Raw genomic sequence first — 45966 nt, forward strand, 5'->3', positions numbered from 1 at the left:
AATGATTTCACCTTGGCGCATATCGAATGAAATGCCTCTAAGCGCTTGGAAGGAGCCGTAGTTTTTCGTTAGTCGGCTTACTTCCAGCAGCATTGCCGCTTGCGGCTTAGGATTGGTTTCGGTGGGAGCAGGAAGCTGTTCCATGGCAATAGCTGATAGATTCATGTTCATAGTCGCACCTCTTTGCGGCGAAGCAGCAGCTCAATCGCCAGAATAATCGTAATGACAATAATAGAGCCGACAATGGTAGCGGCTGAAGCATACCCGAAGTCCAAGTCTTCGAACGCCTTATTAATAGAGACGGGAAGCGTCATAAAATTCGGCGGGAACAAGATCGAGTTAACGGCAAGATCGAATACGCTTGAGCCGAAAGCCGCCAGTCCCGCAGAGAGCAAAGCGCCGCGAATAAGCGGGATAAGAATGAAACGAATCCGGCTGAAGAAAGATCCGCCTTGAAGCTGAGCCGCTGTTAATAAGCTATGCGGTACTTTGGCCATTGCTCCGACCATAAGCCGCGTTATGACGGGGATGGCGCCTGCAATCGCGGCAAGGACAAGAATCCATGGCGTGCCGTACAGCAGCAGGCCGATGGAAGAGAGCCAGCGTTGATTCCATACGAAAATATATCCGATGCCAAGCACGACGCCCGGAACGGCCAGCGTAACGATAGAGAATACTTCGATCGTCCGCTTGTAACGGAACTGCGAGTAGCTGAGCACATAAGCGACTCCTAGACCGACGAGCAGTCCTAGCAAAGCGGCTGCTGCCGCTATCATTAAAGAGTGGCCAAGCCCGCTGAGCAGCTCTTGCGAGCCTTCGAACAGCTTCCGGTAGTGATCGAGCGTCAAATTGCTCATTGATAGTCCGCCAGACTGCTGCTTCAGCAGCGACATCATGGCGTTTGCGCCGAACGGTATGCCAATAACGACGCATAAGAACAAGATGTTCGCGATCGCTAGCGGAGCCGCGTATTTGCCGGCGGGCTTCGGCACGGAAGGCACGGCGCGGGCAGACAGGAAGTCGAAGCGGGCGCGCCGCATCGCATAGAACTGGACGAACATGGCGATGCCGATCAGCACGACAAGGTAGAACGACAATACGCCGGCCATGTCGAACCGGATTGGCGACGTGTAGATCGCGGAATAGATCGAGTAAGGCAAGGTCGGAAACTTGTAGACGGCGGCGATAGAGGCCGGAAGCCCGAAGTCGCCAATCGTATCCATGAATACAAGCGCCGCTCCCGCAAGAAAGGATGGCATGAGCAGCGGTGCTTGAACGGTTCGCCAGACGGTGAAGGGCGTTGCTCCGCTTAACCTTGCTGCGTGTGACAGCTGATCGACCTTCCACTCCATGGCGGCATGTACGCTGAGATAAGCGAACGGGAACTTGCTAAGCGTCATAATGGCAATAAGTCCCATGGGCTGGAAGACGGCGTCCGTTACCCAATCCCATCCGAGCACACCTGCGGCGATCCCGTTGCCTGAAGCAAACAGTACCCAGCCTTGCGCCAATATAAAGGAAGGCGTGATGAGCAGCAGCCATACGGCACCGTCCAGCAGCTTGGCAGTCGGGAACGACCAAGCCGAGCGAATCATGGCGAGTACGCCGCCAAGCGTTGCGGCAAGAGCCGTTGTGCCGACACCGAGCAGAACGGAGTTCTCAAGCGACTTCTGCCAAAGCGGGCGGTGGAAAATTTCCAATAGAAGCTTAACGTCGCCTAGCTGCCAGCTGCCGAAGAAAACCCCGGGCAGCAGCACCTGAATCATGACTGCTGCCAAGGGATAGAGAACAAGAATGAACAAAATAATGCTGACGGACCATCCGAGACGATCCTTAATGATGTGTCCCATCGCTATTGCACGGACTGGTCGGCGAACCATTGCTTGATCGCCGCTTCATTCTCGGATGCCCATGCTGCTTCTGTAGCTACCAGCTTCGCTCCGGCAGCGCGATCCGCTTTCGGCTGTACGCCGTTAACGGACGGCTCGAAGTAGCTTTCCTCGCCTTGATCGATGAGCGCCTGCTGCGTCTTGGCATCAAGCAGAAACTCGACGAATGCTTTGGCTGCATTCGGATTTTTCGTATCCTTTTGGATTGCGGCTACGCGAACGGATGCAGGGGCTCCCTCTTCAGGCCAAATGATTTCGATCGGCTCGCCGTCGTTTTTCATTTTGTAGGCATTGCTTTCCTGCAAGGCAGCTACTGTAATCTCGCCTGATGTCAGCGCGCTAACGACGTTCGGGTTTTTCGGGTACACATGCAGATCGTTTTTCATGAGAGAATTAAAGTATTCCTTGCCGCCATCCAACGTTTTTTCATTGAAAAACCACGATACGAACGGATAAGCAGGCGCAGCGACGGCAGGGTCGGCCATGCCGAGCATGCCTTTGTACTTGGCATCTGCGAATGCTTCCCACGTACTCGGAGCATCTTCGGCTTTGACTTTGTCCTTGTTATAAACGATAACGCCTGCTGCATGCGCGCCGGTAGGGAAGTACCACTGCTTCTCCGGGACGAAAGCTTTCGCGAAGTCTGTCAGATTAGCCGCATTATTCGGTGTCCAGCCCTCAAGCAGCTGTCCGTTAGCCCCTAAGCTGTGGATGGACGGCATGGAGTCGAGCCAGAGTACGTCCCAATGGGGATTGCCTTTCTCTGCTTCGACACGGGACATAATCTCTGCGCCGTTGCCGACAACTACCTCGACTTTATAACCTGTCGCTTCTTCGAACAGAGGAACGATCATTTCATCAAAATCATTTAAGTAGACGGTCAGCGTTCCTGCGTCTTGGACGGTTTCGGGACTTGCTTCAGGCGCTTCAGTGGTCGGCGCGTTCGTTGCAGCCTCTCCCCCAGCAGCGTTGCTGTTGTTGCCGGCATTGTTCGTGCCGTTGTTGCCGCATGCGGCGATTACGATCATGACAGCTGCTAATAACAAGAACCCCAATTTACGACTCCACGTTTTATTCATTTTCTGTGTTTCCCTCCGATAATCTATTTTCGTACAAGTTAAATGTAGCAATCGTTTGTTAGACGGGCGTAAAGTAGAGTTTCAGATTTTATTAAATATGCTCTATGAATATTGATGTTCATATAGATTTTATCTATATTAAAATAAACGAAGAGAAGAAGGCTGATGGGGGCGGAATAATGAATGTGCAGCAGTTGAAAGTGTTTTTGGAAGTATGCGGGGGGAAGACTTTAGCCGAAACCGCGGGCAAGCTCGGACTCAAACAGCCGACGGTCAGCTTTCATCTGCGCAAGCTTGAGGAGGAGCTGGGTGTCGAGCTGTTCCGCAAGCGCTCGCGCAGCCTTCATCCGAACGATGCCGCCGCCGAGCTTCTCCCATACGCCAAACGGATCGTCTATCTCATGGACGAAGCTAAGCAGACGATGGCTGAGCGGCGGGAGCAAGGAGAAGGAAAGCTTAGGATCGGGGCCAGCTATACGCCGGCGACCTATGTGCTGCCGTCCTATTTAACCGAGTTCCGAAGCTTGTATCCGAAGGCGAGCTTAATGCTGAACGTGAAGCAGGCTGAATCGGTGCTTGCGATGCTGCATAATTATGAGATTGATGCGGCGATCGTCTCCCTTGGACATACGTATGAAGCAGGATTAATCGTACTCCCGTTATTGACCGATGAGCTTCAACTGCTCATGTCTCCGCAGCATAGGCTTGTGGATTACAAGGATATTTCAATCGACGATCTTCGAGAGGAAACCTTTCTCTTGCACGAGACAGGAACAACCTCGCGTACGCTGTCAGATGAGTGGGCTGATCAAGCCAAACTCCAGTGGTCAGCCGTTATGGAGCTGGGCGCGATCGAAACGATCAAGGAGGCGCTGAAGTGCAATATGGGCATCGGTATCCTGCCGCGCCGCAGCGTAGCGCGGGAGATTAAGGCCGGTGAGCTCGTCATGCGCGAGCTGCCAAGCTACGTGAATCGCAGGCAAATATGTCTAGCCTATCGAGACGAGGAGCAGTTATCGCCCCAAGTGCGTGCTTTCATCGAATATATGAGACAACGGATGAACGACAATGATAAGCTGTAGAAAATAAGAGTTAACGGAGGCGAATAGAATTGGGAAATATGGACGGAAAGCTGGTCATTGTAACCGGAGCAAATTCCGGCATGGGTTTCGCAACGACCGTTGAGCTTGCCAAGATGGGGGCTAAAGTCATTATGGCCTGCCGCAGCGAGGAGCGGGGCAAGCAGGCGCTGGAGCAGGCGCGCGCTGCTTGCGGAGGCGCCGAGATCGAGCTGATGTTATGCGATCTCGGCCACTTGGCCAGCATCCGCAGCTTCGCGCAAGCGTTCAAGGAACGTTATGGACGATTGGATGTGCTTGTGAATAACGCCGGCGTCGTTTCCTTGAAGCGCGCGACGACGAAGGACGGCTTCGAGTCGATGCTGGGCGTCAATCATTTAGGACATTTTCTGCTCACTCATGAGTTGCTAGATTTGCTGAAGGCCGCGCCGCAAGGCCGAATCGTCAACGTTTCTTCAGGGGCGCATAAGGCCGGCCGGATTTACTTTAACGATCCTTTCTTAACGAAAGGCTACAATGTGGCAAAAGGGTACGCGCAGTCGAAGCTGGCGAACATTTTGTTCACGAGGGAGCTGGCAAAGCGTCTTGCCGGCACGAATGTGACGGTTAATAGCGTCCACCCCGGAGCGGTAGGCACGAATATCGGCGTTGACCGGACGACGGGCTTCGGCAAGACGGTTCTCAGAATGGTGCGTCCGTTCTTCCGTACTCCGCTCAAGGGAGCGGATACCGCGATATACTTGGCCTCAAGCGAGGCAGGCGGAGCGTCGACGGGACTTTACTACATCGATCGCAAGCCTGTGCAAGTATCGAAGCGGGGCGCTGACCCGGAGCTTGCCGCTAAGTTCTGGACATGGAGCGAACAGCAGGTAGCGCAGTGACCCACCCCGGTGTTGAAGGCGTGCCGAATACGCGTAAGCTATATTTTAACTTGTAAAAGACGTCAAGGAGACTTCAATGCGAAAACAGTTGGCGCTTGCGCTGTTGATCGGATTCGTCGTTATTGCGTTTCCGATTTATTGGATTACGAATCAATTGATTAAATCGTCGATGTATCCATCGTCCGAAGCAGGCGTTCTTGATTTGCGAGAATGGGATTTTCAGGAGAACGGAATAGCTCCTCTCAAGGGCGAGTGGGAATTGTATAAGGAGCAGCTGTTGACGCCGAGCGATTTTCACAAAAATGGGGAAACGGCTTCGAATCCGGTCGCAGATGACATCGTAGAGGTGCCGGGTATTTGGAATCATTACATGGCTCAGGCGGGGGAGACGGGAGCGGACGGGTATGCGACGTATCGGCTGCGTGTGATGGTGGAGGATCAGGGAGAGACGGTCTATGGCATTAAGACGAACAATATCCGCTCCTCCAACCGGATTTTCGTGAACGGAACGGAAGTCGGCGCCAGCGGCGTGCCTGGAAAGTMAAGCAAGCAAGGTACGCAGGACAACATTCCCTATGTAGGCGTGTTCACGGTAAGCGGCGGCGAAGTCGAGGTTATCGTTCAAGTGGCGAACTACAGCTATGCGTCGGGCGGCATGGTGTACGCCATCACCTTCGGCGACTATAAATCGATATTAAGAAGCAGGGATGCGAACGCCTTCGGCGATATTTTGACGGCAGTCTGCTTCATGGTGTCCATCGTGTATTTCTTCGTGCTGTACCGGCTGCGGAGACAGGAAAAGCAAGTGCTGTACTTGGGCGGCTTCGCGGTAGCGGCTCTTGTCTATGTGCTTACTCATGGAGAGAAGCTGATCGGCTTTATACTTCCTTCCGCACCTTACGAGTTGGTGCTGAGACTGCAGTTGATAGCGACTACACTCGTCTATTATTTCATCGTACATTACATAGCAACGGATTCTCCAGCGATGGCAAACAGACGCGTGATGCATATCGTGAAGTGGACAAGCGGCATTCAAGTGCTCATCGCACTTACGATCTCGCCTTTTTTGTTCTCCCAGTGGGGGACCGCGATATACATGCTTAATATCGGCCTATTTCTCTATGTCGTCTTTTTGATGGCTGGAAGCTTGCGCTTTCGTTCCATGAACGTGCTGTTCATGCTTATGAACGGTATCAGTATTATGGTCGTAGTCGCGGTTAACCTGATGAACGTATACGGTCTCATGGAGAACCAATTGCTTAGTTCTTACGGCATCTTGTTGTTCGTCATGACGCAGGCGTTTCACTTCGCATACCGGTATGCGGGTTCATTCCGCAAGGTGGAGCAGTTGTCCCAGAAGCTGCTAACGCTTGACGAACTGAAAAACGACTTTATGGCCAATACGTCGCATGAGCTGCGGACGCCCTTGCATGGCATCGTCAATATGGCATCGTCGCTGATGGAAGGCATCGCTGGGGACATGAATCCGAAGCAGCGGCATCATTTATCGATTATTATGGCTTCGGGCAAAAGGCTATCCTTGCTCGTTAACGATATTCTGGATTGGGCGAAGTTGAAGAACGGCGACGTCGTTCTCAAGCAAAGACATGTCGAGCTCCGATCAATCGTTTCCACGATTCTAGAAGTATTTCGTCATTCGGTCGGCAACCGGAAGCTCGAATGGGTGCAGCAATTGCCGGATGAATTGCCGCTATTACGGGCAGACGAGGATCGACTGCAGCAGATCTTGTATAACTTGATCGGCAACGCCGTGAAGTTCACGCGCGAAGGAATGATTACGATATCCGCCGATGTCGAAGGGCCCATGATCGTCATTACCGTAGCGGATACCGGTATCGGCATCGCGCCGGACCGGCTGGAGACTATATTTCTTTCCTTTAATGAAACGCTGCACATCGTAGACGACGTCTACAATCCTGCGGGAATGGGACTTGGACTTAGCATTACGAAGAAACTGGTCGAGCTTGGAGGCGGAACGATATGGGCGGAGTCGGAGCTTGGCAGAGGAGCCGTATTTAAGTTTACCGTGCCAGCTGCTTCATCCTCTGCAGTCGATGAGGCGGGCTACAGCGGCTACAGTGGCTACAGCCAAAGCCATCAACCGGCGATCATCGTTCCGACTCTGGAATCCGATTCATCAGTCGCAGTTACCATGAAGCAAGCTGCCGCATCGAAAGAGGAGGCCGCCAGAGGACTGGTCCTTATTGTTGACGACGATCCGATCAATTTGCAAGTGCTGCGCGATATTCTGATCATGGACGATTACGACGTCATTGCCGCCGAGACGGGTGCCGAAGCTCTGGTAATGTTGGACAAAACCGATCGCGCGGAGGTTGAATTGGTCATTACGGATTGGATGATGCCGGAAATGTCCGGCCTTGAGCTTAGCAGAACGATCAGGCTCAGATATTCGCTATCCGAGCTGCCTGTCCTGATGCTGACTGCACGTGGGCGGGCGGAAGAGATTGAGCTCGCCTTTCGTTCCGGAATCAATGACTTCTTAAGCAAGCCGGTCGAAGCAAGCGAGCTTCGTGCGAGAGTGCGAACGTTAATTGAGCTGCGGCGTTCCGCTCAAAACGCCGTGCGTACGGAGATKGCCTTCCTGCAGGCGCAGATCAAGCCTCATTTCTTATACAACTCGCTCAACACCATTATTTATATGTCGAAAGTAAATCCAAGCAAGGCAACACAGCTGCTTACCGAATTAAGCACTTATTTGCGAGGCAGCTTCGATTTTCAAAGTCATGATAAGCTTATTCCGCTGCAGAAGGAGCTTGAGTTGATCAAAGCATATTTGACGCTGGAAGGAGCTCGTTTCGAAGAACGTCTGCAAGTGCAATACGAGATCGAGGCGAGCCCGAATCTCCTGTTGCCCCCGCTTGCGATTCAGCCGATAGTMGAGAATGCGGTTAGGCATGGCATTATGCAAAAGGCGGCAGGCGGTACGATTAAGATTAAAGTATGGGAGTCGGAAGAGGCGCTTCATGTGCTTATATCGGATGACGGCGTAGGGATGTCGGGCGAGCAGCTTACGAATCTATTCGTAGAGAAGCCGGGTTCCGGCTCGGGCGTCGGTCTAGTGAATATTAATAGAAGACTGCGCTCGCTTTACGGAGAAGAACTCCATGTAGCCAGCGAGCCGCTTGTCGGTTCGGAAGTCGGCTTCAAGCTGCCTAGATCATCCATGAGAGATTACGAAGCGTCAAAGGGGGATCAAGATGTTAACCTGCATATTGGTAGACGATGAGAAGCCCGCGCTGTACCATCTGGAAATGCTGCTTGCAGCCGACGGCCGCTTCCGGGTTGAGGGGAAATATACGTCCGCGAAGGCGGCGCTGGATCATTTGGCTGAATCGCCAGTCGATGTAGCCTTTCTAGATATCGGGATGCCCGAGATGAATGGACTAGAGGCAGGCGCTTACATTGGCCAAATGCCGGGGGACATACGGATTGTGTACATAACCGCATACTCCCAATATGCGATCGAGGCTTTCGAGGTGCAGGCTTTGGACTATGTGTTAAAGCCGATCGAGGAGGAGCGGTTCGCCAAAACGCTRAATCAGATCGAGAAAAGGGTTCCGAGCCGCGAGACGATTTCATCGGATCGGCTTATTGTGCGCTGCTTCGGCGGTTTGTCACTTGAATACGAATCCGGCAAGACGCAGGTTCTGAAGTGGAAGACGGCTAAAGCGCAGGAGCTGTTCGCTTATATGCTTATGCAGCCGGATCGCTGGGTTGCGAAGGAATTGATATTGGACATGATATGGCAAGGCTATCCGTATGACAAAGCGTTGACCTATCTTCATACGTCCGTATCCCAAATCCGCAAGCTGTTCAAAGAGTGGGGGACAACGCTTGCGATCGAGTACGCTCTAGACAAATATCGGTTGGTGCTGGGTGAGGTCAAGGTCGACACGGCTGAATTCGACCTTCATTCGGACAGCTCCGAATCGATGATGTCCGAGATCGAAGTTGTTCATGTCGACAGAGCTCTTGCGCTTTATCGAGGCGACTATCTTGACGGACTGGACTATGACTGGGCGGAAATCTACCGAAGCAGATTGCTAGACAAATATATTCATCTCGTTACCAAGCTTGCAAGCTACGAAATAAGCCAAGGCCTCGTGAGGAAAGCAGTCAACAGGCTATTGTCCGCGCATGAGAAATCGCCATATTCCGAGGATCTATGCATGCTTGTTCTGGAAGGCTATGAGCGACTGAACGATTGGCAAGCTCGTCAGCGATACTACGAGTCATTCGTGGCGCTCATTCAAGACGAGCTTGATATTGGGCCTACTGAAAGTATGGTCCGCTGCTATGAGCAAGGGAAAATGATCAGGTCTTCTAACCTAAATGATTAGGTTGGAGGGCCTTTTTTTTTGTTTTAGAATCCATTTAGCGACCTTTGTTATACTGCTTTTACGATACTGGAAGAGAAGCTTGCGGCGGAAAGCCGCCATGCAACAGTAACGATTCCGGCAATAACGGAGCGGATGTTATGGTAGGTCAATTCAGTGGTCAAATGGTCAACCAAAGGAAACAAAAAGAGACAATTCTTGTTATGCATTCCGATATAGCATCGTATATGCTGCCGGTGAGTCAGATTAAGACAGCCCCTCTATTGAATCAGTTCGGGAAGAAGACCAAACTTCAAGAAATCGTGTTTGAGGTTGAAATCGCCGCCTCGACCGCGGAATCGGAACAGCTTGCCGAACAAGCGGCAATCGCTGGCGAATTTACAATCCTCGTGCATCCTAACCATTTTACTGTAAAAGCAACCTATCGCAACAAAACGATCGAGGTGACCTCGTTCGAGTCTTATGTGGAAAGAACGATTGCAGTGCCGGAAGGCGTTGATTGTTCGCAAATAACGACTGCTGTCGTCATCGAGGCGGACGGGGATACCCGCCATGTGCCGACGAAGGTCGTTGTCGAGGGCGGCAAGTATTACGCCAAAGTGAACAGCTTGACGAACAGCCGGTTCGTGCTCGTAGGGCATTCGGCCCAATTCGCCGACATGGCGGGTCATTGGGCGAGAGAAGCCGTGAATGATCTGGGTTCGCGGATGATCATCCAAGGCAATAGTTCGGGATGCTTTAACCCGAATCAATCGATCACGCGCGCTGAATATATCGATGCCATCGTGAAAGGTCTTGGGCTGAAGCCACAAAGCGGCATAACTCCGTTCCCGGACGTTAACAGCGCGGATTGGTTCAACTGCTCGGCTAACACGGCGTACACCTATGGCTTGATCAGCGGGCTCGCGGACGGCAAGTTTCATCCTGCGGACTTCATTACTCGCGAGCAAGCTTTTGAAATCATAGCGAAAGCAATGAAGCTGACAGGGCTTAAGGCGAAGCTGGCTTCCGCTTCCGATTCCGCTGAACAAACATTAAGTGCGTTCATTGACGCAGGCCTGATCTCGGGTTGGGCGAAGAGCAGCGTCATCGACTGTCTGCAAGCAGGCATTATTGTCGGCATGACGGGTACCGAGCTGGCTCCAAAAACCTATATATCCAAAGCAGAGGCAGCCATAATCGTCCGACGATTGCTTATGAAGTCCGGGCTTATCTAGGCGGGCAACGGGTCCTGGATGCTGGCGAGCTATCCCTTCTCAACGGTCCTTGTTGAACGGGGTAGCTCTTTTTTAAAAATATAAGAAAGTATAAAATTGTACGCTTATACTAGGCTTATATTTCATCCGCGAAACGTTAGCTTACGCCGCCAGAGGACGGCGATAGCCGTTTACGCTTGTCATGAGAAATGCGTAGAATATTTGCAACTAGAGGTGAACGGAAAATGTTATCTTTCGAACCGTTAAGGAAAATCATTGCTTACCGAAATATTAAAATTACAGATATCGTGAACGAAGAAGGGATGTCATCGACGACTACCGCAAAAATAAATAAAGATAAGCCGATAGCATTTGAAACGATCGATCGGTTTTGCGCCATGCTCGGCGTTCCAGTTAGCGATGTACTGCTGTTTGTTGATGCAAAAGGCAATCCCGTAACAAACGGTGATAACAACATCGAGCAATTGAAGCAAGAAATTATGGAATTAAGACAGCGAGTGGCGGGACTGGAAAAGGCAAACAAAGATCTTGAGCAATACAAAGCAGCAAGAACGGAAAGCAACGGCAAGAACGGTATTCCGGGGACAACGAATAGACCGAACCGATTTATTGTTTTGGAGCTCAGAACGATTCGGAGAAAGTCTAAGCTGACTCAAGCCGAACTATCTGAGGCTATAGGCATAACGGGCTCCTATCTGGGGATGTTCGAACGGCAGGAGAAATATATGAACGATGAGCATCTCGCTGCTTTGAAAAGGAAATTGCCGATTCCGGAAGAGAATATTATAGAGATTGTATAAAAGGATTGGATTGCTTGACTGCGGCCGGCATTCTGTTGAAACAACTTGTTGCGCGATGCGTAATAAAACAACAGGTCATACAAATGCTGGGAGTTTCAATAAGCCGGGAGGTTTAGCGCATGGACAAGCAATCTGAAATCAAGCTAATCATGGAGGAATTGAATCTACTGACCGATCAGCTCCGAAGTCAAATCTATCATATGCTGGAAATTGAATTCAATTGGCAGGGTGAGATTACGGAAACGGTGCTTCTAGAGTGGGAACCACCTAAGCTGCATACGCTGTTCCAGGTGATGAAGGGCATTCAGATGACAAGGGAATATGTGCCTGATATCATTCAAGCTTACGCCAGCGTAGACAGAGACAATCTTTCGAACAAAGTGAAATTCGGCCGGATAAGCAATGAAGATAAGCCGGTTCTAGAGCCTCCCCCAGAGGTTCATGGCCAATATGGCAAGTATACTGTACCGCAAACCGTGATCCGTCTCTACGAGCTCGAGCTGGAGCTTGGGCGTGATATGGATTTGAAGCTGGGCCTGCTCATGCAGAAGCAGGACTTTCGTTACCCTTGCACGCCGCCCGATTTTATCCCGTTCGCAAGTCCAGGAGTGGATGGCATTCATTATTGCTTCGTTACTGACTTCGGTACGGCGGGCGACTTGGAGAACGCCTATATTGCCGTTGTCTCTCCTATGGATTTCGACAATGAAATAGCGATAGTTGCCAGAAACATAGAGGAATTTCTCCGAATTGTATGTACAGACCGCAGTGTGCTGTACAACAATTATCGATCGGGTCAAGCGTATTTGGCCGACGTTCACAAGCGGGCGCCAGAGGAGATAAATGAAGGGCAGCGATATGCGGTGAACCGACTCATGGGAATATTCGGCATCRAGGCCATAGATGATCTTGCCTCGCATATTGACGAGGTGAAGGCTGAGCGTGCAGCTCGCGTTCGGCGGCACACGTTGGATTCGGTAGGCGTTATGCCGTTATCCGGTTCGAGCGAACAGCCCCTATCGGCAGTAGCTAACGATGCGCCGGAAAGCGCCGAGCTGCTGCAAACCGCTTTCGAACAAGCCGACGCGGAGACGAAGCTTGCGACCATTCGCAATCTCCAGTACAAAAAAATCATTCCCGATGACCGCAAAATGTTCTTATTATGCATGAGAACGCTCGCTAATCTGGGCTTGAGCCATGAACGGAATCAATTGCGCAAAATCGGCGTACGAGAGTAACGGCGTAGAGCAGTGCTCCTGACAATTCGAAAAACATAGGAAGAGATTATCCCTAAACGGAACGTCCAATTGGACGATAGGGGTAACCTCTTTGTTTGTATTTGCTCGAAGCCTGGGTTATAGCCGGGTCCAATATCATTCGCAATAAGTTAACCAGCCGTCCCGCTGGCTAGCTGGCGAATGCGTTCGCCCGCAAGACCGGTGAAGATGCCGCCATGATAACAAATGACAGTGTCTATATCGTATTGTGCAAGCTCAGATATGGAGCGACAGGCTTGCTCATAATCCGTGCATAGACTCGGATCAGGAAGCTGCAGTTGTCCATCAACGACCCTGAGCGCATCGGCAGCGATAAGCGTCTTGCTCGGTCTATGATAGAGGCTAATGTGGCCTGGTGTATGCCCAGATGTGCTGATGACGACGATACCGCCGCAGTAAGGGAGTTGCTCCCCGTATTCCAGTACGGAATCGACTGAAGCCGAAGGAGGATGCTCAAGCGTTTTTCGAAATGCGGATCTCCATTCTTCGGGCACTTCCGGAGGAAGCGAACGGATAGCATGCTCGATCGCGGCCTCCGTAATTTTGATCAACCTCCGTTCACCTTGAATGTACGGTATTTCTGGAGCGGAAGCATATACAACGGGCTTATGCGAGAGAGCAGCCCTAATCGCCGGCAAACCTCCGATATGATCAAGATCCTGATGCGTTACAATAATGCGGTTCACCCGATCGATTGGAATACCAACTCGCTCTAATTCGTCTCTCAGCAGCGGAAGTTGTCCGGGAAACCCGGCATCGACCAATATGACGTTCTCCTCGTCCCACAACACGGTAGGAAAGATCGTTTCCGTCTTGCCCATCATCTCGGCCGAAATAGATAAGGCCTGTATCCCGCTTTGTTGTTGCATGCAAAAAAACCTCCCTAATCAGATGTTGAAGAATCACGGGCTGATCCGTGTCTTCATGCAAGCATAGAACATCATATCAGGAAGATAATTTCGTGTAAACTGTGAAATTTTTTATTATACCACAAAAATAATTATTTGTCAATATACATTATGATTTAAAAAGGAGTCATTTGTTAAAAGCGGAGGAATGTCGAATAGAAACGTGCATCAGCTCAAAAGCGACTTCGGTTGTCACTATCACCTATTGAAAGGATCGATATATGCAGAAGTTGCTTTTTGTATGCAGTCGCAATAAATGGCGCAGTCTGACGGCGGAGACGATCTTCCGAGGCGTTGACGGAATCGAGGTCAAGTCGGCAGGAACAGAAGAGCAAGCCCGAGTGAAGGTGAATGAAGGCCATATTGGCTGGGCAGATGTTATTTTCGCGATGGGGAAGAAGCATGTTAGGCGGTTGCAGGATAAGTTCCCGTATGCTCTAATAGGCAAAAAGATCATATGCCTCCATATCCCTGACGAATATGGATATATGAATGAAGATTTGATTGGCCTCTTGCAATCGAGCGTAGGCACGTATGTTACGTTGCCGTCCGAACGAGGAGAAGCACAGTGAATATTTAATTTTATTCGTTTATTACCAGCTCATTAAATCATTATTCATTATACTAAAAGGTGAATTCAATGAAATGAGGTGTGTCTATGAACCAATTCCTAATTCGAAGCTTAAAGGACAATGACMCTTTAACGATATCYGACGCTTTTGCAAGTCAAGGCTGGCATAAGCCCGTAGAACTGTATGAAAAATATGTGAATGAGCAGGCTGGCGGACTTCGCGAGACGCTGGTGGCGGAAGCAAATGGTCAGTTTGCCGGTTACGTGAATATCGTATGGATGTCGGACTATGAATATTTTAAGGAGCGCGCCATACCCGAAATTCAAGATTTCAACGTATTAATCAAATATCGCAGACTTGGTTACGGAACGCTGCTGCTCGACAGAGCCGAGGAAATCATCGCTCATCGTTCAGAGCTTGCCGGCATCGGGGTAGGGTTGTTCAGCGACTACGGCGCGGCTCAATCGATGTATGTAAAGCGCGGATATGTTCCGGATGGCCAAGGAATCTATCGGAACGGCGAGTATTTGCGATATGGACAGCAGACAGTAGTAGACGATGACCTCAATCTTTATTTTGTAAAAAAGCTATAAGTGCGAACCTTTTCCCTCAGACCATCGTCTTAATGGTAATCATGTACGGGAATTTGCGTCAGATCAACCTGCAAGTTCTTGGCGATGACATCGAGTATCTGTATGGAAAGCGGGGGGTTCGAATGAGAAAAGGGTGGACCTGGGGGCTTGTCGTTCTAATTGCGTTAGCAGCAATAGGGATGTATGTGTTTCGGATAACGGAAGACGAAGTTGTCGCTAACCGAATGCTTGACTTTGAACAGGTAGAGCCGGGTACAGAGATGATATGGAATTCCAAGGATGATATCCGCGTGTTCGAATATGCTGTCCGTTTCGCGAAGAAAAATCGAGGTGTCGTCGATATCAGCGCGCCGCCTTACTCTTTTAAGCTGCATGGAGAAACCTATCTGCTGTATGCATTGCCAAAATATGACGTGGTACAGTTTATAAACAGTAAAGCGTCCGGCACCTTGTATACGGTAGGAAAGTCGTCAGCGAAGAAGCTAAAGGCGTTGTTGACGGAGGCTGACAAGACCGGTTTTGGCGTGCCGACTCCCGGCTCGAAGGCCTACATTGGTTATGAGTAACCCATTAAAAGAACGTATTGATGCATAGAAGCCGAACGCCGGTCATCCAATGATGACCGGCGTTCGGCTTCTATGTTTAATTAGGCAGGCACAAACTCAACATCAATCTGAAGCACTTCGGAGCGGCTGCCGATACGGACCGGCGGACCCCAGAAGCCGAATCCGGAGGAGACGATGGCGTGCAGGCTGCCTTTCTTCAGGTAGCCCCAATCAAGCTCGAACAGTCGCTTCGTAACKAGGTGGTTCGGCGCCATTTGGCCACGATGCGTATGGCCCGAAAGCGATAGATCGATGCCATTCATAGCGKCGTTCGTTAGATCCGACGGCTGATGATCCAGCATAATTAGGGGCAGCGTGTTATCCAAAGGCGAGACGAGCTCGCTGATTGGAAGACGCCCAGCGCTACCGGCTCTGAATCCGGCAGAAGCTTTGTCTTTGCGGCCAATAATATAAAAGCTGTCGGCGATAAGCGCTGTCTCGTCCATCAATACTCGAATACCGATCGCATCCATCGCTGCTACAAATTCGGGAACCTTGCCTCCGATGTATTCGTGGTTGCCGGTTACGGCGAATACACCTAAAGGTGCATCAAGCTTGCCTAACGTATCCGCCATCTTATGGCGAATGAACGGCTCGATATCGTCGTCGAGTATGTCGCCGGGCAATAATATAATGTCCGGGTCAATCTGCTTGACCTTGCGGATCAGGCGCTGCAGATGGCCGTTGCCGATTGTTGTGCCTAGATGTATATCGGAAGCCATCGCGATGCGAAGCTTTTGCCTGTTGCCAGCTTGCTTCGGAATTTGCACCTTGTAGTGGCGAATGACAGGTGACCAGGCATTGCGAGTACCTACGATCAATAGAATCAGCAGCACGAACAATGCGATACTGCCAGTACCTATGACATAAGCGTCGCGCTCTGCTCCGCCTAGCTTGAGCAGGAGGGCAACGATATCGGCAACAGGGAATAACAGTACGCCGTACTCTAGAATCGCGAACCAATATGAGCCAACGAGCTTAAGCGGTCCCGCGATCGGCTTTAGCAATGTGGTTTGTCCTACTCTTCCAATAATAAAAGCGAGAGCAAGCAGAGCGACGATTACGCTGTATATGCCCGCATGATTCCAATCGTATAAGGCAGACAGATAGACCCAGCCGTTCCATCCAAGATATAAGGACAAGCCGCCATAGAATAACAATATTCCGATTAACGAAACGATAAAACGACGATTCATTTTTGCAACGCTCCCTGCGAGCCCGTAGGCGATTGATAATAGTAGGAATGAAACTGAAACTACTATATCATATTGGCTATACCACCTCCAAATAGGATAGAGCAGCAGGCGGCATTGCTTATATGCGGGTGATTGGATACGATATTCTATAGCAGAAAAGATAAAGCGTCCGGCAATTGCCGAGAGATTCATTACGACGAATAAAGGAGAGATCGGCATGACTTTATTGACAATTGCTGAGGAGCAATGGAGGGCAGCGGTTCACTTCATGAATGAAGAGGCTCGCCCGCTGGAGAAAGCATTGTATGCGTATGAATTCGAAGACGGACCGAAGAGCGCGGTTACGGAGCAATTGGCCAAGTTTCAAAATAAAGACGGAGGGTTCGGCCATGGTCTTGAACCGGATGCGCGTTGCGCGGTTTCATCTGCCTTGGCGACTACGGTTGCGCTGCAGTATTTGGTATACATCAAGGTCGATTACAAGGAGCCGCTCGTACGGGAAGCAATACGTTTCCTAATCGAAACGTATAATACGGTACAACTTGGCGGATGGGACATCGTGCCTCGCGAAGTTGAATCCGCGCCTCGCGCTCCGTGGTGGAATTATAACGAGCAGCATGACGGATGGGGAAATCCGGCAATCGAGATCGTTGGTTACTTCCATCGATACTCCGAATTAGTGCCTGCCGCGCTTCTCGACGAGCTGACGCAGCGTGCCGTTACATATTTAACCGAGAAGTCCACGAGAAAAGATTTTCACGAGCTATTATGCTGTCTGCGATTCGCTGAGCAGGTGCCGCCCTCGGTGATGAGTGAGGTCAAGCCGGTATTGGACGAGATGGTTGGAAGCTGCGTTTCCGTTAAACCGGAGCAGTGGGAAGGCTATTGCCTTACGCCTGTTCAGGCGGCAAGTTCGCCGTCGAGCCTTTATTACGGGCAGTTGAAGGAAAGCGTRGAGCTGTATTTGCCTTTTATGTTGACGAAGCAGCAAGACGACGGTGCATGGTGGCCAACTTGGTCATGGGGACAATATGAAGACACTTGGCCCGAGGCGAAGCAGGATTGGAAAAGCTTTATCACGTTCGATGCGTTGCGCATGCTGAAGGCATATGGTATCGTGACGAGATAATTGCATCATAATCGTTATAAAAAGACGTCAGGAATGGAGCGTTAGACAGCATGAAATCGTTAGTATTGGCAGAGAAACCAAGCGTTGCGAAAGAAATTGCGCGCGTGCTTGGCTGCGGACAGAAGCATAAGAGCTATATGGAAGGCCCTAAATACGTCGTAACTTGGGCGCTTGGTCATCTTGTAACACTCGCCGAGCCGGAGGATTACGATCCGAAATACCGCAATTGGAATCTCGAGGACCTTCCATTACTGCCCCAAAAGATGAACTTGAAAGTGATGAAGGAGACGTCACATCAATATAAGGCTGTTGCCCAGCTATGCAAGCGGCAAGATATTAACGAGCTTATTATCGCCACCGACGCAGGTCGCGAGGGGGAGCTTGTCGCGCGCTGGATTATGGAGCTTGTCCATTGGCGCAAGCCGTTCAAGCGGCTTTGGATTTCTTCCCAGACCGACAAGGCGATCAATGACGGCTTCAATAGCTTGAAGCCAGGCAAGGACTATGATGCTCTGTATGCATCGGCTGTATGCCGTGCCGAGGCGGATTGGCTGATCGGGCTTAACGTAACGCGGGCGCTGACGACTAAATACAACGCACAGCTGTCCGCAGGGCGGGTTCAGACGCCGACTTTGTCCATTATGATGGATCGCGAGCGCGATATTCAGCAGTTTAAGTCGCAGCCTTATTGGACCGTGGGTGCAGATCTTGATGGCTTCTCGGCTATGTGGCGCGAGCAGGATGGCCATGATGGACGGCTGTGGAGCAAGGAAGCTGCCGATGCAGTAGTGGCAGCCATCGGGAAGTCGGGCAGCGGCAAGGTGGAGAACCTACGCACGGTTGAGAAGTCGGAGCTGCATCCGCAAGCATATGATCTGACAGAGCTGCAGCGTGACGCGAACAAGCGGCTGGGCTTCTCGGCTAAGCAGACGTCCAATGTGCTTCAGAAGCTGTATGAGCAGCATAAGCTGGTCACTTATCCGCGAACCGATTCGAAATATTTGTCCAGCGATATGGTGCCTACGTTCAAAGGGCGATTGGAGAGTATTGCGGTAGGTCCTTATACGGCGCTTGCCCGCAGGCTGCTTAGAGGACAGCTTCCAGTAACAAAGCGGATTGTCGACGACAGCAAAGTGACGGACCATCATGCGATTATACCGACGGAGCAATTCGTGAATTTATCCGAGTTAAGCAATGATGAGCGTCGTCTCTATGACTTGATCGCGAGACGTTTCATTTCGTTATTCTATGGTCCTTACAAGTACGATGAAACGAGCGTTACGCTGGCTGTCGGTCAGCATCGCTTATATGCCAAAGGCAAGACGCTGAAGGATGCGGGCTGGAAGGAAGTGTACGGCACTGCTGCCGATGCGAATAGCGATGATGATGACGAAGACGACTCCGATGGGTCTTTCAGCGCCAAAGCCGATAAGCAGCAATCGCAATTGCTTCCGGCGTTAACGACCGGGCAATCGGTAGCCGTGAAGCACGGGAAAATCAAGGAGCTGCGGACGTTGCCTCCTGCGAGATATACAGAGGCGACGCTGCTGACGCAGATGGAGAAATACGGACTCGGCACGCCTGCTACGCGCGCGGATATTATTGAGAAGCTGCTGTCGAGCGATACCATTGACCGTTCACAGAATCGTCTCGTACCGACAGGCAAGGGCAAGCAGCTTATTGAGCTGGTTGTTGACGCCCTTCGCAGTCCGGAGATGACGGCGAAGTGGGAGCTGGAGCTGGAGCGGATTGCCCAAGGCAAAGGCAATGCGGCTGCCTTCATGAAGACGATCCGCGAGCAAGCGTCGAAATGGGTATCCGAGGTCATTGCTGAGTCGAAGGAGTACAAGCCTCATAACGTGACGCATTCGAAGTGTCCGGATTGCGGCAAGCCATTGCTTGAGATTAAAGGCAAGCGTGGCCGTTCGCTCGTATGCTCGGATCGGGAATGCAGCTATCGCCGCTCAGCCGACCCCGTTCTGCTGAATAAGCGTTGTCCGCAATGCCATAAAAAGATGGAGATGCACACGGGCAAGGCCGGCAAATATGCGCAGTGCAGACCATGCAACGTGATCGAGATGCTGGAGGATAAGGATGGCGGCGGCCGCATGAACAAGAGGCAGCAACAGAAGCTCGTCGAGCAATTTAGCGACAAAGCGCCGCTTACGAACAGCTTGGCCGACAAGCTGCGAGCCGCGATGGAGCAGAAGGGCGAGTAGCCCTGTGTCTTGAGCAAGAAAAAATAGCAAGCTAAGAAATCCCTGATATCCCGCCACGTCGGGAAGCGGGGATTTTTTATTGATCTATTTCAACGATTTAAGGTTTTCTCACTTTACAAACCGACCGTCGGTCTGTAATATGGGAATAAGAAACAATTATGTGAAGGGGGCGAACAATGGTTGGTATTACGGGAAACGCAACATATAGGCAGTTGCTGGAGACAGCAGAGCGACTGATCGCGGAGCATGGCTGCCGAAACACGACACTGCAACAAATCATGCAGACGACGGGATTATCCAAAGGAGCGATCTATCATTATGTGAAGAGCAAGGAGGAGCTGTTCGGACTGTTGCTTACATCGCAGGTCGAAGCGATCAATGAGTCTTTTCAACGTGCGGTAGAAGAGCAAGGCAATCTGACGGCACCGCTAGCGGCGATTGCCGAAGGGCTGACGAAGCTTCAAGAGAAAGATAGCGTCGTGAATCAGATCATTATTTATTTGCTGGCCCAGAAGGATAAATCAGGCGTTGTCGCTTTACTCCAGCAGTATCACGAGCGCTCTGCGGCTGCGGCCTTCAGTTGGATCGGTATGGGGCAACGGGAAGGTGTTATTAATCCAAAGGTTGATGCCCGCAAAGCATCCGAACATTTCGTCATGTTGTCTTACGGCATGTGCATGCGCAATATGATGATGAGCGAGGCGGGAGAGTCGTCCGCGCGGTCGTTCGAGAAAGAAGATTTTTATAACCTTATGCTTCAAACGTTAATAATGAGCGGAGGATGACGATGGACAAACTATTCGTATTTCTGCATGTTCTTGGAGCGGTGCTTTTTCTAGGCAATATTATTACGACCGCCTTCTGGAAAGTCTCGCAGGATCGTTATCCTGCACCTGAATCGACTCATCGAATGGCGGTAAGCGTCATGAAGGCCGATTACGTATTCACTATTCCGGGTATCGCTTTGATCGTTGTATTCGGCATTCTTACCGCCCATGCATACGGCTATTCGCTTGCGGAGTGGAATTGGCTTACAATGTCGATTGGTCTTTTCGCGATCTCTGGCATCCTATGGGGAACCGTGCTGCTCCCTTGCCAATTGCAGATGGTAAAGCTGAGCGAGCAAGGACTGAAGACAGGTCAACTTCCTGCACAATACAGTCTCGTATCGAAGCGTTGGAATGTGTGGGGGTCGGTGAATACGATCATACCGATTATCGTCTTGTTTCTGATGGTGGTGAAACCTTAATGACAGGACCGTAATAGAAAGGTGCAAGAAAGGCTCTTAACCTACTGCAATCATCCAAGAGACATGTGTATCGGCGGCATATGCTATAGATGATAAGGTAGGAAAGGAGCTTGATAGAGTTGGGCGTTCGCAKAGGCAGGCATATTACGGACAAATGGGCCAAAACGATCGCGTTGCTGTCGCACCCGAGAGTGAGTCCGCATATCCCGCTTACGAAGCCGTTCGGAGCTGAACAATTAAGATCGATGCTGGATACGTACTGGATGGTTGTCATCAAACCGGTTAACGGCTCGGGCGGAGTAGGTGTTATGAAGGTTAGCAGAACGCCAACGGGTTATGCGCTCTCTTACTTAACAAGGACGAGATATTATACGGACTTCAGGAACTTGCTGGCGGCGATAAACAAACAGCGCAAGGGTAGGCCGTATCTCGTGYAACGAGGCATCTTTCTTGCCGAAGTAAGCGGCAAGCCGGTTGATTATCGGGTCAAATATGTGAAGACAGGCAGCAAGTGGAGAATCAAAGCGTTCGTTGGAAAAATGGCAAGACCGGGACTGTTCGTGACGAATATTCGCCAAGGCGGTACACTTATATCGGCAGCCAAAGGAATTGCCGCTTCTTTCTCTGACAACCTCGTAGAAGCGAAGAAAAGCAAGATGCGCGAACTTACGATTCTTGCAACCGAAATCATAGAGAATCGTTTTCCAGGAGTTAGCAGGCTGGGTTTCGACTATGGTATTGATAAACAAGGGAAGATTTGGATTTTCGAGGTGAATACGAGACCGCAATAGTCATTTGGATATAGCCGGGCATATGAGGAAGGACGGGCGCAGGCAGCTCGGAATTCCTTATTTGTGTTGTCGGGACGACTAGGTGAAAAGTCCGAATACATCTATTAACTAATGACGTTAATATATTCCATTAATAGAGTTATAGATTTCAATTAAAGTTTTTTATTAAGAAGAGTAAGGAAAGCGCCTGTGGATAACTCTATCCACACTATCCACGCCGTAATTCCTCATATTTCGACTCGTATACACACAGTATACACACAGTATCCACAAGCTTATGTGAATAAATGGGACTGTTGTCCTTTCAAATAGTGCCATGCTACTATATAGAAGAAATATCGAAGGAATAACCCCTTATAAATCTTTTATTTGAAGAAAGGGTGTGCAGGTATGGAGTTGCTTTCTGACGAAATGCTCGTCGACACTTATTTTGCAGCAATCCAGTACAATCTGGATCAAGAATTTATCCGTATGCTTGCGATGGAATTGAAGCGCCGTCAGGTTAATCCGGATTCCAGTAAAATTACGGCATAGTTTCAGTCTTGCAAGCGGCGCTAACAGATGCAGCTTAAATCCACTCGTTAACCAATACCTCGCTTGTCTGCTGGCAGGCTGGGCAATATATAATATGGTTGCAATGGGCGGGGGGAGCTTCCAGCCGTTGATAGGATTCATTCGCGAATGGTTCCTGAATGGGCTCGTACGGGGCATAAGGTCCGATCCAATCGGTGACTCGGCCTCCGTCGATTAACTGTCCCTTACAGGAAGAGCAGCTTTCTTGAATGGACGCAAGCCCGTTGCACACCGGACATAACATAAGGGTATCCTCCTTGGCTCGCCGCGCATGCTAATGCGTAAGCGAATGATTGACTTAGCCAAGGTTAGGATACCCTTTTGTACAATTTATAATAAAGGTTTAGAGCTTCATATTGCTGCTGTGACCCGGTGACAGCTTGGCGCTAGGGTCCACGTACACTTTGGCATTGTTGATCGCAGTAGGCGCTTCGCCGAATCCGACGGCAATCAGCTTCAGCTTACCGGGATAGGTGGTAATATCTCCAGCCGCGAAGATGCCCGGAATGTTCGTCTCCATGCGAGTATCGACGGTTATTGATCCACCCTGAATATGAATTCCCCAATCCGCGATAGGTCCAAGTGAAGATACGAAGCCGAAGTTGACGATGACAGCATCGACATCAAGCTCAGTGGTCTCTTGCGTCTTCACATTCGTAAGCGTTACTTTATCAATGCGGCTTTCGCCGTGAAGTTTCGTAATTTCAGTAGGGGTAACGATCTTAACCGTTGAATTCATTAAGTTCTCGACGCTATGCTCGTGCGCGCGGAACTTATCTCTGCGATGTATTAGCGTTACGCTCTCAGCTATCGGTTCAAGCATAAGCGACCAGTCCACGGCCGAATCGCCGCCGCCGCTTATAAGCACCCGTTGACCTTTGAACCTTTGGAGATCGCCAACAAAATAATGCAGGTTCGTTTTCTCAAACTGGGCTGCTTCCGGCAACTCAAGACGGCGAGGCTCGAATGCGCCTACGCCAGCCGTTATAATGACTGCTTTCGCAAAGTGCGTGCCTTTGTCCGTCACGATCTCGAAGAGGCGCTCATCATGCTTGATTACGTTTTGCACCTTCTCCTCCAAGCAAATTTCCGGATTGAAAAGCTGTAGCTGTTCTTTTAGACGATCAACCAGCTCCTGGGCTGTAACTTTAGGGAATCCGGCAACGTCATATATATACTTCTCCGGGTAAAGCGCGGCAAGCTGGCCGCCAAGCTGCGGCATGCTTTCGATAAGTTTAACGGATGCTTGGCGCATCCCTCCATAGAAAGCTGCGAATAGTCCAGCTGGACCTCCGCCGATGATGACGATATCGATGGGATTTACAGATGATTGAGAAATAGACAATTTGAGCACCTCCATATTGCTGACTGTTCTTAATCCGTACGATTTTCATTATAAACTTTCAAGGGGAAAGAAGGAAATATTTAATTTGTATAGAACTCTAAACAATTTCGTATATTTTGCCCTTGAACTTTTCATGAAAACTATGTAATATTTCTGATGTATGTTAAGTACGGAGTGTTGTGTAGAGACAGATTAGAGAAGCAGAACAGCGGCGTTTTTTAACTATTGCAGAAGCTATTTTGTCAATCGTTCAGGCATTGCCGTAAGCCGTTGGAATGTTGATAAATGTTCGTTATTAAGCGCAAACTGTTAGTATCATTTTAAATATTCGGATGGGTTTGTGTAATTTTTCACAGAGAAAAAAGACTAGGATTGGATGGGATCATACGATGAGCAACATACCTAAAATCGTCATACTGGGAGCGGGCTACGGTGGCGTCTTGACTGCACTTCGTTTGCAGAAAGAGCTGAACTACAACGAAGCGGATGTGACCTTGGTTAACAAACATGACTATCACTACATTACTACGCATCTCCATATGCCTGCAGCAGGTACGGACAATCCGGAAAATGCGCGTGTCAGCATCTCGAAGCTGATCGACGAATTCAAGATCGACTTTGTCAAATCGACGGTTGTACAGATCCGTCCGCAAGACAAGAAAGTCATCCTTGAAGACGGAACTTTGTCTTACGATTACTTGGTCATCGGTCTCGGCGGAGAACCGGAAACATTCGGTATCCCTGGTCTTGGCGAGCACGCGATGAACATTCGCAGCATTAACTCGGTTCGTCTGATCCGTGAACATATTGAATATCAATTCGCGCGTTACAAGCGCGAGCCTCACCGCACCGATTATTTGACGTTCGTTGTCGGAGGAGCAGGCTTCACAGGTATTGAATTCGTTGGCGAGCTGTCCGACCGTATTCCTGAGCTGTGCAAGCAATTCGACGTTGATCCGTCGTTAGTTAAGGTTTATAACATCGAGGCTGCGCCAACTGCACTGCCAGGCTTCGACCCTGAGCTGGTGGAATACGGCATGGACGTCCTTACGAAGAAAGGCGTTACGTTCCGTATCGGCACGGCTATCAAGGAATGCTCCCCGGAAGGCGTTATCGTTGGCGAAGGCGAAGAGATCAAGTCGGCAACCGTTATTTGGACCGGCGGCATTCGCGGCAACCGTCTTATTGAGGAAGCTGGCTTCGAAACGATGCGCGGCCGCGTGAAGGTGGATGAATTCCTTCGTTCGCCGGGCAATGAGAACATCTATATCGTCGGCGACAACTCGCTGATGTTCAATGAAGAAGGCCGTCCATACCCGCCGACTGCACAGATCGCTATGCAGCAAGGTGTCGTATGCGCGCATAACCTTGTCGCTTCGATTCGCAACCAGCCGCTTAAGACGTTCACGTTCAGCAATAAAGGAACGGTAGCGTCGCTCGGCAAGGGCGAAGCAATCGGCATTGCTTTCGGCAAGAAATACAAAGGCCGGATGGCTGCTTGGTTGAAGAAGATGATCGACTTGCGTTACCTGTTCATTATCGGCGGTATTCCGCTTGTGCTTCGTAAAGGAAAGTTCCTATAATGCGCCACTGCAGCGTACAAGTACGCGGTTTGTTAACGAGAGACGAGCTCGATCGTTACAACGCGCTGATGGAGGTCGGCTCATTTTTAGAATCGCAAACGCGTTACGACCTCGCTTATACGGTGCAGAAGGAAGTTGACCTTCTTATTCAACCGGCTATCGAGCGTCTGAAGGATAAGGGCCGTGAACGGGACAGAGCAACCCAGGAGTACTTGGAAGCGAAGCGTCTCGGTCTTGAAGAGGATGACGAGGACTAATAAGATAAAGGCTTCCGCCCTAGTGCGGAAGCCTTTTTTGTTGAACAAAAAAGAGCTGCGACTATTGGATGACCAACAGTAACAGCTCTTTTGTATTTGAGTCGTTCATTTTGCAAAGACCTTATTCAACATCATAAACGAAGATGAATAAACAGTCTATACTTTTTTGGCCGAATTGTATAAAGTTGGATTGCCGGCCGGCAAATAGGTGTAGGAGGCGGATACGCAAATGGCGGAAGGGTGTCACTTATCGCTCGAAGATTTGGAACGAGATATGAGGTCCGTATTCGGGAACAGCTACTTGGTGCGCAGTGTTGCGAAAATGCACGGTGGCGCACAGAAGGTTGTTTACAAGATCGAATGCCAGAACGGTTTTGCCTGCATGCTGTACGTATGGGATATGGCGAGCAATTATTTTCAGGACGAAATAAGAGATAATACCGAGGATGAACGCTCGTACGGGAGTGACCTATTCGAATTGAACAACGACTATTTAGGTCGAATTGGTGTTCAAACGGCTAAACTCTACYACATGAGCAAGGATAAAGTTCGGTATCCCTTTGATTATGCATACGTCGAATTCGTGCACGGGCACAACGCTGAAGCGTATATGTCGTCAGTTGCGAATGAACAGAAAGTCGTTTTTTCAAGAATAAAGGAATTACTTGAACGTATGCATGCAGTTAACCGCAAGTCATATGGAAATTTAGTTAGTGAGCTGGATCGAGCGGATCCGTGTCATTATATACAACTTCGCAACGCCAAGGAACAGTTGTCTTACCTTGTGAAGCATTCGGAAGAGATAAAGATGAAGGAAACGATGATAATTAACCTTATTCATAAGCTGGAGACTAGAATAGACGGGAGGGAGACGTACGGCTTCATCCATGGCGAGTTAGGACCGGATCACGTACTTGTAAACGAAAGGCTTGAGCCGTATTTAATCGATATCGAAGGAGCGGCGTTTCATGACATTGAGCATGAGCATAGCTTTTTGGCTTTTCGCTTTGGCGATGTTTACAATCGTTATTTGAGCGGGCAAAATCTTGATCCTGATCGAATGAGATTTTATCGGCTGCACCATCATATTTCAAGCGCTTCGGGTGGGCTTAAGCTGTTGCAGCGCGGGTTTCCAAACAAGGCGTTCGCCGAGGCGATCTATACTTACAATATGAAGAGCGTTCTGGATAGTTTGGAGAATAACGCTAACTAGCAGGAAAGAAACCTACTAAAAAACCGTCTCACGTGGCCTAAAGCCTGGAGACGGTTTTTTATGAAAACGAGTCTAGATGCTGAGCAATGCTGCGAACTTGCTGCTGTCGAGCAGGTTGCCGACGTAGAAATCGCCGAAGTCGCCGAAGCGCGCGCTAACTTCATCGAAGCGCATCTCGTAGACGAGCTTCTTGAATTGCAACGCGTCGTCTGCGAACAGCGTTACGCCCCATTCCCAGTCGTCGAAGCCGACCGAGCCAGTAATGATTTGCTTCACTTTGCCCGCATATTGGCGGCCGATCATGCCGTGGCTGCGCATCATCGTGCGGCGCTCGTCCATGCTGAGCATATACCAGTTGTCGTTGCCTTCGCGGCGTTTGTTCATCGGGTAGAAGCAGATATGGTTCGCTTTCGGAAGCGTAGGCTTCAGTCTGGCGATGATGTCCGGGTTTTGCATCGGGTCGCTGCCGGGCTGCGCCATATAATTGCTCAGCTCAACGATGCTGACATAGGAATGAGCAGGTTTGGTGAAGCTAGCGAACGATGTTTTGTTGAACGCCGTTTCGATCGCATTCAGCTCTTCAAGCGTCTCGCGCAGGTGCATAAGAACGAAGTCCGCTTTTTGGCCTACGATGCTGTATACGGCCGTGCTGCCTTGCTTGCTTTCTTCTGTTGCAGCCCACTCGCTCAAGAAAGATTGAAGCTCATCGAGCGCCTTCGCTCTCGCAGCCTCTCCTGCGAGCCTCCAAGCGGTCCAATCGATCGAACGGAAATCATGCAGGGCATACCAGCCCTCTAGTGTTTGTGCGGCTTCACTCATTATAGATAAAAGCTCCTCTCCATTTAGGCTTGACTTCTAACATTGTATCGTAATCACTCTTAGCAGAGCAAATGGCGGTCTTGTGACATTTGTCCATCGCTAATTGACTTCCCTGTTGCCATTATTTAAACTAGGAAACGAGAGTATGAAAGGGGAAGTCTGAGATGCTTCAACTAGTTATTGCGACAGTGCTTTTTATGGTCATGTTGTTCGGAATCGGCTTTATATTGAACATGCTGCTTAAGACAACGTGGTTTCCATTATACTTGTTCATAATCGGAATTATTCCGTTAGGCATATGGGCTCCATGGGACGCTTCGGCTAAGACGACGATTCAGAATTTTGCGGATTACACCGTGTTCGATTATATTCCCGTTATCGGTGCGCTCGTAGGCGCGTACATAAGCGGCTGGGCCATACGCGCTTTGCGCAGAGGCGGCTACAAAATGTTCTAGTTGCTATATTCACAGAAATCCCTCGTTCGGGGGATTTTTCTATTTTTCGACTCGACCTTCTGAGCGGGATTTGTGCTAAAATGATAGAAAGTAAGTTTGGGATGGAGTCGGTGCAATGCGCATCAATAATATATTGCATTATACGGAACACCACCGTTATTACATATTTCGTGATTTTTCGCTAAGCAGCTTGGATTACAAAATGCTATCGCTGATCTATCAGCCGATGATCGGTGCTTTTGCCGTGGCATTGTACCAGCAGCTTTATCACGGAATTGCTGATGGACTATCTGGTTTCTCGGCGCTTGAGCCCCAGCGCAAGCTGTTTCTTGGATTAGGACTTGAGATGAATGAAAGAAGCAGGAAGCATTTGATCGAGCAAGCTTCGAAGCTGGAGGCTGTCGGATTGCTTCAGACCTCCCGGCTAGGAATGCCTGATAATGCCGATGTTATTTATGAATACGAGCTGTCTGAGCCGTTGTCGCCTGCTGAGTTTTTCCGCAACATGCATCTGACGATGCTGCTTCGTGACAAGATCGGTAAATATGCGGTTATTTCGCTGCGAGAGTCGTTCGGAGCTAACGAACCGGATGAGCTTGCAAGCGCGCAATTGACCAAAGAGAACATTTCCGTACCGTTCTATGAGCTATTCAAGCTTAATATGCAATCGGTGGATGACGAGCTGGAGCAAGCTTTAACTGAGGTTGCGCCCGCAAGGCAAGCCGCGCCGAGACCGCAGTTGGAGACGGCGGGTATCGCGTATGGCGAGATTATATTGCGTTTCCCGCGCAACTCCGCTAATCGCCGATTCGTTGAGCGTCTGCGTAACGATAACGAGCAGCTTGCTCAGGTGAATTACGTCGCTTACAAGTACAGCTTAAGCGTCGTTGATATATGCCGTTTGCTTGACGAGGACGGCATATTCGATTCGAACGGTGAGCTTCAGATTGACGAGCTTCAGCTGCGGGCCAACTCGCTTTACCGGCAAGATAAGAAGCGGGAAGGCGATCGTCAGCGTGTTATCGCGCGTTCGCAAGCAGCCGCAAGGTCGGATGAGGAGTCTGAAGAACCGGACGAGGAAATCGCGGTTAATGAGGAATTTTATTTGCAGGTGCCGAGCCAGTTGCTCGGGCGCTGCGATATTCATCAATATAATATGCTTATGCGCAACGAGCCTCATACGCGGTTCTTGCAGCGCTTCTTTCCGGGAGCGGTTCCGGAATGGATCGATCGTGTGTTCGAGCGTATCGATCTCAACTACCGGCTAGCAGCCCCAGTTATTAATGTCCTCATTCATTATGTTATTGGCGCGAATGATGCGCAGCGCGTGACGAAGGCGTTTCTCGATGCAGTTGCATCCAATATGCTGATGCAGCAGATCGACAGCTTCGAGAAGGCGGTACAATACGTTCGTGAGCAAGCGCAGGTTGAGCAGGATAAGGAACGCCGCAAGGAAGCGGCGAACAGCTACAGCGGCGGAGCGAGAAGCGTCAGCGGCCGCGGAGGAAGCAGGAGCGGCGGCGGTACTTCCCGCAAGCCATCGATTCCGATCGTTCAAGACGGACAGCCGGGAGCTAAAGTGTCGGCTGATGAACTGGAGGAGCTGCGCAAGCTAGCCCGCAAGATCGACGGCAAATCATAGAGACGAGGTGACGGAGGATGGAATCGCTAGGCGATTTGTTGAAAGCTTGGCCGACAGGCAGATCGATAACGGAACAGGCGAAGGAGAAGATGGACGAGCTAATGGCTGATCCGCTCGTAGAGAAGCTTCTAGTGAGATACCCGGAGCTCGACGAACGGGCGATCCGTCTGAACCTGAACCGCGTGTACCAATATGTAACGGAATATCGCAACTGCACCAATTGTCCGGGACTGGATCGCTGTCCGAACGACTTCGAAGGCCATTATACGTTGCTTAGTTCGGAGACGGTGAACGATAGCGTGCAGTTGTATGACCGCAAGGTCGCCTGCAAGAAGTTCGTTGCCCGCGAGAGCGAGCAGAAGATTCGCAGCCGCATACGCAGCTTCTATGTGGACGACGCGGCGCTTCGCCGCGGCTACTCGTCCGACGAGATACTGACTAACGACTTGGAGCGTGCGAAGGCAGTCGGGCAGCTGCTGCGATACATTGATCGTACGAAGGAGCATGGCCTTCAGCAGGAGGGGCTGTTCCTCTCGGGCCGATTCGGAACGGGCAAAACATTCCTTATGTGTTACATGCTGCAGGAGCTGGCGAAGCAAGGCCATTCGGGCGTTATCGTCTATATGCCTGACTTCGTCGAGGATTTGAAGTCGCTTATGCATGAGCCTGGCAAGCTGAAGGAGACCGTTGAGATGATGAAGGAGACCGACCTTCTGATCTTCGACGATATAGGTGCGGAGAACTTGAATCCATGGGTGCGGGATCATGTGCTTGGTGCGATTCTCAACTACCGGATGGAGCGCAAGCCGACTTTCTACACGTCCAATTACGAGATTGATGCGCTCGAGAAGCATTTCAGCTTCACCAGCAAGGACGGCGAAGAGCTCCATAAGGGGCAGCGGATCATGGACCGGATTAAGCCTTATGTCGAAGTAGTCATGGTTACTGGCGAGAATAAGCGCGGTCGCAAATAGAACGGGCAAAGCCTTGGTTGGCAGATATGACGTATCTGCTGACCAAGGCTTTTTTATGTTGGGAGGCTGAGGCAAATCGCTCTTACGACCGAAATAGCACAAAAACCTTTCGCTATTTAAGCTCACACACACAATATTCGATCAGATAGCGCAACGATTTTGTGCTATCCCTTCAATGGAGACGTTGCCCCGTGGTGTGGTGTCCACCAACTATGGATGCCTTGCCTACTTGCCATCCAACCGCAAGTATCCCTTACAGTTAAGCCCTCTTATAAGCCGATCTTATGTACCGCATTATTTTTTTTGAAATAACCTATTGACAGTATTAGGGTTGCGCTGGTAGAATTCTCCCATAACCAACTAAACAGGTAGGAATTAATTGTTTTGCGACCGGACCACCGGAGTTGACACCTAATCGCTCATGACGCGTTGTCGTGGCCTGTGAAGAACAATAAAAAGGGGTGCAATCATTTATGAAAAAGATTACTCATGTACGTTCGGTCCTTATTATTCTCGCATTATCGTTGGTACTCGCGGCTTGCGGCCAATCGGGCGGCAACAACAACACGAATACAACTTCAAATAAACCAGCAAATGCAGCAACGGACACGCCGGCAGCAACGAATGCCGCTACTGAAGAACCGAAGGCAGAGCCTAAGCCGCCGGTTGAACTGCTTAACGTATCGTATGACCCTACTCGCGAGCTTTATGTAGAATACAATGAAGCTTTCGCGAAACATTGGAAAGAAGAGACTGGCCAAGAAGTAACAATCAAGCAATCGCATGGCGGTTCCGGTAAACAAGGCCGTGCCGTTATCGACGGACTTGAAGCAGACGTAGTAAYACTTGCACTTGGTTACGATATCGACGCTATTGTTGAACCGGGTCTGATCAATAAAGATTGGCAAACGAAGTTCGAGCACAACAGCGCTCCATACACGTCGACGATCGTATTCCTCGTTCGCAAAGGCAACCCGAAAGGCATCAAAGACTGGAACGACCTCATTAAAGACAAAGTGGAAGTCATTACGCCGAACCCGAAAACATCCGGCGGCGCACGTTGGAACTACCTTGCGGCATGGGGTTACGCTCTGAAACAAAACGGCGGCGACGAAGCGAAAGCGCAAGAGTTCGTAGCTGAATTGTTCAAGCACGTACCGGTTCTGGATTCCGGCGCACGCGGTTCAACAACAACATTCGTAGAACGCGGTATTGGCGACGTATTGCTAGCTTGGGAGAACGAAGCGTTCCTGTCTATCAACGAGCTTGGCCCGGACAAATTCGAAATCGTATATCCGTCCCTAAGCATCTTGGCTGAACCTCCTGTAGCAGTAGTAGACAAAGTTGTAGACAAACGCGATACGCGCGAAGTGTCCGAAGCTTACTTGAAATACCTCTATTCCGATGAAGGCCAAGAAATCGCGGCGAAAAACTACTACCGTCCAATAAACCAAGAGATTCTTGCTAAATACAAAGATACGTTCAAAGACATTGAATTGCTTACGATCGATAAAGACTTCGGCGGCTGGAAAGTGGCGCAAGAGAGACATTTCGCAGACGACGGCGTGTTCGACAAAATCTACACACCAGGTTCTTAATGCTTGATCCCTATACGACTGGAGCTGACTTCACATGAAAGGTTCCAAGCCCCGTAATGTCTTGCCGGGTTTTGGCTTATCGATGGGCTTTACCATCTTCTATCTAAGCGTTATCGTCCTGATCCCGCTTAGCGCCGTATTGTTCAAGACGTTCGAGCTGAGCTTGCCCGAGTTCTGGAAGACGGTAACGAGTGCGAGGGTTCTCGCCTCTTACCGGGTAAGCTTCCTGACCGCTTTCTTCGCCGGACTTGTCAATCTGGTGTTCGGCTTGCTTATTGCATGGGTGCTGGTACGGTATCGTTTTCCCGGCAAAAAGCTCATCGACAGCTTAGTCGACTTGCCGTTCGCACTGCCGACCGCGGTAGCCGGGATCGCCTTAACCGCGATCTACGCTCCTAATGGCTGGATCGGCTCCTACTTGGCGCCGCTCGGCATCAAGGTCGCTTACTCTCCAATCGGCATTACGATTGCCTTAATCTTCATCGGCCTCCCGTTCGTCGTACGGACGGTGCAGCCGGTGCTGCAGGATCTAGAGAAAGAAACGGAAGAAGCCGCGGTTATGCTTGGCGCTTACCGACTCCGCACGTTTTGGAAAGTCATCTTGCCCGAGCTTATGCCAGCGATGTTAACAGGGTTCGCGATGGCATTCGCAAGGGGGATTGGCGAGTATGGTTCAGTCGTATTCATCTCCGGCAATATGCCGCTTAAGACGGAGATTACGCCTCTGCTCATTATGACGAAGCTCGAACAATACGATTACGCAGGCGCGACAGCGATTGCGCTGGTGATGTTGATCGTTTCGTTCCTTATGCTTCTCGTCATCAACTTGCTGCAATGGCGAATGAATCGGCGGACTGTTGCGAGATAAGCGAGTGATCGCTTCCTCGGCAACAGACGACTAACCACCAAAAACGGATGAGGAGGAGTCAAGCATGGCTGGTGCCATTACCGTTCATTTAGACAAAGAAGCGTCCAAACGTCCGAAACATGCGACGGAATCCGGGCCGGTTCGCTGGATATTGATTACGATCGCGCTGCTGTTTCTGGGTCTTATCGTCCTATTGCCGCTCGTATCGATATTCGTAGAAGCACTTAAGAAAGGCATAGGCGTCTATGTCGATTCCATTACAGACCCGGACGCGATGTCGGCGCTTAAGCTGACGCTTACAACGGCACTGATCGCCGTTCCGATTAATACCGTATTCGGCATCGCGGCGGCCTGGGCCATTACGAAGTTCCGTTTTCGAGGCAAGAATATACTTATTACATTGATCGATCTGCCGTTTGCCGTATCGCCTGTCATATCTGGTATGGTCTACGTGCTCTTGTTCGGAGCGCAGGGCTTCCTTGGTCCTTGGCTGGACGACAATGACATCCAAATCATATTCGCACTGCCGGGCATCGTGCTCGCCACGGTCTTTGTAACGGTGCCATTCGTAGCGCGGGAGCTTATTCCTCATATGCAAGCACAAGGCGTGCAAGAGGAGGAAGCGGCATCGAGTCTTGGCGCGAAAGGCTGGCAAATCTTCTGGCGAGTCACCTTGCCGAACATCAAGTGGGGCTTGCTCTACGGCATCATTCTTTGTAATGCTCGCGCGATGGGCGAGTTCGGTGCCGTATCCGTCGTCTCCGGCCACATTCGCGGAGAGACGAACACGCTCCCGTTGCATATCGAAATTTTGTATAACGAATACCAGTTTTCGGCGTCATTCGCCGTAGCTTCTCTGCTCGTCATGCTCGCAGTCATCACGTTGATCGTGAAGAGCATCGTAGAGTGGAAGTCGTCATCGTCTTCACATTAATCAACAAGGCGGCAGCATATATTTATAATTTCATTGGAGGGATTCATTATGGCGAAACCGTTGGAAGTAGATCAACAGTGGCTGGAGCGAATTGCGGAGCAGGTCGGCGGATTGCACTACGGGCATGTTACGATTACCGTTCATGACGGCCGAATCGTACAGATTGATCGATTGGAACGCACACGATACGATCAACCCTCTTCGAAGCAAAATCAATCCGAGCAGCAGTCGACCAAAGGCCGCGATAACAACGCAGCAGCTAGTGACGGCTTGCGAATTGTTCAATAGTCCAATTCAAGAAGAAGAGCTTCGATTCCTAAGGCTAGCTTAGCCTTGGTATCGAAGCTCTTTGTTTGTATGTTGGYAATTACATATTAAGGGAGGATAAGCCTAGCGGCCTATCCTCCCTTAAATGTTTTACGAGATGATGAACTTAACGATTACAGCTACAGCGAATACTACGGTCATGAAACCGAGCATGCCGCCAAAGCCGAATACGACGTCCATCAAGTCGTGGCGCGGCTCTTCATTGAAGTGCTCGCGCGGATCTCTTACGTTTTCCATCGTAGACGTCCTCCTTGAAAGACCGGATGCTGCAGCGACAGCCGCAAGCGGTCGTCTCCTACAGTATCGGCTATTTCAACTTATATTAGTATACCGAAACAGTCGAACAATTGTAAAGCAACCAGTCGTGACAAATATGAGACAAAATTACGCCCTTTTATGCTAAAATGTGAACAGGATTGTATGGCAATCGGAGGTGCGAGCATGGATCAGCAGTTAATAGCAGCAAAAGAACTTATACGAAACAAGCTAGCCTTGCTTCCCGACGGGCCGGGCTGTTACCTGATGAAGAACGGCGACGACGTCATTATATATGTAGGCAAAGCGAAAGTATTGAAGAATCGCGTGCGCTCCTATTTTAACGGCAGCCACAACGCGAAGACGCAGCGTCTCGTCTCGGAAATACGCGATTTCGAATTTATCGTGACCGGCAGCAATATGGAAGCGCTCATTCTGGAGTGCAATCTCATCAAGCAATATCATCCGCGCTATAACGTGTTGCTAAAGGATGACAAGACGTTTCCTTATATTAAAATAACGAGCGAGAAGCATCCGCGCCTAGAGGTGACGCGGCGTGTCGTGAAGGATAAAGCGAAGTACTTCGGCCCTTATCCGAACGCTTATGCGGCACAGCAGACGCTTAAGCTGCTTGAGCGGATCTATCCGCTGCGGAAATGCAAGACGCTGCCGGACAAAGTATGTCTATATTATCATCTAGGTCAATGTCTCGCTCCATGCGAGTACGAGGTGCAGCAGCAGTCYTACGACACGATGGTTCAGGAAATTACCCGTTTCCTCGGCGGCGGCCAGGATGTCGTGAAGGCGGAGCTGCAGCGGAAGATGGAATCGGCAGCCGAGGAGCTCGAATTCGAGCGGGCAAAGGAATTCCGCGATCAGATCGTGGCGATCGAGGCTGTTATGGAGAAGCAGAAAATTACGCTCTCCGATGCGCTTGACCGCGACGTATTCGGTTATGCGGTAGAGAAGGGCTGGATGTGCGTACAAATTCTTTATATGCGCCATGGCAAAATGATCGAACGTCACGCGTCGACATTCCCTTATTACGGCGAAGAGTATGATGACTTCATGACGTACGTCACGCAATATTATAGCGACAATCCAGCGCTGCCTAAGCAAATTTTCTTGCCGCTGCCTCCTGAGCTGGAGCAAGCTGAGGAGCAAACGGCTGCGGCCTCGTTAAACGGTGACGCCGAATCCGAAGATGCGGCTGCAGGCTCGCGTGCGGATGATGTGATGGCTTCGCTGCACAGCTGGCTTAAGGTGAAKGTGCTCATGCCGCAGCGCGGACGCAAGAGCGAAGTCGTCTCTATGGCGATGGAGAATGCGAAGGTAATGCTTGAGGATAAGTTCAGACTGATTGCCCGTGATGAGGAACGCAGCGTGAAGGCGTCCGAGTCGCTTGCCGATTGGTTAGGATTAGCCGAGGTGCACCGCATTGAGGCGTTCGACAACTCGAACATTCAAGGGACGAATCCAGTATCGGCGATGGTCGTCTTCACGGACGGCAAGCCGGACAAGAAAGAGTACCGCAAATATAAGGTGAAGACCGTAACAGGACCCGACGATTACGAAACGATGCGCGAAGTCATTCGCAGACGCTATGAGCGCGTCCTTAAGGAGCAGCTGACGCCGCCTGATCTAATCGTCGTCGACGGCGGCAGAGGGCAAATATCGGCCGCTCTGGACGTGCTGGAGAACGAGCTTGGCTTATCCATTCCGGTCTGCGGCCTCGTGAAGGATGCGAAGCATAAGACGGCGCAGCTCATGACGGGCGATCCGCCTGAGGTCGTGCCTTTACCGCGCGACAGTCAGGAGTTCTATCTGCTTCAGCGCATACAAGATGAGGTGCATCGTTACGCAATCTCGTTCCATCGCGAGCAGCGCGCCAAGTCGATGGTAGAATCGAAGCTCGATTCGATTCCCGGCATTGGCGAGAAGCGGCGTAAGCTGCTGCTCAAGCATTTTGGTTCGATTCGCAAAATAAAAGAGGCCTCCGTCGAAGACTTCAGGCCTCTCTCTATCGGGGAAAAGCTGGCTGGTCAAATTATTGCTGCTCTAAATGAGGAGGAATCGTCGTAATCGGCGGTTTCTTCTCTTTTTTGTCATCCAAATACTTAATCCCATATGCGATTAGAATCGGCAAAATAACGAAGAAGATGCCTGATGCGATATCGAACGCCGAACCGACGGTAACAATAGTAAGCGCTACGCCGACGCTGTTGAATATCGCATGCGTGAACATCGCCGTAATTAAGCCGTATCTGACGAAGATGAAGCTGAAGATGAGCCCGATAATCATTAGCTCGATGAGCCTTGTCGACGACGGGTATAGCGGGTACATGACGTGGCCGAGCGCCCATGATGCGGTTGGAATAATGGCTGCTACGAACGTATTTTTGAACCATTTGCGGAACAGGCCGATGCCGAAGAATCGGAATACGGCTTCTTCGGATATAGCTGCCGCCCAAGCCAGCACGGGCATGAGCCATAGATAACTCATGTTGTACGGCGATTGCGTAACGTCGCTGGTCGACCATGTGCCGATCGTGAACTTCAAGCCGATGAAGATGGCCGCCTGCAGCGCGAACAGAATAGCAGCGAAGCAGTAGCCAAGCCCCATGCTGCGCCACACGTACGTTCCGTACCCAGGCTGGCCGAAACGCGGCCATAAGGAGCGTCCTTGCGCCTTCCACAAGCCGTCGCCCGCCACAAGCGAGATATAGATCGAGCCGGCCATCGGAATAGACAATAGGACGGTGAATATGGCGGTAATCAGAATCGTCTGACCGCCGAGCTCATTTTCGCCAAGCGATGCTCTAACTCCGTCGAGTACGTTCATATTGATAATGACATACGTAACGAAGTAAATGATAGTGAGTACGATTCCTCGCTTGAATGACGTATGTCCTCGGTAAAGGACGGCGTAGATGACTGCAAGCACGAACAGGATGAAGCTTATGAGGAAGTAGCCGAAGCCGGTCATGAATTGCGCCCACTTGTCTTGGGCTTTCACATAGTCCCTATACTCAGCCGGCGCAATGAAGGCTGGCTTGTATTTCGTCATAACGGGCTCGCCGTCGATCAAGCTTACGGCAATCGTCACTTGCAGCTTCGATTCGCCGATCGAATGGTCGCTTGGGCTAACTCCCCACTCGCCGTTCGGATAGGCCGCTCCGCTTGCAAGCTCCTCTGCACGGAACCCTTGCTCCTYGAGCAATGCGATGCTCAGCTTATCGATTTCTGGATTGTCGTCCTGAACAGGCTCGCCGCCATGCAGATTCCAGGCCACGATACGTTCAGTCTGCATATGGACGTAGACGAATCCTTTGCCGCCTGCCCCTTCAAAGTCCACCTCGACTTGATATGTATCGGTTGGAAATTGTTTATCGTATAGATCGGCATACGCCTCTGTCAGCTCATCACGCGTAAGGTAGCCGTTCATTAGCTTGTCGGATTGATGGACGGCTTTGGCGGAATCCACCTCTCGTCCTACGAGCTTCTCGGCGAACGACGCGGCTGCCTGCTCCGCTTGTGCTTTGCTAATGGCTCTGCCGCCTAGCTCATCYGAAGAGCTCGCCTTTATTAGCGGGACGATATCGACGAACATGTAAATGAGAAGACAAATAACGGCTGCCCATATGTAACGCTTCCATTCCTTGTGTTTAATTGAATCGATCATCAGTTCACCTCATGCGTATAGGAGTAGGATGAAGCATACTATACTACCATATCACAACGTTCCCTGAATTATCCATTGAAACTAGGTCTTTATTTTCATAATCCCGCGAAATAACGATGTTCATGAAGTGTAGGGCAAGGTGAAGCGCATAACTGCGTCTTTTTGGTCGAATATAGCCTCTAATGTGAGAAAAGGGAGCTTTATGCAAGGGCGTATTTGGGCTTATAATCGTTATCGTCATACCAAATGAATAGCACAGCCGAATTTCCTTAGGAAAACGGGGGAACCATATTGTTGCCGGGCATCCGGCGGCATGGGGTGAATTTCTACATTGCCGGAGCGCAGCTTCAGGCGATTGAATAGGGCTGCCTGTCCAGGCCCGAATCCGTCAGCTAACCTCGTAGGCGTATTGGAACAGGACTCATCTTCTTGAGCACTTGAGCTTCCAGTGCTTTTTTTTGTGCGCTTATAACGATAACGCAGTAGATTTTCGAAGATTGAGGTGCACAATATAAGATGAAATTCGCATGRATTTGGGACGTGAAGAACTGGTCTCCGCCGAGGATACTTGTTAGCGGCTTCGCGCTCATTATATTCATTGGGGCATTTTTGCTCTCTTTGCCCTTCGCCTCGGCAACAGGCGAACGGCTGAACTTCATAGACGCTTTGTTCACGGCGACTTCAGCGACATGCGTGACCGGCCTCGTCGTCGTCGATACCGGCACCTATTTCTCGACAGCCGGCCAGATCGTTCTGACGGTGCTGTTCCAGCTTGGCGGCCTCGGCTTCATGACGATGGCAACGCTAATCGCGCTCGTTTTGCGGCGGAAAATATCGCTGCGCGAGAGGCTGATTCTTCAAGAGGCGATGAATCAGACAAGCATGGAGGGCATTATTAGGCTAATTCGCCGCGTCATCTACTACTCGCTGTCTATTGAACTCGTCGGGATGCTGCTTTTCACGTTCCGGTTCTCGTTCGATATGCCGCTTGGCAAGGCAGCTTTCTTCGGCGCTTTCCACGCCGTATCGCTGTTCAACAACGCCGGCTTCGATATTTTCGGAGATTACCGCAGCTTAACGCTGTATGTGTCCGATCCAATCGTTAATATTGCCGCAATGATGCTAATCGTATTCGGAGGACTCGGCTTCGTCGTTATGTCAGATCTAATGGAATATCGGAAGAAGCGCAAGCTGTCGCTGCATAGTAAAATCGTTCTCGCCATGACGGGGACATTGATCGCGTTAGGCGCGATTGTGTTGTTTGTTTTCGAATTCACGAACCCCCTCACGCTCGGCTCGCTCGATTGGGGAGGCAAGATATGGGCCTCATTATTCCAATCCATTACACCGCGTACGGCTGGCGCCAATACGCTCGATTATACAGCTCTAAGGCAGGCTACCGTCTTCTTTACGATCATCCTTATGTTCATCGGCGCATCGCCGGGCTCGACGGGGGGCGGCATTAAAACCACGACGTTCACGGTGCTTGTCGGCGCCGTAATCTCGATGATTCGCGGACGTGAGGATATCGTCTTCTTCCGCTATCGGCTTGCCAAGGACCGCATATTCAAGGCGCTGACGATTACGATTTTGTCGTTAACGCTCGTCGTGGTCGTGACGATGATTCTTGCAACGATCGAGAATCAGCCGTTCATGAAAATATTGTTCGAGGCAACATCCGCGTTCGGCACCGTAGGACTATCCATTGGATTGACCCCGGAGCTTAGCGATATTAGCAAAATGATTATTGCATTCACGATGTTTGCCGGTCGGCTAGGTCCATTAACGCTCGCTTATGCGCTTGGGCCTGGAACAGATAAAGAATTGTACCGGTATCCGGAAGGTAAAATAACAATTGGATAGGGGATTTACAGGTGGCTATCAAACGCAGTCAGTTTGTCATTGTGGGCTTGGGGCGGTTCGGCTCAAGCCTTGGAAGGGAACTCATCGAGCTTGGTCATGAAGTGCTCGGCATCGATAAGGATGAAGAAACGGTGCAGGATATGAGCAGCGTGCTAACGTACGCCGTATCGGCGGATTGCACGGATGAGGAGACGCTTCGCTCGCTAGGCGTACGCAACTTCGACTGCGGCGTCGTTGCGATCGGCGATGACATTCAGGCGAGCATTCTAACTGCCATATTATTGAAGGATCTTGGCGTGAAGAAGGTTGTCGCGAAGGCGATGTCCGAGCTGCACGGCCGTGTGCTTGAGAAGATCGGCGTTGACAGGGTCGTCTATCCGGAGAGGGATATGGGCATTAGGGTTGCGCATCAGCTCGTATCGCCAAACCTGCTTGATTATATCGAGCTATCCAAGGATTATACGATCGCAGAGCTTGCCGTCCCGAAATGCTTGAACGGAAAGTCGTTGAGCGACCTTAATCCCCGGGCAAGATTCGGGTGCAGCATCGTTGCGATCAACAAGCCTAACGGTATAATTATTGCTCCTTCGGCAACAGATGTTCTTACGGAACGAGACATTATGGTTATTATAGGGACGAACGATCAAATCGAGGAATTCGAGGCGACGGTTATCCGTTAAATAGAGCGCCGTTCTTATGGATTCGAAAGCGATATATTGGAAATGATGAAAACAGCGGCTAATGCTTTTCGCCRCTGTTTTTTGTCCATTATGTTAAGCTTGCTTGCTCGGGAAGCGGGCTGCAATTTCATTAATCCACAGTCGAACCGAAGGACTTAGCCCCGCGGGATCGGCATGAATAAGCGATGTCGTGCGTTTCGTATCCTCAAGCTCGCGGATCGGTACGACAACAAGCTCATTGTCGTCGATCAATTGTTGGCGCATATACGATTGCGGAAGCAATGTGGCTGCGCGGCATGTATGCAGCAGGCGAAGGATAGCTTCGAAGGAATCGATCTCCATTCGAACGTCAGGCTGCAATTGATACTTATCGAACAGCTCGTCGGTCAATACGCGGTACCAGGTTCCGCGGGAGAATAAAATCATCGGCATGCCGTCCAGATCCATAATGCCCAGCGAACCTTTGTCGGTTACGACCTGATTGCGCGGCAGAATGAGCAGCAGATGATCATCGAAGAGAGGCAGGCAGCGCAGCGTCGAATCCTCAATACTGGAAGCGACGATGCCGATATCGGCCTTATGCTCGCGGACTAGCGAGACGATTTCATGCGTTTTGCCGGTTACGGCTTTGATATCCACCTCGGGATGTGCGCTCGTCAACATTTGGATCAGATCCGGCAGTGTCGTCTGCAGCGTCGTGAGGCTTGCGCCGATCGTTAGCGAAGAACGGCCGGTCGCGGTGAATTCGGATACCGTTTGCAAATAGTTGCGATGAAGCTGTCTAAGCTCAATCGCATACTCGTACGTAAGCTGGCCTATTCGTGTCAACTCTAGCCGTTTGCCAATACGGCGGAACAGCGGCGACCCGATGTCTTGCTCCAGCTTGGCGATCTTTCGGGATAGGGCAGGCTGCGACAGATTGAGCAGGGCAGATGCTTTGTTCATACTCGACTGCTCAACGATTACAGAGAATACATGGAGCTCATCATACACGACAAAATCCCCTTATGTCATTTTGTTATAAGAAATTATAAAAAATAAGCAATTCCATTATAAGCTGAAAAGGAGTAGGATGGAAAGTGTGGCTAGATTGTGTCGAGTTTTGTTGACGGAGGTACATGCTGGGGTTACAATGGTGAATGGTTTGTATGAGCGGAAACGGCTTCAACCGTCACTAGCGGTGAAAGTACGTTTTGCACTAAATTCTAAGTACATATAAGTGGTGTAACTTAGAGGCTTAGAATTTACAGATGGAAAAGTATGCAACTACAGTCTTGAAAGGAGAAGGAAGAACATGAAAGGAAACTCGTATTTCTCGCGCAAGCTTCATTCGCTTCTAGGCATCATTCCGCTAGGCGGCTTTATCGTCGTCCACGGTTTGGCGAACTATCAAGCGTTCGAGCGCGGGCCAGAGGGCTTCGGCAAGGCCGTGCACTTTATCAATAGCATGCCTGTGGTAACGCTGCTTGAGATTTTCGGCATTTACCTCCCGCTATTGTTCCACGGTATCTACGGCCTATATGTGGCTTACCAATCGAATTCGAATACGGGGCGCTTCCAATACGGAAGGAACTGGGCGTTCACAGCGCAGCGCGTAACGGGGGTAATTACATTTATTTTCGTCTTCTGGCATGTGTACCAGACGCGAATTCAAGTGTACCTCGGCAACATTACGCATGAAGAGCTCGGCTCGACCATGAACTTGATTGCGAACAATCCTGCTTACTTCGTCTTCTACGTGATCGGCGTACTGGCAGCGGTATTCCACTTCAGCAACGGCCTGTGGGCGTTTCTGATTAGCTGGGGCATTACTATCGGCCCGAAAGCGCAACGCATCTCGTCCTACATTTGTATGGGTGTTTTCGTAATTGTCGCTGCTCTGTTCATTCTTTCGCTTGTTGCGTTCAGAGGCGATGAATTCCAAGAAGCTGCAAGTGCCGCATTGGCGCTTACAAATATCGGTTAGTCTGATTAATAGGTAAGTCTTAAGGACAAGGAGTGAAACGTTGTGGCAAAAAATAAAATAATCATCGTCGGCGRCGGTCTTGCAGGCTTGATGGCTACCATCAAAGCAGCAGAAGCAGGCGTACACGTTGATCTGTTCTCTCTTGTACCGGTCAAACGTTCGCATTCCGTATGTGCGCAAGGCGGCATTAACGGAGCGGTGAATACGAAAGGGGAAGGCGATTCCCCGTGGGAGCACTTTGACGATACAGTATACGGCGGCGACTTTCTAGCGAACCAACCGCCAGTTAAAGCGATGTGCGACGCAGCGCCTGGTATCATCCACTTGATGGACCGGATGGGCGTTATGTTCAGCCGTACGTCCGAGGGCTTGCTCGACTTCCGTCGTTTCGGCGGTACGAAGCATTCCCGTACAGCATTCGCAGGTGCAACGACTGGCCAACAATTGCTGTATGCACTCGATGAGCAAGTACGCCGCTGGGAAGCAGCCGGCCTCGTTACAAAATACGAGCATTATGAATTCCTTGGCGCTGTTATTGACGACGACGGCGTATGTCGCGGCGTGTCTGCTCAAGACCTTCGCTCCATGGAAATTCGCTCGGTGCGTGCGGATGCGGTTATTCTGGCATCTGGCGGTCCTGGCATTATTTTCGGCAAAACGACGAACTCGGTTATTAATACAGGTACGGCAGCAAGCGCCGTGTATCAACAAGGCGTTAACTACGCGAACGGCGAGTTCATCCAGATCCACCCAACGGCAATTCCGGGCGACGACAAGCTTCGCTTGATGTCGGAATCGGCGCGCGGCGAGGGCGGACGCATTTGGACTTACAAAGACGGCAAGCCTTGGTACTTCCTTGAGGAGAAATACCCGGCATACGGAAACCTCGTTCCCCGCGATATCGCGACACGCGAGATTTTTAGCGTCTGCGTAGACCAAAAGCTCGGCATCAACCAAGAAAACATGGTTTACCTTGACTTGTCCCACAAAGACCCGAAGGAGCTTGACGTTAAGCTTGGCGGCATCATCGAGATCTACGAGAAGTTCATGGGTGACGATCCTCGGAAAATCCCAATGAAGATCTTCCCTGCGGTTCACTACTCGATGGGCGGTATGTGGGTAGACTACAACCAAATGACTAACATCCCAGGTCTGTTCGCTGCTGGCGAATGCGACTATCAATACCACGGTGCGAACCGTCTCGGCGCTAACTCGCTGCTCTCCGCTATTTACGGCGGTATGCTGGCTGGTCCGAAAGCGGTGGAGTACATCAAAGGCCTTAAGAAATCGGCTGAAGATATCTCTTCGTCCGTATTCGATCGCGAGGCGAAACGCCAAACCGATAAGTACGACAGCATTCTAAAAATGAACGGCAACGAAAATGCGTACGTTATTCACAAAGAGCTTGGCGAGTGGATGACAAACAACATGACGGTCGTTCGTTTCAACGACAAGCTGGAAGCTACGATCGGCAAGATCAAAGAACTGAAACAACGCTATTCGAACATTAACATCAACGATACAGCTTCTTGGAACAACGCGGGCGTTGCTTTCACTCGTCAACTGTGGAATATGCTTGAGCTGTCCGAAGCGATGACGCTTGGCGCATTAATGCGTAACGAAAGCCGCGGTGCTCACTATAAGCCTGATTTCCCTGAACGCGATGACGATACGTTCATGAAGTCGACGATTGCGAAGTGGACGAAGGAAGGCCCGCAAATCTCTTATGAGGACATTGACGTAAGCTTGATCAAACCTCGTAAACGCGACTACTCCAGCGATAAGAAGAAAGGAGAATAACTAACGATGGCTCAAACAACTGTTGCAACAAAAACGGTTAAGTTTATCATCACTAGGCAGGATACTCCCGATTCGACGCCTTACACGGAAGAGTTCGAAATTCCATACCGCGCTAACATGAACGTCATTAGCGGTCTGATGGAAATTCAACGTAATCCGACCAAAGCGGACGGCGCCAAAACAGCTCCGGTATGCTGGGAATCGAACTGTCTGGAAGAAGTATGCGGCGCATGCTCGATGGTTATCAACGGCAAGCCGCGTCAAGCGTGCAGCGCCCTGATCGATAAGCTCGAGCAGCCGGTTCGCCTTGAGCCGATGCGCACGTTCCCAGTCGTTCGCGACCTTGTTATCAACCGCGAGCGTATGTTCAATGCGCTCAAGCGCGTGAAAGCTTGGATTCCAATCGACGGTACGTACGATCTTGGTCCTGGACCGCGCATGGCTGAGACGAAGCGTCAATGGGCGTACGAGCTGTCCAAATGTATGACTTGCGGCGTCTGCCTCGAGTCTTGCCCGAACGTTAACGATCGCAACAGCTTCATCGGTCCTGCCGCAATCTCGCAGGTTCGCTTGTTCAACGCTCACCCGACAGGGGAGATGAACAAGGAAGAGCGTCTCGACGCGCTTATGACGGATGGCGGTATCGAAGGCTGCGGCAACTCGCAGAACTGCGTACGCTCGTGTCCGAAGGGCATTCCGCTCACGACGTCGATCGCTGCGATCAACAAGGATACAACGAAGCACCTGTTCAAAAAATGGCTGGGGATGTAATCACCCGGTCTGCCATTATCTTCATTCACAAGCCCTCGGCGATGCCGGGGGCTTGTTTACTACATCAGAATGTTTAAGCACTGTACAGCGATAAAGCGTAAAGGAGATCATTCAGATTGGCGATAAAAACTTCTTTGCTTCCGAAGCGAGTTTGCTGTGCAAACTTGTAGGTCGCTCATCATCGAAGTACTCCGATAGGAGTTTTTCTCATTTGTAGTGCACTCGCAATCTGTTCCTTCACTTGCAGATATATGATATTGATAATCATTATTAATGATAAAGGATAAAGGCCCGTTTTGTCAATTGCCTCCTAGCAACGGAGATAAGCAGGCTAACCTCCTAAATCTATAAGACTCAAACACGGCACCACATCTGAACTAACTTAACTGTACTCCGCCCGCACAGCGCACAGCGCACAGCGCACACCGCACACCGCACACCGCACACCGCACACCGCACACCGCACACCGCACACCGCACACCGCACACCGCACACCG

The 45966-nt window shown here is 50.5% G+C and carries 42 protein-coding genes and 1 riboswitch; of the genes, 32 read left to right on the top strand and 10 right to left on the bottom strand.

The genetic code is table 11. From position 1 onward, the window contains the following. Positions 1-167: 167 nt before the first annotated feature. Together AB4Z33_RS20800 and AB4Z33_RS20805 are read right to left on the bottom strand one after the other, a co-directional pair. On the bottom strand, positions 168-1850 hold the full coding sequence (locus AB4Z33_RS20800; RefSeq protein WP_442051723.1) for an ABC transporter permease: 1683 nt from the start codon (positions 1848-1850) through the stop codon (positions 168-170). 2 nt (positions 1851-1852) lie between these two features. Next, the gene (locus AB4Z33_RS20805) at positions 1853-2968 is read right to left on the bottom strand and encodes an extracellular solute-binding protein (protein WP_442051724.1); all 1116 of its coding nucleotides are present in this window, start codon (positions 2966-2968) and stop codon (positions 1853-1855) included. A 179-nt stretch (positions 2969-3147) separates the two neighbouring features. On the opposite strand from AB4Z33_RS20805, the gene AB4Z33_RS20810 reads away from it, so the two are divergent. The 7 genes from AB4Z33_RS20810 to AB4Z33_RS20840 all read left to right on the top strand — a co-directional run bounded on the left by AB4Z33_RS20810 (position 3148) and on the right by AB4Z33_RS20840 (position 12562). Next, positions 3148-4050 (top strand): LysR substrate-binding domain-containing protein, encoded by a 903-nt coding sequence (locus AB4Z33_RS20810; RefSeq protein WP_442051725.1) that lies wholly within the window; start codon positions 3148-3150, stop codon positions 4048-4050. Between the two features lie 38 nt (positions 4051-4088). Next, the gene (locus AB4Z33_RS20815) at positions 4089-4928 is read left to right on the top strand and encodes an SDR family oxidoreductase (protein ID WP_442051726.1); all 840 of its coding nucleotides are present in this window, start codon (positions 4089-4091) and stop codon (positions 4926-4928) included. A gap of 76 nt (positions 4929-5004) precedes the next feature. Then, the gene (locus AB4Z33_RS20820; RefSeq protein ID WP_442051727.1) at positions 5005-8196 is read left to right on the top strand and encodes a hybrid sensor histidine kinase/response regulator; all 3192 of its coding nucleotides are present in this window, start codon (positions 5005-5007) and stop codon (positions 8194-8196) included. Further along, entirely contained in the window at positions 8168-9310 is a 1143-nt protein-coding gene (locus tag AB4Z33_RS20825) for a response regulator (RefSeq protein WP_442051728.1), read from the top strand. The genes AB4Z33_RS20820 and AB4Z33_RS20825 overlap by 29 nt, the downstream gene beginning before the upstream one ends. Before the next feature lie 200 nt (positions 9311-9510). Next, a complete protein-coding gene (locus AB4Z33_RS20830; protein WP_442051729.1) occupies positions 9511-10524 on the top strand; it encodes an S-layer homology domain-containing protein in 1014 nt (337 codons plus the stop codon). Between the two features lie 224 nt (positions 10525-10748). Beyond that, positions 10749-11324 carry a helix-turn-helix domain-containing protein gene (locus AB4Z33_RS20835; protein ID WP_442051730.1) on the top strand — a complete coding sequence of 192 codons (576 nt, stop codon included), beginning with the start codon at positions 10749-10751 and terminating at the stop codon, positions 11322-11324. A gap of 119 nt (positions 11325-11443) precedes the next feature. After that, positions 11444-12562 carry a hypothetical protein gene (locus AB4Z33_RS20840; RefSeq protein WP_442051731.1) on the top strand — a complete coding sequence of 373 codons (1119 nt, stop codon included), beginning with the start codon at positions 11444-11446 and terminating at the stop codon, positions 12560-12562. Between the two features lie 149 nt (positions 12563-12711). On the opposite strand, the gene AB4Z33_RS20845 is transcribed toward AB4Z33_RS20840, so the two are convergent. After that, positions 12712-13470: an MBL fold metallo-hydrolase gene (locus AB4Z33_RS20845; protein WP_442051732.1), complete on the bottom strand. Its 759-nt coding sequence runs from the start codon at positions 13468-13470 to the stop codon at positions 12712-12714. 260 nt (positions 13471-13730) lie between these two features. Here AB4Z33_RS20845 and AB4Z33_RS20850 point away from each other — a divergent pair, with 260 nt between their 5' ends. The 3 genes from AB4Z33_RS20850 to AB4Z33_RS20860 all read left to right on the top strand — a co-directional run bounded on the left by AB4Z33_RS20850 (position 13731) and on the right by AB4Z33_RS20860 (position 15240). Further along, the gene (locus AB4Z33_RS20850) at positions 13731-14081 is read left to right on the top strand and encodes a low molecular weight protein tyrosine phosphatase family protein (RefSeq protein WP_442051733.1); all 351 of its coding nucleotides are present in this window, start codon (positions 13731-13733) and stop codon (positions 14079-14081) included. An 86-nt stretch (positions 14082-14167) separates the two neighbouring features. Continuing rightward, positions 14168-14674, top strand: coding sequence for a GNAT family N-acetyltransferase (locus tag AB4Z33_RS20855; RefSeq protein WP_442051734.1), 507 nt, complete (start codon positions 14168-14170; stop codon positions 14672-14674). A gap of 32 nt (positions 14675-14706) precedes the next feature. Then, positions 14707-15240, top strand: a complete 534-nt coding sequence (locus tag AB4Z33_RS20860; RefSeq protein ID WP_442051735.1) for a hypothetical protein — start codon at positions 14707-14709, stop codon at positions 15238-15240. 80 nt (positions 15241-15320) lie between these two features. Here the strand turns inward: AB4Z33_RS20860 and AB4Z33_RS20865 are convergent, their stop codons facing one another. Next, complete coding sequence (locus AB4Z33_RS20865; RefSeq protein ID WP_442051736.1) at positions 15321-16475, bottom strand: metallophosphoesterase; 1155 nt, start codon at positions 16473-16475, stop codon at positions 15321-15323. 217 nt (positions 16476-16692) lie between these two features. Between AB4Z33_RS20865 and AB4Z33_RS20870 the strand changes: the two genes are divergently transcribed. From AB4Z33_RS20870 to sda, 6 genes are all read left to right on the top strand, one after another. Further along, a complete protein-coding gene (locus AB4Z33_RS20870) occupies positions 16693-17604 on the top strand; it encodes a hypothetical protein (RefSeq protein WP_442051737.1) in 912 nt (303 codons plus the stop codon). 50 nt (positions 17605-17654) lie between these two features. Further along, positions 17655-19823: a DNA topoisomerase III gene (locus tag AB4Z33_RS20875; protein WP_442051738.1), complete on the top strand. Its 2169-nt coding sequence runs from the start codon at positions 17655-17657 to the stop codon at positions 19821-19823. A gap of 176 nt (positions 19824-19999) precedes the next feature. Further along, a complete protein-coding gene (locus AB4Z33_RS20880; protein ID WP_442051739.1) occupies positions 20000-20608 on the top strand; it encodes a TetR/AcrR family transcriptional regulator in 609 nt (202 codons plus the stop codon). A 2-nt stretch (positions 20609-20610) separates the two neighbouring features. Beyond that, positions 20611-21072 (top strand): DUF2269 family protein, encoded by a 462-nt coding sequence (locus AB4Z33_RS20885; protein WP_442051740.1) that lies wholly within the window; start codon positions 20611-20613, stop codon positions 21070-21072. A gap of 119 nt (positions 21073-21191) precedes the next feature. After that, entirely contained in the window at positions 21192-21863 is a 672-nt protein-coding gene (locus AB4Z33_RS20890) for a YheC/YheD family protein (RefSeq protein ID WP_442051741.1), read from the top strand. 390 nt (positions 21864-22253) lie between these two features. After that, on the top strand, positions 22254-22397 hold the full coding sequence (gene sda / locus AB4Z33_RS20895) for a sporulation histidine kinase inhibitor Sda (protein WP_337098066.1): 144 nt from the start codon (positions 22254-22256) through the stop codon (positions 22395-22397). Between the two features lie 34 nt (positions 22398-22431). On the opposite strand, the gene AB4Z33_RS20900 is transcribed toward sda, so the two are convergent. Further along, the gene (locus AB4Z33_RS20900) at positions 22432-22680 is read right to left on the bottom strand and encodes a hypothetical protein (protein WP_442051742.1); all 249 of its coding nucleotides are present in this window, start codon (positions 22678-22680) and stop codon (positions 22432-22434) included. 99 nt (positions 22681-22779) lie between these two features. Next, positions 22780-23781: an NAD(P)/FAD-dependent oxidoreductase gene (locus tag AB4Z33_RS20905; protein WP_442051743.1), complete on the bottom strand. Its 1002-nt coding sequence runs from the start codon at positions 23779-23781 to the stop codon at positions 22780-22782. A 389-nt stretch (positions 23782-24170) separates the two neighbouring features. Here AB4Z33_RS20905 and AB4Z33_RS20910 point away from each other — a divergent pair, with 389 nt between their 5' ends. From AB4Z33_RS20910 to AB4Z33_RS20920, 3 genes are all read left to right on the top strand, one after another. Beyond that, a complete protein-coding gene (locus AB4Z33_RS20910) occupies positions 24171-25364 on the top strand; it encodes an NAD(P)/FAD-dependent oxidoreductase (RefSeq protein ID WP_337098063.1) in 1194 nt (397 codons plus the stop codon). Continuing rightward, on the top strand, positions 25364-25621 hold the full coding sequence (locus tag AB4Z33_RS20915; protein ID WP_442051744.1) for a hypothetical protein: 258 nt from the start codon (positions 25364-25366) through the stop codon (positions 25619-25621). The genes AB4Z33_RS20910 and AB4Z33_RS20915 overlap by 1 nt, the downstream gene beginning before the upstream one ends. 229 nt (positions 25622-25850) lie before the next feature. Further along, positions 25851-26834 carry a phosphotransferase gene (locus AB4Z33_RS20920; protein WP_442051745.1) on the top strand — a complete coding sequence of 328 codons (984 nt, stop codon included), beginning with the start codon at positions 25851-25853 and terminating at the stop codon, positions 26832-26834. 72 nt (positions 26835-26906) lie between these two features. On the opposite strand, the gene hemQ is transcribed toward AB4Z33_RS20920, so the two are convergent. Further along, on the bottom strand, positions 26907-27653 hold the full coding sequence (hemQ, locus tag AB4Z33_RS20925) for a hydrogen peroxide-dependent heme synthase (RefSeq protein WP_442051746.1): 747 nt from the start codon (positions 27651-27653) through the stop codon (positions 26907-26909). A gap of 164 nt (positions 27654-27817) precedes the next feature. On the opposite strand from hemQ, the gene AB4Z33_RS20930 reads away from it, so the two are divergent. The 7 genes from AB4Z33_RS20930 to AB4Z33_RS20960 all read left to right on the top strand — a co-directional run bounded on the left by AB4Z33_RS20930 (position 27818) and on the right by AB4Z33_RS20960 (position 34412). Continuing rightward, positions 27818-28108: a YuiB family protein gene (locus AB4Z33_RS20930; RefSeq protein WP_337098059.1), complete on the top strand. Its 291-nt coding sequence runs from the start codon at positions 27818-27820 to the stop codon at positions 28106-28108. Between the two features lie 115 nt (positions 28109-28223). Then, positions 28224-29750, top strand: a complete 1527-nt coding sequence (locus AB4Z33_RS20935) for a helicase DnaB (protein ID WP_442051747.1) — start codon at positions 28224-28226, stop codon at positions 29748-29750. A gap of 17 nt (positions 29751-29767) precedes the next feature. Next, entirely contained in the window at positions 29768-30724 is a 957-nt protein-coding gene (dnaI, locus tag AB4Z33_RS20940) for a primosomal protein DnaI (RefSeq protein WP_337098057.1), read from the top strand. Between the two features lie 473 nt (positions 30725-31197). After that, on the top strand, positions 31198-32322 hold the full coding sequence (locus tag AB4Z33_RS20945; RefSeq protein ID WP_442051748.1) for a sulfate ABC transporter substrate-binding protein: 1125 nt from the start codon (positions 31198-31200) through the stop codon (positions 32320-32322). Between the two features lie 34 nt (positions 32323-32356). Continuing rightward, positions 32357-33190, top strand: a complete 834-nt coding sequence (cysT, locus tag AB4Z33_RS20950) for a sulfate ABC transporter permease subunit CysT (RefSeq protein ID WP_442051749.1) — start codon at positions 32357-32359, stop codon at positions 33188-33190. A 64-nt stretch (positions 33191-33254) separates the two neighbouring features. Continuing rightward, the gene (gene cysW, locus AB4Z33_RS20955) at positions 33255-34124 is read left to right on the top strand and encodes a sulfate ABC transporter permease subunit CysW (protein WP_442051750.1); all 870 of its coding nucleotides are present in this window, start codon (positions 33255-33257) and stop codon (positions 34122-34124) included. Between the two features lie 48 nt (positions 34125-34172). Further along, the gene (locus AB4Z33_RS20960) at positions 34173-34412 is read left to right on the top strand and encodes a YezD family protein (RefSeq protein ID WP_337098052.1); all 240 of its coding nucleotides are present in this window, start codon (positions 34173-34175) and stop codon (positions 34410-34412) included. Between the two features lie 129 nt (positions 34413-34541). Here the strand turns inward: AB4Z33_RS20960 and AB4Z33_RS20965 are convergent, their stop codons facing one another. Continuing rightward, the gene (locus tag AB4Z33_RS20965) at positions 34542-34688 is read right to left on the bottom strand and encodes a YqzM family protein (RefSeq protein WP_337098051.1); all 147 of its coding nucleotides are present in this window, start codon (positions 34686-34688) and stop codon (positions 34542-34544) included. A 204-nt stretch (positions 34689-34892) separates the two neighbouring features. Between AB4Z33_RS20965 and uvrC the strand changes: the two genes are divergently transcribed. Further along, a complete protein-coding gene (gene uvrC, locus AB4Z33_RS20970; protein ID WP_442051751.1) occupies positions 34893-36788 on the top strand; it encodes an excinuclease ABC subunit UvrC in 1896 nt (631 codons plus the stop codon). Here the strand turns inward: uvrC and AB4Z33_RS20975 are convergent. After that, positions 36754-38388 carry a CPBP family intramembrane glutamic endopeptidase gene (locus tag AB4Z33_RS20975; protein WP_442051752.1) on the bottom strand — a complete coding sequence of 545 codons (1635 nt, stop codon included), beginning with the start codon at positions 38386-38388 and terminating at the stop codon, positions 36754-36756. The genes uvrC and AB4Z33_RS20975 overlap by 35 nt on opposite strands. A 247-nt stretch (positions 38389-38635) precedes the next feature. Next, a riboswitch (cyclic di-AMP (ydaO/yuaA leader) is annotated at positions 38636-38810 on the top strand. A 94-nt stretch (positions 38811-38904) separates the two neighbouring features. Here AB4Z33_RS20975 and AB4Z33_RS20980 point away from each other — a divergent pair. Further along, positions 38905-40251, top strand: a complete 1347-nt coding sequence (locus AB4Z33_RS20980) for a TrkH family potassium uptake protein (protein ID WP_442051753.1) — start codon at positions 38905-38907, stop codon at positions 40249-40251. A 17-nt stretch (positions 40252-40268) separates the two neighbouring features. Further along, positions 40269-40931, top strand: coding sequence for a potassium channel family protein (locus AB4Z33_RS20985; RefSeq protein ID WP_337098427.1), 663 nt, complete (start codon positions 40269-40271; stop codon positions 40929-40931). Between the two features lie 93 nt (positions 40932-41024). On the opposite strand, the gene AB4Z33_RS20990 is transcribed toward AB4Z33_RS20985, so the two are convergent. Beyond that, a complete protein-coding gene (locus AB4Z33_RS20990; protein ID WP_442051754.1) occupies positions 41025-41924 on the bottom strand; it encodes a LysR family transcriptional regulator in 900 nt (299 codons plus the stop codon). Positions 41925-42225: 301 nt separating this feature from the next. Here AB4Z33_RS20990 and AB4Z33_RS20995 point away from each other — a divergent pair, with 301 nt between their 5' ends. The 3 genes from AB4Z33_RS20995 to sdhB are packed head-to-tail and all read left to right on the top strand — an operon-like array spanning position 42226 to position 45468. Further along, positions 42226-42897, top strand: a complete 672-nt coding sequence (locus AB4Z33_RS20995) for a succinate dehydrogenase cytochrome b558 subunit (protein WP_442051755.1) — start codon at positions 42226-42228, stop codon at positions 42895-42897. A gap of 42 nt (positions 42898-42939) precedes the next feature. Next, the gene (gene sdhA / locus AB4Z33_RS21000; protein WP_442051756.1) at positions 42940-44697 is read left to right on the top strand and encodes a succinate dehydrogenase flavoprotein subunit; all 1758 of its coding nucleotides are present in this window, start codon (positions 42940-42942) and stop codon (positions 44695-44697) included. 6 nt (positions 44698-44703) lie between these two features. Continuing rightward, the gene (sdhB, locus tag AB4Z33_RS21005) at positions 44704-45468 is read left to right on the top strand and encodes a succinate dehydrogenase iron-sulfur subunit (RefSeq protein WP_442051757.1); all 765 of its coding nucleotides are present in this window, start codon (positions 44704-44706) and stop codon (positions 45466-45468) included. The last annotated feature ends 498 nt before the right edge of the window (positions 45469-45966 follow it).

It is taken from the genome of Paenibacillus sp. 2TAB19 (assembly GCF_052115185.1).
Taxonomy (GTDB): domain Bacteria; phylum Bacillota; class Bacilli; order Paenibacillales; family Paenibacillaceae; genus Pristimantibacillus.

What these genes read in the sequence shown, in the direction of transcription:
- AB4Z33_RS20800 (WP_442051723.1), bottom strand. Translation starts at nt 1,850, where the DNA reads ATGGGACACATCATTAAGGATCGTCTCGGATGGTCCGTCAGCATTATT.
- AB4Z33_RS20805 (WP_442051724.1), bottom strand. Translation starts at nt 2,968, where the DNA reads ATGAATAAAACGTGGAGTCGTAAATTGGGGTTCTTGTTATTAGCAGCT.
- AB4Z33_RS20810 (WP_442051725.1), top strand. Translation starts at nt 3,148, where the DNA reads ATGAATGTGCAGCAGTTGAAAGTGTTTTTGGAAGTATGCGGGGGGAAG.
- AB4Z33_RS20815 (WP_442051726.1), top strand. Translation starts at nt 4,089, where the DNA reads ATGGACGGAAAGCTGGTCATTGTAACCGGAGCAAATTCCGGCATGGGT.
- AB4Z33_RS20830 (WP_442051729.1), top strand. Translation starts at nt 9,511, where the DNA reads ATGCATTCCGATATAGCATCGTATATGCTGCCGGTGAGTCAGATTAAG.
- AB4Z33_RS20835 (WP_442051730.1), top strand. Translation starts at nt 10,749, where the DNA reads ATGTTATCTTTCGAACCGTTAAGGAAAATCATTGCTTACCGAAATATT.
- AB4Z33_RS20845 (WP_442051732.1), bottom strand. Translation starts at nt 13,470, where the DNA reads ATGCAACAACAAAGCGGGATACAGGCCTTATCTATTTCGGCCGAGATG.
- AB4Z33_RS20850 (WP_442051733.1), top strand. Translation starts at nt 13,731, where the DNA reads ATGCAGAAGTTGCTTTTTGTATGCAGTCGCAATAAATGGCGCAGTCTG.
- AB4Z33_RS20860 (WP_442051735.1), top strand. Translation starts at nt 14,707, where the DNA reads ATGGTAATCATGTACGGGAATTTGCGTCAGATCAACCTGCAAGTTCTT.
- AB4Z33_RS20875 (WP_442051738.1), top strand. Translation starts at nt 17,655, where the DNA reads ATGAAATCGTTAGTATTGGCAGAGAAACCAAGCGTTGCGAAAGAAATT.
- AB4Z33_RS20880 (WP_442051739.1), top strand. Translation starts at nt 20,000, where the DNA reads ATGGTTGGTATTACGGGAAACGCAACATATAGGCAGTTGCTGGAGACA.
- AB4Z33_RS20885 (WP_442051740.1), top strand. Translation starts at nt 20,611, where the DNA reads ATGGACAAACTATTCGTATTTCTGCATGTTCTTGGAGCGGTGCTTTTT.
- sda (WP_337098066.1), top strand. Translation starts at nt 22,254, where the DNA reads ATGGAGTTGCTTTCTGACGAAATGCTCGTCGACACTTATTTTGCAGCA.
- AB4Z33_RS20900 (WP_442051742.1), bottom strand. Translation starts at nt 22,680, where the DNA reads ATGTTATGTCCGGTGTGCAACGGGCTTGCGTCCATTCAAGAAAGCTGC.
- AB4Z33_RS20910 (WP_337098063.1), top strand. Translation starts at nt 24,171, where the DNA reads ATGAGCAACATACCTAAAATCGTCATACTGGGAGCGGGCTACGGTGGC.
- AB4Z33_RS20915 (WP_442051744.1), top strand. Translation starts at nt 25,364, where the DNA reads ATGCGCCACTGCAGCGTACAAGTACGCGGTTTGTTAACGAGAGACGAG.
- hemQ (WP_442051746.1), bottom strand. Translation starts at nt 27,653, where the DNA reads ATGAGTGAAGCCGCACAAACACTAGAGGGCTGGTATGCCCTGCATGAT.
- AB4Z33_RS20930 (WP_337098059.1), top strand. Translation starts at nt 27,818, where the DNA reads ATGCTTCAACTAGTTATTGCGACAGTGCTTTTTATGGTCATGTTGTTC.
- AB4Z33_RS20935 (WP_442051747.1), top strand. Translation starts at nt 28,224, where the DNA reads ATGCGCATCAATAATATATTGCATTATACGGAACACCACCGTTATTAC.
- dnaI (WP_337098057.1), top strand. Translation starts at nt 29,768, where the DNA reads ATGGAATCGCTAGGCGATTTGTTGAAAGCTTGGCCGACAGGCAGATCG.
- cysT (WP_442051749.1), top strand. Translation starts at nt 32,357, where the DNA reads ATGAAAGGTTCCAAGCCCCGTAATGTCTTGCCGGGTTTTGGCTTATCG.
- cysW (WP_442051750.1), top strand. Translation starts at nt 33,255, where the DNA reads ATGGCTGGTGCCATTACCGTTCATTTAGACAAAGAAGCGTCCAAACGT.
- AB4Z33_RS20960 (WP_337098052.1), top strand. Translation starts at nt 34,173, where the DNA reads ATGGCGAAACCGTTGGAAGTAGATCAACAGTGGCTGGAGCGAATTGCG.
- AB4Z33_RS20965 (WP_337098051.1), bottom strand. Translation starts at nt 34,688, where the DNA reads ATGGAAAACGTAAGAGATCCGCGCGAGCACTTCAATGAAGAGCCGCGC.
- AB4Z33_RS20995 (WP_442051755.1), top strand. Translation starts at nt 42,226, where the DNA reads ATGAAAGGAAACTCGTATTTCTCGCGCAAGCTTCATTCGCTTCTAGGC.
- sdhB (WP_442051757.1), top strand. Translation starts at nt 44,704, where the DNA reads ATGGCTCAAACAACTGTTGCAACAAAAACGGTTAAGTTTATCATCACT.